General features: G+C 60.7%; 51 protein-coding genes (1 of these 51 cut by a window edge). 32 read left to right on the top strand and 19 right to left on the bottom strand.

The genetic code is table 11. The features are described from left to right. Positions 1 to 2 precede the first annotated feature (2 nt). The 4 genes from AB8A27_RS07730 (at position 3) to AB8A27_RS07715 (ending at position 4,293) form a co-directional block, all read left to right on the top strand. Positions 3 to 443: a hypothetical protein gene (locus AB8A27_RS07730; RefSeq protein WP_092151446.1), complete on the top strand. Its 441-nt coding sequence runs from the start codon at positions 3 to 5 to the stop codon at positions 441 to 443. A gap of 112 nt (positions 444 to 555) precedes the next feature. Then, on the top strand, positions 556 to 1,587 hold the full coding sequence (gene moaA, locus AB8A27_RS07725; RefSeq protein ID WP_441241418.1) for a GTP 3',8-cyclase MoaA: 1,032 nt from the start codon (positions 556 to 558) through the stop codon (positions 1,585 to 1,587). Between the two features lie 223 nt (positions 1,588 to 1,810). Then, entirely contained in the window at positions 1,811 to 2,407 is a 597-nt protein-coding gene (locus AB8A27_RS07720; RefSeq protein WP_441241417.1) for a TRAP transporter small permease subunit, read from the top strand. Between the two features lie 47 nt (positions 2,408 to 2,454). After that, positions 2,455 to 4,293, top strand: a complete 1,839-nt coding sequence (locus AB8A27_RS07715) for a TRAP transporter large permease (RefSeq protein WP_441241416.1) — start codon at positions 2,455 to 2,457, stop codon at positions 4,291 to 4,293. A 14-nt stretch (positions 4,294 to 4,307) separates the two neighbouring features. Here AB8A27_RS07715 and AB8A27_RS07710 read toward each other — a convergent pair whose 3' ends face one another. The 3 genes from AB8A27_RS07710 to apbC all read right to left on the bottom strand — a co-directional run bounded on the left by AB8A27_RS07710 (position 4,308) and on the right by apbC (position 7,685). Then, positions 4,308 to 5,057, bottom strand: coding sequence for a 2-keto-4-pentenoate hydratase (locus tag AB8A27_RS07710; protein ID WP_441241415.1), 750 nt, complete (start codon positions 5,055 to 5,057; stop codon positions 4,308 to 4,310). 150 nt (positions 5,058 to 5,207) lie between these two features. Beyond that, complete coding sequence (locus AB8A27_RS07705) at positions 5,208 to 6,296, bottom strand: TRAP transporter substrate-binding protein (protein ID WP_441241414.1); 1,089 nt, start codon at positions 6,294 to 6,296, stop codon at positions 5,208 to 5,210. 204 nt (positions 6,297 to 6,500) lie between these two features. Further along, entirely contained in the window at positions 6,501 to 7,685 is a 1,185-nt protein-coding gene (gene apbC / locus AB8A27_RS07700; protein ID WP_441241413.1) for an iron-sulfur cluster carrier protein ApbC, read from the bottom strand. A 317-nt stretch (positions 7,686 to 8,002) separates the two neighbouring features. On the opposite strand from apbC, the gene AB8A27_RS07695 reads away from it, so the two are divergent. From AB8A27_RS07695 to AB8A27_RS07680, 4 genes are all read left to right on the top strand, one after another. Then, a complete protein-coding gene (locus AB8A27_RS07695; RefSeq protein ID WP_441241412.1) occupies positions 8,003 to 8,872 on the top strand; it encodes an NAD(P)-dependent oxidoreductase in 870 nt (289 codons plus the stop codon). 184 nt (positions 8,873 to 9,056) lie between these two features. Further along, positions 9,057 to 10,658 carry a sensor histidine kinase gene (locus AB8A27_RS07690; protein WP_441241411.1) on the top strand — a complete coding sequence of 534 codons (1,602 nt, stop codon included), beginning with the start codon at positions 9,057 to 9,059 and terminating at the stop codon, positions 10,656 to 10,658. A gap of 103 nt (positions 10,659 to 10,761) precedes the next feature. Beyond that, positions 10,762 to 10,980 (top strand): DUF1289 domain-containing protein, encoded by a 219-nt coding sequence (locus AB8A27_RS07685; RefSeq protein WP_092151628.1) that lies wholly within the window; start codon positions 10,762 to 10,764, stop codon positions 10,978 to 10,980. A 10-nt stretch (positions 10,981 to 10,990) separates the two neighbouring features. Beyond that, positions 10,991 to 11,503, top strand: a complete 513-nt coding sequence (locus tag AB8A27_RS07680; protein WP_441241410.1) for a TIGR02281 family clan AA aspartic protease — start codon at positions 10,991 to 10,993, stop codon at positions 11,501 to 11,503. 5 nt (positions 11,504 to 11,508) lie between these two features. On the opposite strand, the gene dusA is transcribed toward AB8A27_RS07680, so the two are convergent. From dusA to AB8A27_RS07665, 3 genes are all read right to left on the bottom strand, one after another. Then, the gene (dusA, locus tag AB8A27_RS07675) at positions 11,509 to 12,504 is read right to left on the bottom strand and encodes a tRNA dihydrouridine(20/20a) synthase DusA (RefSeq protein WP_441241409.1); all 996 of its coding nucleotides are present in this window, start codon (positions 12,502 to 12,504) and stop codon (positions 11,509 to 11,511) included. A gap of 407 nt (positions 12,505 to 12,911) precedes the next feature. Continuing rightward, complete coding sequence (locus tag AB8A27_RS07670) at positions 12,912 to 14,429, bottom strand: UxaA family hydrolase (protein ID WP_441241408.1); 1,518 nt, start codon at positions 14,427 to 14,429, stop codon at positions 12,912 to 12,914. Positions 14,430 to 14,458: 29 nt separating this feature from the next. Beyond that, positions 14,459 to 15,364, bottom strand: coding sequence for a GntR family transcriptional regulator (locus AB8A27_RS07665; RefSeq protein WP_441241407.1), 906 nt, complete (start codon positions 15,362 to 15,364; stop codon positions 14,459 to 14,461). A gap of 201 nt (positions 15,365 to 15,565) precedes the next feature. On the opposite strand from AB8A27_RS07665, the gene AB8A27_RS07660 reads away from it, so the two are divergent. The 8 genes from AB8A27_RS07660 to eda all read left to right on the top strand — a co-directional run bounded on the left by AB8A27_RS07660 (position 15,566) and on the right by eda (position 22,349). Continuing rightward, positions 15,566 to 16,699: a mannitol dehydrogenase family protein gene (locus AB8A27_RS07660; RefSeq protein ID WP_441244851.1), complete on the top strand. Its 1,134-nt coding sequence runs from the start codon at positions 15,566 to 15,568 to the stop codon at positions 16,697 to 16,699. 17 nt (positions 16,700 to 16,716) lie between these two features. Then, the gene (locus tag AB8A27_RS07655; RefSeq protein WP_441241406.1) at positions 16,717 to 17,400 is read left to right on the top strand and encodes an amino acid ABC transporter permease; all 684 of its coding nucleotides are present in this window, start codon (positions 16,717 to 16,719) and stop codon (positions 17,398 to 17,400) included. Between the two features lie 9 nt (positions 17,401 to 17,409). Next, entirely contained in the window at positions 17,410 to 18,063 is a 654-nt protein-coding gene (locus tag AB8A27_RS07650) for an amino acid ABC transporter permease (protein ID WP_092151481.1), read from the top strand. Next, complete coding sequence (locus tag AB8A27_RS07645; protein ID WP_441241405.1) at positions 18,047 to 18,799, top strand: amino acid ABC transporter ATP-binding protein; 753 nt, start codon at positions 18,047 to 18,049, stop codon at positions 18,797 to 18,799. Before AB8A27_RS07650 ends, AB8A27_RS07645 begins: the two co-directional genes overlap by 17 nt. A 43-nt stretch (positions 18,800 to 18,842) precedes the next feature. Next, on the top strand, positions 18,843 to 19,643 hold the full coding sequence (locus tag AB8A27_RS07640; protein ID WP_441241404.1) for a transporter substrate-binding domain-containing protein: 801 nt from the start codon (positions 18,843 to 18,845) through the stop codon (positions 19,641 to 19,643). A gap of 63 nt (positions 19,644 to 19,706) precedes the next feature. Further along, a complete protein-coding gene (locus tag AB8A27_RS07635; RefSeq protein ID WP_441241403.1) occupies positions 19,707 to 20,717 on the top strand; it encodes a zinc-binding alcohol dehydrogenase family protein in 1,011 nt (336 codons plus the stop codon). Between the two features lie 28 nt (positions 20,718 to 20,745). Next, positions 20,746 to 21,669: a sugar kinase gene (locus AB8A27_RS07630; RefSeq protein ID WP_441241402.1), complete on the top strand. Its 924-nt coding sequence runs from the start codon at positions 20,746 to 20,748 to the stop codon at positions 21,667 to 21,669. Positions 21,670 to 21,689: 20 nt separating this feature from the next. Then, positions 21,690 to 22,349, top strand: a complete 660-nt coding sequence (gene eda / locus AB8A27_RS07625) for a bifunctional 4-hydroxy-2-oxoglutarate aldolase/2-dehydro-3-deoxy-phosphogluconate aldolase (protein ID WP_441241401.1) — start codon at positions 21,690 to 21,692, stop codon at positions 22,347 to 22,349. Between the two features lie 36 nt (positions 22,350 to 22,385). Here the strand turns inward: eda and AB8A27_RS07620 are convergent, their stop codons facing one another. Both AB8A27_RS07620 and serA read right to left on the bottom strand, forming a co-directional pair. Next, positions 22,386 to 24,668: a TonB-dependent receptor gene (locus AB8A27_RS07620; protein ID WP_441244850.1), complete on the bottom strand. Its 2,283-nt coding sequence runs from the start codon at positions 24,666 to 24,668 to the stop codon at positions 22,386 to 22,388. Between the two features lie 565 nt (positions 24,669 to 25,233). Beyond that, on the bottom strand, positions 25,234 to 26,502 hold the full coding sequence (serA, locus tag AB8A27_RS07615; protein ID WP_441241400.1) for a phosphoglycerate dehydrogenase: 1,269 nt from the start codon (positions 26,500 to 26,502) through the stop codon (positions 25,234 to 25,236). Between the two features lie 375 nt (positions 26,503 to 26,877). Between serA and AB8A27_RS07610 the strand changes: the two genes are divergently transcribed. From AB8A27_RS07610 to AB8A27_RS07590, 5 genes are all read left to right on the top strand, one after another. Next, positions 26,878 to 28,074: an NAD(P)/FAD-dependent oxidoreductase gene (locus AB8A27_RS07610; RefSeq protein WP_441241399.1), complete on the top strand. Its 1,197-nt coding sequence runs from the start codon at positions 26,878 to 26,880 to the stop codon at positions 28,072 to 28,074. A gap of 157 nt (positions 28,075 to 28,231) precedes the next feature. Next, on the top strand, positions 28,232 to 29,089 hold the full coding sequence (locus tag AB8A27_RS07605) for an FAD binding domain-containing protein (RefSeq protein WP_441241398.1): 858 nt from the start codon (positions 28,232 to 28,234) through the stop codon (positions 29,087 to 29,089). Next, positions 29,086 to 31,452 carry a xanthine dehydrogenase family protein molybdopterin-binding subunit gene (locus AB8A27_RS07600; protein ID WP_441241397.1) on the top strand — a complete coding sequence of 789 codons (2,367 nt, stop codon included), beginning with the start codon at positions 29,086 to 29,088 and terminating at the stop codon, positions 31,450 to 31,452. The genes AB8A27_RS07605 and AB8A27_RS07600 overlap by 4 nt, the downstream gene beginning before the upstream one ends. Continuing rightward, positions 31,449 to 31,928: a (2Fe-2S)-binding protein gene (locus tag AB8A27_RS07595; protein WP_441241396.1), complete on the top strand. Its 480-nt coding sequence runs from the start codon at positions 31,449 to 31,451 to the stop codon at positions 31,926 to 31,928. The genes AB8A27_RS07600 and AB8A27_RS07595 overlap by 4 nt, the downstream gene beginning before the upstream one ends. After that, entirely contained in the window at positions 31,925 to 34,237 is a 2,313-nt protein-coding gene (locus tag AB8A27_RS07590) for a xanthine dehydrogenase family protein molybdopterin-binding subunit (RefSeq protein WP_441241395.1), read from the top strand. The genes AB8A27_RS07595 and AB8A27_RS07590 overlap by 4 nt, the downstream gene beginning before the upstream one ends. A gap of 23 nt (positions 34,238 to 34,260) precedes the next feature. Here AB8A27_RS07590 and AB8A27_RS07585 read toward each other — a convergent pair whose 3' ends face one another. From AB8A27_RS07585 to AB8A27_RS07545, 9 genes are all read right to left on the bottom strand, one after another. Continuing rightward, a complete protein-coding gene (locus AB8A27_RS07585) occupies positions 34,261 to 35,040 on the bottom strand; it encodes an enoyl-CoA hydratase/isomerase family protein (RefSeq protein WP_441241394.1) in 780 nt (259 codons plus the stop codon). A 114-nt stretch (positions 35,041 to 35,154) separates the two neighbouring features. Then, positions 35,155 to 35,616, bottom strand: coding sequence for a MarR family winged helix-turn-helix transcriptional regulator (locus AB8A27_RS07580; protein WP_441241393.1), 462 nt, complete (start codon positions 35,614 to 35,616; stop codon positions 35,155 to 35,157). A 69-nt stretch (positions 35,617 to 35,685) separates the two neighbouring features. Continuing rightward, positions 35,686 to 36,414, bottom strand: coding sequence for an ABC transporter ATP-binding protein (locus tag AB8A27_RS07575; RefSeq protein ID WP_441241392.1), 729 nt, complete (start codon positions 36,412 to 36,414; stop codon positions 35,686 to 35,688). Next, on the bottom strand, positions 36,414 to 37,181 hold the full coding sequence (locus AB8A27_RS07570; protein ID WP_441241391.1) for an ABC transporter ATP-binding protein: 768 nt from the start codon (positions 37,179 to 37,181) through the stop codon (positions 36,414 to 36,416). Before AB8A27_RS07570 ends, AB8A27_RS07575 begins: the two co-directional genes overlap by 1 nt. After that, positions 37,178 to 39,076 carry an ABC transporter permease gene (locus AB8A27_RS07565; protein ID WP_441241390.1) on the bottom strand — a complete coding sequence of 633 codons (1,899 nt, stop codon included), beginning with the start codon at positions 39,074 to 39,076 and terminating at the stop codon, positions 37,178 to 37,180. The genes AB8A27_RS07570 and AB8A27_RS07565 overlap by 4 nt, the downstream gene beginning before the upstream one ends. 70 nt (positions 39,077 to 39,146) lie before the next feature. Next, the gene (locus AB8A27_RS07560; protein ID WP_441244849.1) at positions 39,147 to 40,367 is read right to left on the bottom strand and encodes an ABC transporter substrate-binding protein; all 1,221 of its coding nucleotides are present in this window, start codon (positions 40,365 to 40,367) and stop codon (positions 39,147 to 39,149) included. Positions 40,368 to 40,673: 306 nt separating this feature from the next. Continuing rightward, the gene (locus tag AB8A27_RS07555) at positions 40,674 to 41,483 is read right to left on the bottom strand and encodes an SDR family NAD(P)-dependent oxidoreductase (RefSeq protein WP_441241389.1); all 810 of its coding nucleotides are present in this window, start codon (positions 41,481 to 41,483) and stop codon (positions 40,674 to 40,676) included. Between the two features lie 42 nt (positions 41,484 to 41,525). Further along, a complete protein-coding gene (locus AB8A27_RS07550) occupies positions 41,526 to 42,314 on the bottom strand; it encodes an enoyl-CoA hydratase-related protein (RefSeq protein WP_441241388.1) in 789 nt (262 codons plus the stop codon). A 3-nt stretch (positions 42,315 to 42,317) separates the two neighbouring features. Further along, on the bottom strand, positions 42,318 to 43,178 hold the full coding sequence (locus AB8A27_RS07545; RefSeq protein WP_441241387.1) for an alpha/beta fold hydrolase: 861 nt from the start codon (positions 43,176 to 43,178) through the stop codon (positions 42,318 to 42,320). A 187-nt stretch (positions 43,179 to 43,365) separates the two neighbouring features. Between AB8A27_RS07545 and AB8A27_RS07540 the strand changes: the two genes are divergently transcribed. From AB8A27_RS07540 to AB8A27_RS07530, 3 genes are read left to right on the top strand one after another with little or no spacing between them, the layout of a single operon-like run. Then, a complete protein-coding gene (locus tag AB8A27_RS07540) occupies positions 43,366 to 44,346 on the top strand; it encodes an ABC transporter substrate-binding protein (RefSeq protein ID WP_441241386.1) in 981 nt (326 codons plus the stop codon). A gap of 46 nt (positions 44,347 to 44,392) precedes the next feature. Next, the gene (locus AB8A27_RS07535; protein ID WP_441241385.1) at positions 44,393 to 45,136 is read left to right on the top strand and encodes an ABC transporter permease; all 744 of its coding nucleotides are present in this window, start codon (positions 44,393 to 44,395) and stop codon (positions 45,134 to 45,136) included. Then, positions 45,133 to 45,915: an ABC transporter ATP-binding protein gene (locus AB8A27_RS07530; RefSeq protein ID WP_441241384.1), complete on the top strand. Its 783-nt coding sequence runs from the start codon at positions 45,133 to 45,135 to the stop codon at positions 45,913 to 45,915. The genes AB8A27_RS07535 and AB8A27_RS07530 overlap by 4 nt, the downstream gene beginning before the upstream one ends. A gap of 72 nt (positions 45,916 to 45,987) precedes the next feature. Here the strand turns inward: AB8A27_RS07530 and AB8A27_RS07525 are convergent, their stop codons facing one another. Next, positions 45,988 to 46,836: a cyclase family protein gene (locus AB8A27_RS07525; protein WP_158550499.1), complete on the bottom strand. Its 849-nt coding sequence runs from the start codon at positions 46,834 to 46,836 to the stop codon at positions 45,988 to 45,990. A 295-nt stretch (positions 46,837 to 47,131) separates the two neighbouring features. Here AB8A27_RS07525 and pncB point away from each other — a divergent pair, with 295 nt between their 5' ends. After that, positions 47,132 to 48,433 (top strand): nicotinate phosphoribosyltransferase, encoded by a 1,302-nt coding sequence (pncB, locus tag AB8A27_RS07520; protein WP_441241383.1) that lies wholly within the window; start codon positions 47,132 to 47,134, stop codon positions 48,431 to 48,433. Between the two features lie 75 nt (positions 48,434 to 48,508). Here the strand turns inward: pncB and AB8A27_RS07515 are convergent, their stop codons facing one another. Further along, positions 48,509 to 50,671 carry an acetate--CoA ligase family protein gene (locus AB8A27_RS07515; protein ID WP_092151640.1) on the bottom strand — a complete coding sequence of 721 codons (2,163 nt, stop codon included), beginning with the start codon at positions 50,669 to 50,671 and terminating at the stop codon, positions 48,509 to 48,511. Between the two features lie 187 nt (positions 50,672 to 50,858). On the opposite strand from AB8A27_RS07515, the gene AB8A27_RS07510 reads away from it, so the two are divergent. The 7 genes from AB8A27_RS07510 to AB8A27_RS07480 all read left to right on the top strand — a co-directional run. Further along, on the top strand, positions 50,859 to 51,590 hold the full coding sequence (locus AB8A27_RS07510; RefSeq protein ID WP_441241382.1) for a GntR family transcriptional regulator: 732 nt from the start codon (positions 50,859 to 50,861) through the stop codon (positions 51,588 to 51,590). A gap of 85 nt (positions 51,591 to 51,675) precedes the next feature. Beyond that, positions 51,676 to 53,415: an oxalyl-CoA decarboxylase gene (oxc, locus tag AB8A27_RS07505; protein ID WP_441241381.1), complete on the top strand. Its 1,740-nt coding sequence runs from the start codon at positions 51,676 to 51,678 to the stop codon at positions 53,413 to 53,415. 79 nt (positions 53,416 to 53,494) lie between these two features. Then, positions 53,495 to 54,772: a formyl-CoA transferase gene (frc, locus tag AB8A27_RS07500; protein WP_441241380.1), complete on the top strand. Its 1,278-nt coding sequence runs from the start codon at positions 53,495 to 53,497 to the stop codon at positions 54,770 to 54,772. 233 nt (positions 54,773 to 55,005) lie between these two features. After that, positions 55,006 to 55,143, top strand: coding sequence for a hypothetical protein (locus tag AB8A27_RS07495; protein WP_441241379.1), 138 nt, complete (start codon positions 55,006 to 55,008; stop codon positions 55,141 to 55,143). A 499-nt stretch (positions 55,144 to 55,642) separates the two neighbouring features. Further along, positions 55,643 to 56,656, top strand: a complete 1,014-nt coding sequence (locus tag AB8A27_RS07490) for a Bug family tripartite tricarboxylate transporter substrate binding protein (protein WP_441241378.1) — start codon at positions 55,643 to 55,645, stop codon at positions 56,654 to 56,656. A 120-nt stretch (positions 56,657 to 56,776) separates the two neighbouring features. Beyond that, a complete protein-coding gene (locus AB8A27_RS07485; protein WP_441241377.1) occupies positions 56,777 to 57,274 on the top strand; it encodes a tripartite tricarboxylate transporter TctB family protein in 498 nt (165 codons plus the stop codon). 57 nt (positions 57,275 to 57,331) lie between these two features. Next, positions 57,332 to 57,671 carry the beginning of a tripartite tricarboxylate transporter permease gene (locus AB8A27_RS07480; protein WP_441241376.1) on the top strand. The gene runs 1,166 nt beyond the window's last position, so 340 of the gene's 1,506 nt are visible here — the first part of the coding sequence; it begins with the start codon at positions 57,332 to 57,334; its stop codon lies off the right edge, out of view.

Raw genomic sequence — 57,671 nt, 5'->3', positions numbered from 1 at the left:
CCATGCGTAGAGTAATAGTTTTGGCAGCGGCAGGCTTGAGCCTGGCCGGTTGCAGTTCGTTCTCCATGGACGCATTCAAGTCGGCGCCGGAACCGGTTACCGTGCAGTTCGACTCGGTTCCGCCCGGCGCAGAGGTGGTCACGTCGATTGGCCCGAGCTGCAAGACCCCGTGCTCGCTGCCTCTGGCAACGGAAACCGGGTTCAGCGCAACCTTCACCCTCGCCAAGTTCCAGCCGATGACAGTTCCGGTGACCGTCACCCGCGTCCCCGGCGATTTCACCTCGCCGGCACGGACTACGGTTGATCCGAGCCCGGTCGTCGCCGAATTGCAGCCCGCAACGCCGCCGCGCCGCGCCCGCAAGGCTGCCAAGCGTGCAGCAGCGCCTGCCGCGGCCCCGGCCGCCGCAGCTGCGGCGGGCTCGCCGTTCCCCGCCCCGCGCTGATCCACCAAACATATACGTTGGCGTGATTGTGCCAGCTGCAACCCGTGACTAGATTGAACGTGCGGCGTTTTTCGCCGCGCGAGCAATCCATGTTTTGCAGTCAGGCATCTGAATGACCGTTTCCGAGTTGAGCCCTGCCCTGGCCTCCTCTGCCATGACCGATCCGTTCGGCCGGCGGATCAGCTATCTGCGTGTCTCGGTGACCGACCGCTGCGATCTGCGCTGCTTCTACTGCATGTCGGAAGACATGACGTTCCTGCCCAAGGCCGATCTGCTGACGCTGGAAGAACTCGATCGGCTCTGTTCCGCGTTCATCGCCAAGGGCGTCACCAAGCTGCGGCTCACTGGCGGCGAACCGCTTGTCCGGCGCAATGTCATGGGCCTCGTGCGTTCGCTGTCGCGCCACCTCAAGACTGGCGCTCTGAAAGAGCTGACGCTGACCACCAACGGCTCGCTGTTGTCCAAATATGCCGATGAACTCGTCGATTGCGGTGTGAAACGCATCAACGTCTCCCTGGATACGCTCGATCCCGCGAAATTCCGCACCATCACGCGCTGGGGCGATATCAACAAGGTATTGGCCGGCATCGATGCCGCACAGGCAGCGGGCCTCGCCGTGAAGATCAATGCCGTCGCCTTAAAGAACATGAATGAGGACGAAATCCCCTCATTGATCGAATGGGCTCACGGCCGCGACATGGCACTGACCTTGATCGAAGTGATGCCGATGGGCGATATCGGCGAAGGCCGTATCGACCAGTATGTGCCGCTGTCGCTGCTGCGCACGCGGCTTGCCGGTCAGTTCACGATGACGGATCTGCCGGACGACACCGGCGGTCCCGCCCGCTATGTCCGCGTTGCCGAAACTGGCGGCAAGATCGGCTTCATCACGCCGATGACCCATAATTTCTGCGAGTCCTGCAACCGCGTCCGCATCACCTGCACCGGCACGATCCACACCTGCCTCGGCCACGAGGATGCCTCCGACCTGCGCAAGCCGCTGCGGGCTTCCGCCGACAACGACCTCCTGAACGCCACGATCGACCGCGCCATCGGCCTGAAGCCGAAAGGGCACGATTTCATCATCGATCGCCGCCACAACCGGCCGAGCGTCAGCCGGCATATGAGCGTCACCGGCGGATAGCTGGTCCCGTTGGATTTCGTCGCCCTGAGGCGCGTAACAACGTTCCAATACCGGCACCGATTCCGACCGGATGGGCGCAATATTCCCCCTGAATTTCGCCTAACTTCCAATTGACGGCAGCGTGACACGCTGAAATGGTGCCGGCGCTTCGCTGCCCCGGCTGAAAAAGCCCCATGCACCAACGGCATGGCTGAATGGGGAGCAAGTTCGGGAGGGACTCGGGTTGCAATCACTGCTGGCCATAAGCCGTAAGATCGACGCCTTCAACACGTGGGTTGGGCGCTGGCTGTCCTGGCTGATCGTCGTCGCCGTGGTTGTCTCGGCCGCCAATGCGATCATCCGCAAGGTCTTCGACGTTTCTTCCAATTCATTTCTCGAATTGCAGTGGGTGCTGTTCAGCGTCGTCTTCATGCTGTGCTCGCCATGGACACTGCTCAGCAACGAACACATCCGGATCGACATCATCAACCATTCGCTGCCGCTGAAGTTGCGCGGTTGGATCGACATGCTCGGTCATCTGCTGTTTCTGATGCCGTTCACGCTGATCCTGCTGTTCTGGTCCGTGCCGTTTTTCATCACGTCCTATCGCCAGAACGAGCAATCGTTCAGCGCCGGCGGCCTGCCGCAATGGCCGGCCAAGTCGCTGATCATGATCATGTGCGCGATGCTGTTCGTTCAGGGTATTTCCGAAATCATCAAGCGTGCGGCGATGATGCGCGGCGTCATTCCTGATTCCAACGCCAATGCCATCAGCGCACAAAGGGCCGCCGAGCTCGAGGCCGAGCGTCTGGTGATGAACATAGCCGGCGACAAGCCGTGATTTCCGTTTTTTCCATCTCTAACTTCTTTGCAGCGAAAGACGCCTGAATGACCGCTATGTTCATCCACTACATGGCGCCCATCATGTTTGCGTCGCTGGTGATCTTCCTGCTGCTGGGCTACCCGGTGGCGTTTTCGCTTGCCGCCAACGGATTGATCTTCGCTTTCATCGGTATCGAACTCGGCCTGTTCCGCCCCGACTTCCTGCAGGCGCTACCGGAACGCGTCTATGGCGTGATGAACAACGAGACGCTGCTGGCGATCCCGTTCTTCACCTTCATGGGGCTCATTCTCGAACGATCCGGCATGGCCGAGGATCTGCTCGAAACCATCGGACAGCTGTTCGGCAGCATCCGCGGCGGCATCGCCTATGCGGTCGTGTTCGTCGGCGCGCTGCTTGCGGCAACCACCGGCGTCGTCGCTGCTTCCGTGATCTCGATGGGCTTGATTTCACTGCCGATCATGCTGCGCTACGGCTATGACCGCCGTGTCGCTACCGGCATCATCGCTGCATCCGGTACACTGGCTCAGATCATTCCGCCTTCGCTGGTTCTGATCGTGATGGCCGATCAGCTCGGCCGCTCCGTCGGCGACATGTATGAAGGAGCGTTCATTCCCGGCATCGTGCTGTCGCTGATGTATGCACTCTATATCTTCCTCGTCACCGTGTTCGCACCGAACGCTGCCCCCGGGCTGCCACTCGAAGCGCAGACGTTGCGTGAAGTGGAGACTGCGAAGCATCCGGTGATCCTGCCGCTGGCGGCGGTCTCGGCCGCGGCGACCGCGTATTTCTTCGTCGTACATCTCGGCCTGTTCGACTGGACTTCCCCACTATTCGACAAGATCGGCCTCGGCAGAGCGGTTCTCGAAGGCTTCTGGTTCGTCATCCTGCTCGGCGTGCTGTTCAAGCCATTCATCGGCATCATCCGTACCATGACTCTGTCGCTGTTCCTGACACTAGTCTGCGCCACGACCATCGGCCTCATCGCGATGCGCTTTACTGAGGTGAAAGCCGGTGCCGACTACGTCGTGTTGACCATGTCGATCACCGTCGGCGTCTCGTTCGTGCTCGCTGTGCTCAATCGCTTCCTGCGCCTGAAGCTGCTCTCGAAGCTCGCCGAGCAGGTTGTGTTCGTAATGGTGCCACCGCTCGGGCTGATCTTCCTCGTGCTCGGCACCATCTTCATCGGCGTCGCCACCCCGACCGAAGGCGGCGCGATGGGCGCAGCAGGCGCCGTGATCCTTGCCGTGATGAAGGGCCGTCTTACCTTCGGTCTGACGCGTCAGGCCGCAGAAGCCACTGCGAAGCTTTCAGCCTTCGTCGTGCTGATCCTGGTCGGCGCCCGCGTATTCTCCCTCACCTTCTACGGCGTCGATGGCCATCGCTGGGTCGAAGAGCTGCTGGTGTCGCTGCCAGGCGGCCAGGTTGGCTTCCTGATCTTCGTGAATGCCTTCGTCTTCGTGCTGGCCTTCTTCCTCGACTTCTTCGAGCTCGCCTTCATCGTCATCCCGCTGCTCGGACCCGCGGCCGAAAAACTCGGCATCGACCTGATCTGGTTCGGCGTGATGATGGGCGTAAATATGCAGACCTCGTTCATGCATCCGCCGTTCGGCTTCGCGCTGTTCTATCTGCGCTCGGTGGCGCCGAAGGAATCCTATATCGACAGGGTCAGTGGCAAGCGCATGGAGCCGGTTACCACCGGTCAGATCTATTGGGGTTCAGTGCCGTTCGTGATCATCCAGGTGATCATGGTCGGCCTCGTGATCGCCTTCCCGTCGATGGTCATGCACTACAAGGGCGCGGCCTCGGACATCGACTCCAGCAAGATCGACATCCAGATTCCGCAGATGGACGCGCCGCCGCTGGACTTCGGGCCACCGAAGTAACGGGAAAGTCGGGCCTAGCCGTCGAACACCACTTCGGCTTCGCCCAGCCCCTCGAACCGGACGGTGCAACGATCGCCCGGTTTGAAGAACGGCAGCCCGGTCCAGCTGCCTGTTGTGACGATCTGGCCGACTTTCACGCCGCCACCTGCGCGCATCATGTTCGCCAGTGCGACAGCGCCTGCGATGGGATCGTCGGTGGGATGGCCACCCTTGCGTTCGATCCGGGTTTCACCATTCACGATGAAAGTCATCTGCAGGTTCGGCAGATCGAGCTGCGACCAGTCGGCAAGTTCCGGTCCGGTGACCAGCCCACCATTGATCCCGCAATCGGCAAGCTGCTCGAGCTTTGGCCGGCTCAGCGGCTCGCGAAAACGACTGGAGACCACCTCGATCACCGGAAGCACCGCGACAGCCTTTGCGATCTCGTCGCGCGTATAAGGTGCGGCACGCGCTGGCAGATCGCGGGTAAAACGGAAGGCAACCTCACCTTCGACGCCCAGATGCGGGACTTCCGCCACCGAAATATGCGCCGGACTCGAACGAATCATTCGGGCTTCGATCAGACCACGTGTCGGTTCGCCCTCGGGCGGTGCGCCAGCCTTGAAGGCGCCAATGGGTAGTCCAACGAGAGCAGCAACGCGATCCTGAATTTCGTGCGCTTCAGCAACCGAAGATGGCGTGACCGGCAGCACTTCGATCTGCACTCCACTCCGACGCGCCTCGGCGAGGATTTCGGCAGCGACGGCAATTTCGGCTTCGGTCATCGGGCATCTCTCAACGCAAGAGCTTCGTGGGATCGCGAGACTTAACCGATTTCCGCCCCGAGCAATACCGCGCGGCACGCGTGCACGCTCCAACAAAAAGCCCGACCTTCTCGCGAAGGCCGGGCTTCCTGTTTTAATCGAGACTTGCGGTCACCCGCGGGTACGCGAGCGGATCATGAAGCTGTCGAAGGTGTATTCGGCGACCTGCCACCACAGATACTCGTCCGAACGATAGGCCTGCATCGCGTCGATCGACTTCTTGAAGTCGGCGTTCTTCGCCGAGGTTTCTGCCCAGAGTTCGTTGGTCGCCTTGAGGCAGGCGTCCAGTACTTCGTTGGTGAACGGACGCAGCTGCGTGCCGCCGGCAACCAGCTGCTTCAAAGCAGCCGGGTTCTGCATGTCGTAACGAGCGGCCATCCAGCTGTTGGCATTGGCGCAGGCATTGGTGAGGATCGCCTGATAGTTCTTCGGCAGCGCATTGTACTTCTCGAGGTTGGTGAAGGCGTGCACCGTCGGGCCACCCTCCCAGAAACCTGGATAGTAGTAATACTTTGCCACCTTCTGGAAGCCGAGCTTCTGATCGTCATAGGGACCGACCCACTCAGCAGCGTCGATGGTGCCCTTTTCAAGCGACGGATAGATGTCACCGCCCGCGAGCTGCTGCGGCACGACGCCGACCTTCTGCAGCACCTGACCAGCGATGCCGCCGATACGCATCTTGAGGCCGTTGAGATCGGCAACGGTCTTGATCTCCTTGCGGAACCAGCCGCCCATCTGGGTGCCGGTATTGCCGCAGGGATGGCCGATGACGCCGAACTTCTTGAAGAACTCGTTGCCGAGCTGTTCGCCGCCGCCCTGATACCACCAGGAGTTCTGCTGACGTGCATTCAGACCAAATGGGACCGACGCATAGATCGCGAAGGTCGGATCCTTGCCGACATAGTAGTAGGACACGGTGTGGCACATTTCGACGGTGCCGTTGGAGGTCGCGTCGAGCGCCTGCAGACCGGGGACCAGTTCACCAGCCGCAAAGACCTGGATCTGGAATTTGTTGTCGGTCATTTCGGCGACCTGCTTCGCCATCATCTCGGCGCCGCCATAGATGGTGTCGAGCGACTTCGGGAAGCTGGATGCGAGGCGCCACTTGATCTCGGGCGCGGACTGCGCGATCGCCGGCGAGGCAACGGCGGCCACTGCGGCACCGGCCGTCGAAACCTTCAAAAACTCACGACGCTTCATTCAAGCTCTCCTTTTTGCGGGCGTTTCCCCTGGAATTCTTTTGAGCGTGTTCAACGGCAAATCGTCGCGCGATTCAGCCGAAGACGCTCTGGTGCAGAGGCTGTCTAACACGGTTATTCGGCCGCGGAAAACACGACGAACGTCGTTGCCAGCCCAATTGAACGAAAGTTCTATGCGACATCTCGGCCCCGGCCACCGGCCACCTTACGCAGCCGCAATAGCGCCCTGCAACCGGTCGCGGATCTGCGTGCCGATGGCCCGGTAGATCGCCGCATGCGGTCCATTGGGCTCGCTGACGACCACCGGCGTGCCCGCATCCGACATGGCGCGGATAGACATATGCAACGGCACTTCGCCAAGGAATGGCACCTTGAGCCGCTCGGCCTCGTGACGGGCGCCGCCATGGCCGAAAATGTCCGATCGCGTGCCGCATTCCGGGCACTGGAAATAGCTCATATTCTCGATGATCCCGAGCACGGGCACGTTGACCTTGGTGAACATCGCAAGGCCTCGCCGCGCATCAATCAGCGCCAGATCCTGCGGCGTCGAGACGATCACGGCGCCCTTCAGGGGCACATTCTGCGCCAACGTGAGCTGCGCGTCGCCGGTGCCCGGCGGCATGTCGACGACAAGGACGTCAAGCGTGCCCCAGGCGACGTCGCGCAGCATCTGGGTGATCGCCGACATCACCATCGGCCCACGCCAGATCATCGCGGTCTCTTCCTCGACCAGGAAGCCGATCGACATGATCGACAGGCCGAAGCGCTCGATCGGAATCATCTTCCTGTTGTCGTCGAGAACAGGCTTTTCATTGATGCCGGTCAGCCGCGGCACCGAGGGGCCGTAGATATCGGCGTCCAGCAAACCGACCTTCAGGCCGAGATCGCGCAGACCCAGAGCCAGATTGAGCGCGGTGGTCGATTTGCCGACGCCGCCCTTCCCCGAAGCCACGGCGATGATCGCCTTCACACCCGGAATTTCGGCCTGCTTCGACATCGCTGACGTCGCGCCGGGCGGCTGGTGCGGGCGATGCGCCGAGATCGGCTGAACACCGCCGCCTTGCGGACCATGCGCATGTCCGCCGGGGCCATGGGAATGCCCTGCGTGGTCGTGGCGCTGCGACGCAGCCGGCGCGCTGCCGGGCGCGCGCTCGGCGGTCAGCGCAACCATTGCACCGGTGACACCAGGGATTGCCCGCACCGCGGCTTCCGCCTGCGCGCGCACGCTTTCCCAGGCGCGCGCTTCGGCGGCATCCACATTGATCGAAAACAGCACCTTGCCGTCGGTCACGACGATCTCGGACAACACATTGGCATGGATCAACGGCACACCGCGCGGCGATGTCACCTTGGCCAGACCATCCAGAACCTGCTGCTGCGAAACGCTCAATGCGTGTCTCCCGATCGACGGATAATGCGAACCGCACAGATAGAGAACTTCCGCCCTAAGTCCATGCCGTTTCTAGGATATGTTGAGAATTTCGGGGTTGCTCTGGCACAAGACCGGCAGCAGATTTTCTTTCGCAACGCACCATAAGCGGCTGCAGCCATGAGTGGTAACGGGGGCTTTGCCGCGTCCTGTGCAGCGACTATGCTGGCGCTCCTCATCACCAGCGATCTCGTCGCCAAAAAACATCAGGCGGCGCCCTCACTTCCCCAATCTCTGACGTTCGGCAGCAAAGCCGACAGCATCCAAAGGGTACGGACATGGCCAAAGTTGCATTCATCGGTCTCGGCGTCATGGGTTTCCCCATGGCCGGTCACCTTGCCACCAAGGGCGGCCACGAGGTCACCGTCTACAACCGCAACGCAGCCAAGGCCAAAGCGTGGGTGGAGAAGTTCGGCGGCAAGTCTGCACCGACCCCGAAAGCGGCTGCTGAGGGCCAGGACTTCGTGATGTGCTGCGTCGGCAATGACGACGACCTGCGTTCGGTCACCACCGGCGCTGACGGCGCATTCAGCGGCATGACCAAGGGCGCGATCTTTGTCGATCACACCACTGCCTCAGCCGAAGTCGCTCGAGAACTCGATGCCGCTGCGACCAAGACCGGCTTCCACTTCATCGACGCGCCGGTGTCCGGCGGCCAGGCTGGTGCCGAAAACGGCGCCCTGACCGTGATGTGCGGCGGCGACGCCAAAGTCTATGCCAAGGTCGAGCCGATCATCACGGCCTATGCCAAGATGCAGAAGCTGCTCGGCCCCGCGGGTTCCGGCCAGCTCACCAAGATGGTCAACCAGATCTGCATCGCCGGTCTCGTCGAGGCGCTGTCCGAAGGCATTCATTTCGCCAAGAAGGCCGGTCTCGATGTGAATGCGGTGGTCGAGGTGATCTCCAAGGGCGCCGCGCAATCGTGGCAGATGGAGAACCGCTACAAGACCATGAACGATGGAAAATTCGACTTCGGCTTCGCTGTCGAATGGATGCGCAAGGACCTCTCGATCTGCCTCGCCGAGGCCCGCCGCAACGGCGCGAGCCTGCCGGTCACGGCCACTGTCGATCAATTTTACGGCGAGGTCGAAGCGCTCGGCGGCAAGCGCTGGGACACTTCAAGTCTCTTGGCAAGATTGCCCAAGTAACCATCTAGGTTTCCTGAATAAATCACGGCGGAGCGGTGCCCGACAGGCGCCCTCCGCCGATACCATTTTTATCGAATATTAACCGGATTACTTCGTTCTTTAAGGCACCTCTTAATGATTGTGCGGCACAGATAGAGTCTGTGAAAAACCGCCCGCGTTTGCGTGCAGGATTTGTGTACGAGTGATGAGTGAGCCCGCCGCCAGGCCCGAGGTCGTCCAGCTTCCGGCTGAACCGCCCGTCGCTGTTCCGCCGCGCAATCGCCGGGCGGCGCAGCAGCGGGTGCGCGAAGCGCGCGACCGGCTGACCTCGACATCGGGAACACGCCCCGCTTTCGATCGCGAACTGCTCCGCCAATACGCCCAGACCCGCCTCTCCGCCTCGCTCGTTGTCACGCTGCTGGTGGTCGGAACAGGCATCCTGTTCGGGTTCTGGATGCAGCCGCTGCCGGCCGCCGCATGGTCTTGCGGCATGCTGTGCATTCACGCGGTGATCCTGCGCGCCTGCAATCGCTATCTGGCGGAAACACCGACACCCAACAGCACGCATAAATGGCGGCTGCGCTTTATCTTTCTCGACCTGCTCTACGGCCTGTCGTGGACGGTGATCCTGGTGCATCCGACCGGCGTCGACGTCGTCTCCAATTCGCTGATGATGTTCCTGATGCTGCTGGTGGTCGCGGTCTCCAGCATGCTCGCCGCGAGCCTGCCGATTGCCGCCTTTGCCGCCACCGCGCCGGTAACGCTCGGCGTCGCGCTGAGCTTCATCCTGCGTGGCACCTTCGACAATTACGTGCTGGCCGTTCTGGCTGTCGCCGCCGAAGGCTATTTCGCACTGCTGGCGCAACGCCTGCATTCGACCACACTGGCGACGCTGGAAGCCCGCGCCGAGAAGGACGCGCTGATCGGCGAACTCGAACAGGCCAAGGCAATCTCCGACGAAGCGCGCCACCGCGCCGAAGCCGCCAACGTCGCCAAGTCGCGCTTCCTCGCGCAGATGAGCCATGAATTGCGTACACCGCTGAACGCCATTCTCGGCTTCTCGGAAGTGATGAAGAGCGAAATCTTCGGCGGCCATGCCGTGCCGGTCTACAAGGACTATTCCGCGGACATCCATAATTCCGGCGTGCATCTGCTGAATCTGATCAACGAGATCCTCGACCTGTCGCGTATCGAGGCTGGCCGCTACGAGCTCAACGAAGAAGCCGTCTCGCTCGTGCATGTCGTCGCGGACTGCCATCACCTCCTGAAGCTGCGCGCATCGAGCCGCGGCATCACCATCCACGAAGTATTCGAACACGGCATGCCGCGCGTTTGGGGCGACGAGCGCGCCTGCCGCCAGATCGTACTCAACCTGCTGTCGAACGCGATCAAGTTCACCCCGCAGAGCGGCGAGATCTGGCTCAAGGTCGGCTGGACGGCATCCGGCGGGCAGTATCTGAGCTGCAAGGACACCGGTTCGGGCATCGCCGAAGAAGAGATTCCGATCGTGCTGGCGTCGTTCGGTCAGGGATCGAACTCGATCAAATCTGCCGAACAGGGCGCGGGTCTCGGTCTGCCGATCGCCAAGAGCCTGATCGACATGCATGGCGGCACCTTCACGCTGAAATCGAAGCTGCGGGTCGGCACCGAAGTGATCATCACCTTCCCGCCTGAACGCGTGATGTCGGCGCTCGCGCCGATGACGCCCGACGCGCCGCCGTTGCAGCCGAATTACGAGATGAACGTCGCCGATGAAAAACGCCGGCCGCGCAACAAGCCGATCATGAATGCAGGAACCGGGCTATAGAACATGATCCCGAAAAGTGGATGCCGGTTTTCGGACCAGATCATGCTCACAACGAAAATTTCGACGCTTGCGCAAGCAAGCCGATCCGCTTCAATATTACGGGATGAGCAAAGAAACACCGTGTATCGCAGTCTGCTTCATCGATCCCAAGACCAAGCTCTGCCTCGGCTGCGGGCGTACGCTGCCCGAGATCGCGCGCTGGGGAAAGATGGACAGCGCGGAGCGTATGGGCACGATGGCACTGCTTCCGGCGCGCATGGCCGAGGCCGGGCTGGAGCCTTCGTCGACCTACACCGCAAGGAAGACATCCGCGACCACCTGAGAGGCTCGCCATGAGCCGGGTCTTTCTTCTCGTCATCGTCATTGTCGCAACTGCGGGCGCCGCCCTCGCCTATGGTGATCCCAAGCAGATCTCCAAGGCCGGCAATCTCGTCACAGAAATTTTGCGCAAGCAGAGCCCACCGCCATTGCGGCTGGTCGACGTCCCGCGCGGCAATACCGGCGAGTTCGGACTTGAGGCCAAGATCAACGGCGTCAAGACAGCCATGGTGATCGATACCGGCGCGACCTCGGTGGTGTTGACTTATGAGACCGCCAAGGCCGCGGGTCTGCCGCTCGAATTGCTCGATTACAATGTCGACGTCGAGACTGCGGGCGGCCGCACCAAGGCGGCGCGATTGACACTAGATCGTCTGGCCATCGGCAAACTGGTGGAACGTTCAGTGCCGGCACTGGTGGTGCCGCGCGGCCAGATGAAGACCAACCTGCTTGGCATGAGCTTTCTCGACCGCCTGGAAAGCTGGGAAGTCCGCGCCGACAAACTAATGCTGCGCGGTTATCCGTAACCAGACTAGGCCGCTTCCGACACAGCCGGTTCATCCTGGACCAGTGCGATGGCATCGCGCAGCACCTGAATGCCAGCGCCGTGCTTGACGCCGTTCTCCGCAAGATGGCGCCGGAACGCGCGCGCCCCGCGCACCGCATGGAAGGCGCCAACAAAATGCCGGGTGATCGAGTGCAGCCGCGTGCCCTGCGCGAGCTGATCCTCGATATAGGGCATCATCGCCTCAAACGCGTCTTTCATCGTCGCATGAGGTGCCGGCTCGCCGAACAATTCGGGATCGACCGACAGCAAACGCCAAGGCTCCTGATAGGCCGCGCGGCCGAGCATCGCGCCGTCCACATGCGTGAGATGAGCAGCGGCTTCGGTGACACCGACGATACCGCCATTGATGACGATCGGCACATTGGGCATCGCCGCCTTCAGCCGGTAGACGCGGTCATAATTCAGCGGAGGAATGTTGCGGTTCTCTTTCGGCGACAGGCCGTTGAGCCAGGCCTTGCGCGCATGCACGATCAGGCCGTCGGCGCCGGCGGCGACCACCGCGCGCGCCAGCGTATCGAGCGCGACTTCAGGATCCTGATCGTCGATGCCGATGCGGCACTTCACGGTGACCGGCACATCCACCGCCTGCTTCATCGCGGCCACACCGCGCGCCACCAGATCGGGCTCCGCCATCAGACACGCCCCGAAGCGTCCGTCCTTTACACGATCCGAGGGACAACCGACATTGATGTTGATTTCGTCATAGCCGAAATCCGCACCGATCTTCGCAGCCTCTGCGAGGTGCGCGGGCTCTGAACCACCGAGCTGCAGCGCCACCGGATGTTCACTGGCGTCGAAGCCAAGCAGCCGCGCCCGGTCGCCATGGATCACGGCGCCCGTCGTCAGCATCTCCGTATAGAGCCGCGCGCGCTTCGACAGCAGACGATGGAAGACGCGGCAATGCCGGTCAGTCCAGTCCATCATGGGCGCGATGGAGAAACGATAGTCTTGCGATTTCAATGAATTAACCTATGCCCTCAATGGGATGAAACACAAATACGTACACTCTAAACTAGCCGAATTTGCGCAGGTTTGTACCTGTTTTGACCTCTCGGTGCACATATCGCGCGCGCTAAAATCGGAGTGCACGCGCATGGCGACCTTCACTCAACTGGTATCTGGAACCTAGCGCCTCCAGGTCCGACGGCGGCATGCTCCGACATCGTCGACATTTTAGACCGCCCGTGGATATCTGGTGCGAGAGCCAGCCTTGTTGCACGGCGGAGCGTCGACGATTTTATCGCGAAGAATATTGAGCGAATGAAGAGCGTGTCTTCATTCAGTAGGCGAGCAGACGCGGCGTTGCATTTGAAAGACTGAGTTACCGGCGACAGCTTCTCATGCGGACGATTTGCGCGATGCGCTTGTTACATCACAGCGCCGATTTGCCACGGCACGAATTCGAGATCGCCATAACCCAAATCCTCCGATTTGGTGTGGGCGCCTGAAGCAACCTGCAGAATCTGATCGAGGATCTCCTGCCCTTTAGCCTCGATCGACGTTCCATCAAGCACGTCGCCGCAATTGATATCCATATCGTCGGCCATGTTCCGATACATTTCGCTGTTCGTGGCGAGCTTGATGGAAGGTGTCGGCTTGCAGCCAAAGGCCGACCCCCGGCCGGTGGTGAAGCACATCACGTTGCACCCGCCGGCAACCTGACCGGTCGCGCCGACTGGATCGTAGCCGGGGGTGTCCATGAAAACGAACCCCTTCTCCTTGATCGGTTCGGCATATCCGTAGATTGCACGCAACGCTGTCGTGCCGCCTTTGGCAGCAGCGCCCAGCGATTTCTCCAGAATTGTCGTGAGTCCACCGGCCTTGTTGCCTGGCGAGGGATTGTTATTCAACTGGCCACCATTGCGGCTGGCGTATTCTTCCCACCAGCGAATCCGCTCAATGAGCTTCTCTCCGACGGAGCGGCTGACCGCACGGCGCGTCAACAGATGCTCCGCACCATAAATTTCCGGAGTTTCAGCAAGCACTGCCGTCCCTCCATGCTTGACCAACTGGTCGACCGCAGCTCCCAACGCAGGATTAGCGGTAATGCCCGAATATCCGTCCGAACCGCCACACTGGAGGGCCAGGACGATTTCAGACGCTGGCCGCGTCTCGCGCTTGGCGCGCGCAGCAACCGGCAGCATTGCCCGAATGCGTTCGACACCCTGATCGATGGCTTTCCTGGTTCCGCCAGACGCCTGAATTGTCATGGTCTGGAAGTGATCGCCTTCCACCAGGCCATATTCTTCTTTCATACGATCGATCTGAAAGACTTCGCAACCAAGGCCGACCATCAGCGCGGCGCCGAGATTGGGGTGGGTCGCGTAACCCCATTGGGTACGGCGGAGCAAATCCCAGCCCTCCCCATAGGATGCCATCCCACACCCGGTGCCATGCACAAACGCCACGGCGCCATCGATCTCGGGATAGTCATCAAGCAGTCCGGAGCGATTGACCTCTTCGGCAATGAATTTCGCCGTCGTTGCCGAACAATTCACGGAGGTCAGGATGCCAATATAGTTTCGCGTTCCGGTTCTTCCGTTTGGTCGCACATAACCTTCAAAGGTTGCACGCAGCTCGGGCGGCAATACTTGCGAGATTTTAGCTCCCTCGGCAAACTGATAGTCGCGCGCGAAGTCATGCATGACGACGTTATGCTCGTGCACCCAGTCGCCGGGCACGATGTCTGTCGATGCGAAACCAATGATCTGGCCGCACTTCCGCACCGGCTCGCCTTTATGGATGGCGGCGGTGGCCATCTTGTGCCCCCGTGGTATTCGCTGCTGTGCGACCAGATTGGCAAGGCCGGTACCGAGAAGGATTTGATCGACGGCGACAATCACATTGTCGTCGGACGATAAACGGATCGTTCGTGGCGTGCTCATTGGTGAGTTCTCATTTCGGTCAAATCAAGTCAAACAGTAGCCTGGCGTAAATGATCAACCGACTTCAACAGCGTCTTGCGTGCCGTCTGCAGATGGGTCCGGCATTTTGCGTCGATGGCATCCAGATCGCGGCTGCGCAACGCTGCGATATATGCGAGGTGCTCGTGCAAGGCGACATAGTTACGTTCTTTTTCGTCGGCCTTATTCCACTGGTAGTGGTAATGGAAGATCATCGATATCACGTCGTAGAAGTTCAAGACGAAGCGGTTCTGCGAGGCGTCATGAACCAGGCGATGAAGCCGTTCGTCGAGCCGCGAGAACTCCCGGTATCGTTCATCGATGTTTCCCAGCAGGTGACGATGTTCTCGCTCGATCGCGTCGAGTTCGGACCAGGCCGCAGCGTCCGGCGGGAGTTCGGCAAAACGATGCGCCGAGCGGAGTTCGAACATCTCGCGGATCTCGTAGATCTCCATCGCAAAATCAGTCGTGATCCCCTTGAACACCCACGCGCTGTTAGGACGGCGCTCCAACAGGCCAAAGTGATTGAAGTGCGTGAGATGTTCGCGGATAGCGGAGGTTGATGTCGAGAACTGACGGGCCAGTTCGGCGCAGTTGATGAGCTCTCCCGGGCGAAAATCGCCCTGCAGAATCCACTCCATGAACCGGCGCCCGACGATATCGCTGACGGACTCGGTCTGCGCTTCGGGAAAGTAATCGTCTGCCACCGGTGAACGCACGAGATGTCTGCGGCTGCCGTCGCGGTGAATGATATTGGCATTGGCGAGAGAGGACAGCACGGCGCGCACTGTCGTGCGACTGACATCGAGAGCCTGCGCCAGTTCGAGTTCTGAACGGAGATGCGTACCAAGTTCGTGCTTCGCGAGCATATTCAAGCAGCGGTTGTGGGCGCGTTTGAAGACAGCGTTACTCTTCATTCTTGCGATCGATCCTCAGTAGCAAAAAAGCTATTCGACGCTTTCAGTTTTTTACAGATAAAAAACAATTTGACGAAGTGCCAGCCCTTAAAGATTCATGGCGCCACAAAAAAGTTCGAGGAAACACATGACGGCGGTTCCCACCCTATCGATAGCAGTGACTGCAAAACCCGACGCCAGCTACTCGGCGGCAGCGGTCGCGTGACCGGTCGGATCATCCAGTTCGGGACCAGTCGCTTCCTTCAGGCCCATGTCGGTGTTTTCGTCCACGAGGCACGTGTTTCCGGCCAAGACGTCGGGCCGATTGCCGTTGTTCAAGCATCAAATTCTACCGGTCGCGCCGGACGCGTTCAGGCATTTGGCCGGCCAGAAGGCTATCCCGTCCTGATCCGCGGTATCGAAAATGGCGTCAAGATCGACCGGCGCATCGACGTTCTGAGCGTGGACCGTGGATTCTCCGCAGCGCGCGATTGGCGGGAATTGTCCGACTGTTTCGTCGCGGAAGCGGACGTCGTCGTCTCCAATATGGGCGATACCGGTTACGAGGTTGCAGACAGCGACCGCGGATCGGCGTTGCTATCCGGCGATGTGCCACAATCCTTTCCGGGCAAGCTGACAGCTTTGCTCCACCGGCGCTGGCAGGACGGCGCCCGCCCGTTGACCGTGCTGCCTTGCGAACTGGTTCACCGCAACGGCCGCATCCTCGAAGACAGGGTGCTGGCGTTGGCAAGCGAGGCCGGCGCACCGTCAGCTTTCGTCGAATGGATTGCGAAAGAGATCATCTTCGCCGAAACGCTGGTCGATCGCATCGTTTCGGAGCCGATCGAACCTATCGGCGCGGTCGCCGAGCCCTATGCGCTGTGGGCAATCAAGCGCGCCCCTGGCCTTTCAGCGCTGTGCGTCCATCCCGCCATTGTCCTGGCTGACGAACTCGAACCGTTCGAGCGACTCAAGCTGCACATTCTCAATCTCGGCCATACCGTGCTTGCCGACATCTGGCTGTCCGAGAGCCGCGCTCCGAACGAGACCGTGCGAGAAATTCTTGCGAACGCCTCCATCGCCGAGCGGCTTGATCATATCCTGCAGCGCGAAGTGCTGCCAGGCTTCGCCGTACATGGCATGGAAGCGGAAGCGCGCGCGTACATCGTGACGACGCTCGACCGTTTTCGAAATCCGTTCCTTGATCATCGGATTTCCGATATCGCACAGAACCACGTCATGAAGATCGACCGGCGTATTCTTGCATTCCTCAAATGGATCACCGAGCGCGGGCACGCGCCTGCAACTCCCAAGCTCGATGCGTTCAAAGCGCGACAATCGGCGCTTCACGCCTGAGATGAAATAGAACCGGCATGACCTATCATTTCGATTTTTCGGCGTTGCTGCCGTATTGGCCAGAGTTCGCCCGTGGCATCTGGCTGACCTTGCAGTTGTCCGCCATCTCGACGGTGTTGGGTTTCGTTCTCGGCACGCTCTGCGCCATCGGTCGCGCCGACGGTTCGCGCTGGGTCAAGAGGCTTGTCGCCATCTATGTCGAGGCGATCCGCAACACCCCCCTACTCGTACAGGTCTTCATCATCTATTTCGGTATCGCGACCCTCGGCTTGCATGTCTCGGCCAACTTGGCCGCAGTCATCGCCCTGGTCATCAATGTCGGCGCCTATACCTGCGAGATCGTGCGCGCAGGTATCGAGTCCGTCCACAAATCGCAGATCGAAGCCGCCGAATGCCTGGGGCTGTCCCGCGTCCAGACATACTGGCATGTGGTGCTGCGTCCGGCGATCGAGCGCGTCTATCCGGCGATCACCAGCCAATATGTCCTCTTGATGCTGGCATCCTCCATCACGTCGCAGATCTCGGCCGAGGAACTAACCGCCGTCGCCAACCGGATCCAGTCCGATACGTTCCGCGCCTTCGAGACCTACATCGTCACCGGCGTTCTGTACCTGCTGCTGTCGCTCGTCGTCCGTATTTGTCTGTGGCTGTTCGGACTGGCTGTCTTCGTTCGTCGACGCAAGCTCGGCACGGCGATCTAGGAAAAGTCCATGCCGACATTCAGCCTCGTTCATCTCGAGTTCCTTCTCACTGCCGCGCAGTGGACGATCGGCCTGTCGATCGCCGCCTTTGTCGGCGGCGGCCTGGTCGGGTTCGTGGTCGCGCTTGCGCGCATCTCCGACCTGCGTGTGTTGCGAATTGCCGCGACAGTCTACATTCAGCTCGTTCAGGGGACGCCGCTGCTCATTTTGCTGTTCGCCATCTATTTCGGCATCGCGCTGCTCGGTTACACCAATCTGCCTCCGCTCATTGCGGCCAGCGCGGGCCTCATCATTTACTCCTCGGGATTTCTTGCCGAGATCTGGCGTGGCTGCATCGATTCCGTTCCGAAGACGCAATGGCAGGCGGCGGAGTGCCTCGCGCTCACGCGATGGCAGCGCATGGTGAAAGTCATCCTGCCCCAGGCAGCGCGCATCGCCACCGCACCCACCGTCGGCTTCCTGGTACAGATCGTCAAAAATACGTCGCTGGCGTCTGTGGTCGGCTTCGTCGAATTGGCCCAGGCCGGAAAGCTCATCAATAATTCGATCTATGAGCCGTTCACGGTCTTCATGATCGTCGCGCTCATCTATTTCGCGATCTGTTTCCCGCTCTCGACCTGGAGCCGGAGCCTGGAAAGGAAGCTCAATGTCGGCCGTCGTTAGTCTTTCAAACGTCCATAAACAGTTCGGTTCGCTCAAGGTTCTCGACGGCGTATCGTTCGATGTCGGACGTGGCGAAGTCGCTGCCATCATCGGTCAGTCGGGTTCCGGCAAGTCGACTGTCCTGCGATGCATCAATGCGCTTGAAACGATCCAGCAAGGGACAATCGATGTGTGCGGCCACGCATTACACGATGCGAGCCTCAATCGCCGCGCCTTGCATCTCGACGTCGGCATCGTGTTCCAGAGCTATAACCTTTTTCCGCACCTGACCGTCGAACAGAACATCATGCTGGCGCCCGTCAGCGTGAAGTCGATCCCCAAGAAGCAGGCCCGCGAACTCGCGCGCGAGGTGCTGACCCGCGTCGGGATGGAGGCAAAGGCGGAGAATTACCCCGAGCAGCTGTCGGGCGGTCAGCAGCAGCGGGTGGCAATCGCCCGCTCGCTCGCGATGAGTCCGAAGCTCATGCTGTTCGATGAAGTGACGTCGGCGCTCGACCCGCAGCTGACCGGCGAAGTGCTGAGAGTCATGGAAGATCTCGCGCGCGGCGGCATGACCATGATCCTCGTCACGCATGAGATGGCGTTTGCGCGAAAGGTCGCATCCAAGGTCATCTATATGCATCAGGGTAAGGTCTGGGAAACCGGATCCGGCGACATGCTCGATCAGCCAAAGACAGCCGAGCTCTGCAATTTCGTTGGAGGCGTCTCCCACGATCGCGCCGCGACGTCCGTCTAGGCGGACGTCAAACCAAGTTTCAAATCAAAAAGGGACGAAACACATGATCAGAAGACATTTTCTCGCAGGTGCAGCCGGCCTCGTCGTTGCCATGGGCCTGCTCACCCACTCCTCCGTTTCAGCTCGTGCCGATACGCTCGACGATATCAAGAAGCGTGGCAAAATTATCGTGGCGCTTGATCTCGGTTCGCCGCCGTTCGGCATGTTCGACGCCAAGATGCAGCCGACCGGCTCGGACGTCGAAAGCGCCAAGCTGCTGGCCGCCGACCTCGGGCTGCCGCTCGAGATCGTTCAGGTGACCAGCCCCAACCGCGTGCCGTTCTTGCTGACTGGCAAAGCCGACCTCGTGATGGCGTCATTCAGCGTCAACGAGGAGCGCAAGAAGGTCATCGACTTCTCCATCCCCTATGGCGTGATCCAGGTCGTGATCGCTGCACCCAAAAAGATCGAGATCAAGGACGTCGCCAGTCTGTCAGGCATGCGGCTCGGCACGACGCGCGGCTCCACCAACGATAAGGAAGCGACGGATCAGGCCAAGGGCGCAGACATCGTGCGCTACGAGGATGACGCCACGCTGAACACGGCGCTGATTTCCGGACAGGTGAAGGTCATGGCTTCATCCGCACAGGTCATGGCGACGGCGAATGAGCGACTGAAGAACGACCCGCTCGAAGTCAAGCTTGTGCTCAAGACCAATCCTTATGCGATCGGCGTCCGCAAGGGCGATGACGCCCTGCGTCAGGTCTTAAACGATTGGGTCGAGAAGAACCTCGCCAACGGCAAACTCCGTGCGATCTACGCCAAGTATAACGGCGTCGAGCTGCCCACAGAGATGCCGAAGTAACTTTCCCTTGCGGCCCGGGCTTGCACCGGGCCGCGCCTTATCTCGATGAGAAAGACCTAGCGAATGAAAGCCTTGATCTGCGACGAGCCGGGCCGGTTGTCCCTCGTGGAGCGCCCAATTCCCGTTCCGGGCGACGGCGAGGTTCTCGTGCGAATCCGCCGGGTTGGCATCTGCGGCACCGACTTCCACATCTTCCAGGGCAAGCATCCCTTCCTGCAATATCCCCGCGTCATGGGCCACGAGCTGTCGGGTACGGTCGAGAGCGCTCCCGCCGGAAGCGGCCTGACCCACGGGCAGAATGTCTACATCGTGCCCTATCTGTCCTGTGGCAAATGCATCGGCTGTCGGCGCGGCTTTACCAATGCGTGCCAGAACATCGCGGTACTCGGCGTACATCGCGACGGTGGCATGGCGGAATTTCTGGCGGTTCCAGCCAGCAATGTGATCCCCGCCGGCAACGCTTCGCTCGACGATGCGGCAATGATCGAGTTCCTGGCGATCGGTGCGCATGGCGTAAAGCGCGGCGGCATCTCGGCGCAGGATCGCGTCCTCGTCGTCGGTTCAGGTCCTATCGGCATGTCGGCGATTATCTTCGCCAAAGCACGTGGCGCGGACGTCACCGTGATGGATACGCGTGAAAATCGTCTGGCTTTCGCGCGCGATTCACTCGGCGCCGATCACCTTTTGATCGCCAATGCCGACGCAGAGGCCGAGGCAAAGAAACTGACGGGCGGCGACTTCTTCGACGTCGTTGTCGACGCGACCGGAAATGCCGACGCCATGCAACGCGGCTTCGGCTTTATCGCCCATGGCGGACGCTATGTCCTGGTCAGCGTCGTCCCCACCGAGATCACGTTCTCGGATCCCGAATTTCACAAGCGAGAAACCACGCTGTTCGCCAGCCGCAATGCCCAGCCGGACGATTTCGCCGAAGTGGTTCGCCAGATGGATGCGGGCAAAGTCCCGACCCGGGCGCTCAACACCAATCGTGGCCCCCTGTCGGACGGCGCATCGCTGTTCAAGGACTGGCTGCGTCCGGAAGCCGGTGTCATAAAGGCCATACTCGAAGTGTAACTCGTCGCTTTCAGTCTGGGATTGATCCATGCCGGATAAGTCGAAAATTGCCTGCATCGGCGAGTGCATGATGGAGCTGACGCAGCCGCTACCCGGCCATCATACGCTCGGCTATGGTGGAGATACGCTCAACACCGCGATCTACTGTGCGCGGCTTGGATTGGCCGTCGATTATGTGTCCGCGCTCGGCGATGATCCATGGAGTGATCAGATGATCGCCGGATGGCAGGCCGAGGGGATCGGCACCCATCGTGTCGTCCGAGTGCCGGGAAAATTGCCCGGCCTTTACATCATCGAGACAGGCGCCAATGGCGAGCGTCGCTTTTACTACTGGCGGGAAAGTTCGGCGGCGCGTCTCCTGTTGTCGCTGCCCGAAACGCCCGCCATTCTCGAGGGGCTGTTGACGTATGACCTCGTCTATCTCTCGGGCATCACGCTGTCGCTTTATGACGAGGCTGGACGCAAGCTGCTGATGCAATCGCTCGATCGTCTTCGCAAGGCGGGCGGCCGGGTCGCATTCGATGCTAATTTCAGGCCCCGGGGCTGGCCTGATCGCGCGGCTGCACAGCGCGCCTATCATGATGTCTTCGAAGTCGCCGACATTATCCTGGCATCTGTCGAAGACCTCGACATGTTGTTCGGCGATTCGGAGGTCAAGGACGTCGTGACGCGCCTTCGCGTTCCCGAGCTCGTTCTCAAACTGGTCGAACCATCATGTCGCGTGCGCGCGCCGGGCATTGACCAGATCATCCCGGCGACGCCGATCGACCGCGTGGTCGATACCACAGCCGCAGGCGACAGCTTCTCGGCGGCATATCTTGCAGCGCGCCTTGGCGGTGCCGGCCCCGTCGAGGCCGCGAAAGCGGGCCATCGTCTTGCCGGCACCGTCGTGCGCTATCCCGGCGCTATCATTCCCCGATCGGCCATGCCGGGCGGCGTGGCCCGTAACTGAACCAACTGGCGAGAAAGCTCATGACCGATCATTCGACGTCTGTCTCCCGGCAGGAAGCGCTTGTCCGAATTCTCGGCGCGGCGAGAGTAGTCCCTGTGATCACCATCGATGGCGTCGAGGATGCCGTGCCACTGGCGCGCTCGCTCGTCTCCGGCGGAATCCGCGTACTCGAAATCACGCTGCGGACATCTGCCGCGCTCGAGGCTGCAAAGGCGATCATCGCGGAAGTGCCCGACGCAATCGTCGGACTGGGTACCGTGCTCAATGGCGCCGACCTTGAACGAGCCGCGTCTATCGACGCGAAGTTTGCCCTCAGCCCCGGGGCTACACCTGAACTGCTTCAGGCGGCTTCGCGAAGCCATATTCCTTTCGTCCCGGGAATCGCGACGGCGTCCGAATTGATGGCGGCATTGGCACATGGTTTTGAGATCGTAAAATTCTTCCCGGCACAACAGGCGGGCGGAATACCGGCATTGCGCGCGTTGGCTGGACCATTCCCGAATGCCCGCTTCTGTCCGACCGGCGGCATCAGTGCCGCCAATGCCGCCGAGTGGCTGTCCGAACGCAACGTTGTCGCGGTCGGTGGGTCGTGGCTCTGCCCTGTGCCGGATATCAAAGCGGGCAATTGGGACAGCATTACCGCGCAAGCTCGCCAGGCGATGGACATCCTGGCTCCTTGAAGGACAATCATCGTCTCTGAGGACAAAATCCAGCGATTACATGTCCACAGTCATCGACAGGAGATATGTGCGCGGTGCTCCCAGGAAGAACGTTCCGAATGAGGCTACGCTGGACCAGTAATTCTCACCGGTCACATTCTGAACGTTCGCGCGGAAGACCGTCTTCCTGCCGTTGATCGCCGTCGTGTAACGGGTACCGAGATCGAGCCGCGTCCAGTCCGGGATCGGTTGCTTGTTCGCCGTATCGACGAACTGCTTGCCCGTGTAGATAACCGCCCCATTCAACGTAAGCCCCCTCACCCATGGGAGATCCCATTCGGCTCCAATATTCGCCTGTAGATTCGGAACGCCGATTGGCGTGTTGCCCACGTTAGCCGCGACGGCGGACTTCGTCAGGGTACCATCCAGCAGCGACAAGCCTCCGAGGACACGAATATCGGACATGAGCTCGCCGAAGACGTTGAACTCGAGCCCACGGACTTGCTGTTCGGCGGTCGCCGCGAAGCGCCCGGCGGACAGCTCGCCGCTCGCCTTCGATATCTCGAAGGCGCTGAAGGTGGTGGTGAACCGGCCGAAGTCCACCTTGATGCCCGCCTCGTACTGTTTGGCGATGTAAGGCGAGAGTACTTCGCCGAAATTGGAAGCTGTCTGGGGCGCGACGTCGCCGCGGCTGAGACCTTCGATATAGTTCGCGTAGAGAGAAACGTTGTCCAGGGGCCGGATCACGAGACCGACCACCGGGGTCGTCGCGCTCCTGTCGTAGGACGACGTGAGTGTTCCAACATTGGAGAGATAGTTGTTCGCCTCGATGCCCTGGCGCCTGACACCTAAAGTCAACAAGACGCGCTCATCAAGCACGGACAAGGTGTCAGCAATCGAGAGTCCCGTGAGTTCACTGTCCGAGAGCCGAGGGCGCTCGCTGATCTCGTTCGCGAACTGGGTCGGCGCCACCGTCGGACTATACATGTTCGACGTGACCAGACTGCCGTTGGTGAGCCGCCGATACAGCGCATCATGATAGACCGAGGCCTGAAATGCGACGGCATGGTGGACGACGCCGGTATCGAAGCGGGCGCGGACGCCGCCATCATATGTGGTTCGATCGATGCTAAGCCCGAAGAATTGAGGTGTTGAGGTCGTGTCGCCGCTGGTATTGATGATCGTCGGAAGACCGAAGAAGCGCTCCACGTTGGTCCGAGATCCGCCGACATCGGCGAACAACGTAACCTGATCGCTGACATCGTATTCGGTACGCAGCAGGGCAGATTGATCATTGATGTGCGACCATTCCCAGGGTTGCGTCACGTTCAGCCGACCGTCCGGCGCCTTCGGCACTGGCAGGCCGGGAGCCATGAGAAACGGACGTGACGGAGCGTCGAACCGATCAGTCTGGGCGATGAGGTAGAGCCAGGACCTGAACCGTTCGCCCTGATAGTCGAGGGCCAGCGATCCGACACCTGTCATCTCGGACTGACGGTCAATGGGCGTATCGCCGTCGCGCAGGCTGCCGTTGACGCGCAGGCCCCATTCCTTGCTGTCACCGTAACGTCTCGCAATATCCCAGTGACCACCGAACTGCGCGGTAGAACCGTAACCCGCAGTGAAGCGGGTCAAGTCCTCTCCCGCACGCTTGGGCACGACATTGATGACACCGCCGACACCGCCGTTGGGCGCGATGCCCGAGAGCGCGGCCGAGGGGCCCTTGAGCACCTCGATGCGCTCGACGTATTCCGTGAAGATGCGGTATGACGGCGCGATCCCGTAAAGGCCCTCGAAGGCGAACTCACCGCTGTTGCCTTCGTTGATCGGGAAGCCGCGAATATTGAAGGAATCGAGTACACCGCCCGTTGGGTGGGAGCTGCGCACGGAAGGATCCAGGATCAAGGCATCCGCGCCCGTCGCCGCCTGCTGATCCCGGATGAACTTGTCCGTGTAGCTCGTCACATTGAACGGCGACTTCATCGTATCGGTGTTCCCGAGCAGTCCCAGCCGTCCGCCTTGAGCGACCTGCCCGCCTGCAAAGGCAGGCACGACACCCGACTGCGACGATCGCGATTGCACTGCGACGGTTTGGGCTTGCGGAGCGTCGGGCGCCGTCGCGCGCCGTGAGGCTGATCGGACCCCGGCGACATTTCGCTTGGTCGGTGCACGGCGAACCAACCGCTGCGTCGGAGCATCGACGGTCACAGGAGGAAGAGCGGTGGTGCCTTGCGGTGTTTGAGATTGAGCAGGCGATTCAAACCACGCCACTAACGCCACCCCACCTAACAGTGTTACGCCAAAGCGAGCCACCGTCCGAACCCCACCCGCAACTCGCATTCCCAGAAAGCCCCTCATCAACAGCACGTCGGTCACCTTATCGGCAACCGATTGCTCGTGATCTGCAGCGCAGATCTAGAGAGACGCCATCGTCACCGCAACGCTAATGCATGCGCTGCGATTTAGAATGTCTCGATCATCGACGACTTGAGTCAGTTGGAATCGTGTCTGGAAAGATTCAAAAGTGCTTTGAGAAGATTCAAAATCAGTGCTGTTGAAATCTGGCAGGAAAGATAGACGAAGCGCTCACATCAGCGAGCCTTGCTTTTACTGGATGCAGCAACGCAATAGGCCGAGCTTTTTCGGGAACGCTCCAGAGCTCGTCACAGCTGACTGTTGCGCGTAGCCATATCGTTCCGTCATCGCCATTGTGACGACGACAATTTTCAGCATCTCAAGATGCGCAAATCAAAAGGAACGTGGTGAGCTCTGGCGGTGGTTCGATGGGCCGACGTCGCCTGTTAATGCAATCGCCCTGCTTTCATAGCATCGAGCAGACTGACTGACCCGGCAGCCTGCGCAGAGCAATCGACTTTCCATGTCGTTCGTGCAGCAGACCCGCCGCTCAATCCTTGTATTCGTAGAGCAAGCGCGCGCGGATCGTACCTTCCAGCGCCCGAATATCCGCCAGCACCCGCTCGCTGTCCGCTGCGGACGCATCGGCGTCGAGCACGACATAGCCGATGTCGTTGCTGGTCTCGTAATATTGCGCGGCGATGTTGACTGCATGGCGCGCCAGAACTTCGTTCAGCCGTCCCAGCATGCCCGGAACGTTGCGCTGGACCTGAATGAAACGCGTGCCCGATGGGCGCGCCGGAAGCTGCACCTGCGGGAAGTTCACCGCGCCCATGGTCGAGCCACTGTCGCTGTAGTCGATCAGCTTGCGTGCGACTTCCGCGCCGATGCGCTCCTGGGCCTCTTCGGTAGAGCCGCCGACATGCGGCGTCAGGATGACATTCTCCAGACCCTGCAGCGGGGTCACGAAACGCTCCTGATTGGAGCTGGGCTCAACGGGAAATACGTCGACGGCAGCGCCGCGGAGCTTGCCGTTGCGCAAGGCCTCGGCAAGCGCGTCGAGATCGACCACCGTGCCGCGGCTGTTGTTGATGAAATAGGCGCCATCCTTCATGGCGGCGAATTCGTCGCGACCGATCATCCCCTGCGTGGCCGGTGTCTCCGGTACATGCATGCTGACCACGTCGCTCTGCGCGAGCAGTTCCTGCAGGCTTCCAACAGGTTCGGTGTTGCCGTGACGCAGCCGGTCGGTGTGATCGTAGAAGATCACGCGCATGCCCAGCGCTTCAGCCAGATTCGAAAGCTGCGAGCCGATGCTGCCGTAACCAACGATACCGAGAGTCTTGCCACGCACCTCATAGCTGTTATTGGCCGACTTCTCCCAACCGCCTTCATGCGCCAGATTGGAGCGCGAGATGATCCGGCGGAACAGCATGACGATCTCGCCGATCACCAGTTCGGCAACCGAGCGCGTGTTCGAGAACGGCGCATTGAACACCGGAATGCCTGATCGCCGCGCGGCGTCAATGTCCACCTGATTGGTGCCGACGCTGAAGCAGCCGATCGCGATCAGCCGGTCTGCAGCATCGAGCACGTCCTGGGTGATCTGCGTGCGCGACCGGATACCGAGAATGTGGACGCCCTTGAGCGCTTCCTTCAGCTCATTGCCACCAAGCGCTTTGGAGAGCCGCGTCACGCTGGAATAGTCTGCCGCTCCAATCAACTCGACCGCGCTGTCGTTCACGCCTTCGAGCAGAAGGATTTTGATCTTGTCTTTCGGGAGGGAAAGCTGCGGCAAAGGCAGGCTGTTCTTGGTCACGGTCGCGGCGTCCTTCGAGCAGTGAATGAGACGGAAACCACGCTGGAGCGGCAAAGCCCCGGATGGTCCGGCTCACATCGTCTGGTTTGATTTGACGCCTGTTTAACGTCACTGCGCCGATCTTGCTACGGGTATCTAACTCGTTGAAATCACTTATGTCTGATCGAGGACGCAGGAGACGCCGGCCTAAGACTGCATGCGAAACTGCGAGAATCTGGACCAGCCGCTCCGTCCTTACAGCCTTCTCAAGGAACGGAACGCGCTCCGGAAAATTATCATACAAATTCAGCGTCAGGCGCCAACTGCGCCTGCCCTCCCCAGCAGCATGGTGCCCCCATTTCCGATCTCGATCCCGATACTACCGAGCATGCTGATTTGCGCGGCGGCCACTCGCCGTGGTTTGCCGGCCTGCAACATGTCCCCCGCCGGCCCCTCACCGAAGACATCGCCTGCGATGCGCTGATCGTCGGCGGCGGCATCACCGGTGCCCTGATGGCCGAGCAGTTGACGCGGCAGGGACTGGATGTCGTCATCGTCGATCGCGAACTGCCCGGGCGCGGCAGCACGGCGGCAAGTACGTCAATGCTGCTGTGGGAGATTGATCGCTCATTGCATGAGCTGACAAGTCTCTTCGGCTATGAGCGTGCCGTGCGCGCCTATCGCGCCAGCTATGAGGCCGTCGGTGGATTGAAAGCACTCGTCCGGACGCTCGATCTGCGCTGCGACATGCGCACCAAGGAATCGCTCTATCTCGCCGCAGGCGAGAGCGCCAAGGAACTGGTCGAGGAACACGCGCTTCGTGCCCGTGCCGGCCTGCCCGGCACATTCCTCGATCACAAGGCGCTCCTGTCTGAATACGACATTGCCCGGTCGGGCGCCATTGTCTCGCCGGGCTCGGCAGATTCCAATCCATTGCAATTGGCACTGGGACTGCTGAATGTCGCGACGTCGCGAGGCGCGCGCTTGTTCGAGGCCGAAACATGCGCGTTCGATTCCGCAGGCCATTCGGTCGGCGTCCAGTTGACGGACGACCGCACCATCGAAGCCCGCCATGTCGTGCTGGCGACGGGCTATGTGATGCCCGACATAGTACAAACCTCTGTGCAGAAGCCGTCATCGAGCTGGGCGATCGCGACGAAGCCACAGCCAGACCGACTCTGGCGCGACGGCATCCTGATCTGGGAAGACAGCAAGGATTATCTCTACGCCCGCACCACCGCGTCGGGCCGGATCATCATCGGCGGCGAAGACAGCGACAAGATTATCGATCCCGATGCACGCGATGCCCTCATCCCAGCCAAGGCGCGTGCGCTAACGGACAAGCTCGCTGCCCTCTGGCCGCGCGCCGAGCTTGCAATCGATTACCGCTGGGCCGGCACCTTCGATACCACGCGCGACGGCCTCCCCCTGATCGGCCCGGTGCCCGGACATCCGCATCTCTATGCCGCCTATGGCTATGGCGGCAACGGCATCACCTTCAGCTATCTCGCAGCGCAGCTGATCGGCGGACTGATCGCGGGCAAACGCTCTCCGTTGCTCGACGATTTCGCGCTGCAACGCGACATGGCCTGAAACTTGGCGCGCGCGACTCGGCGATTTTCAGCTATCCCCATGTGATGAAAACGCAGGCGCTGAACGCACCGTTTTGCGTCAGCGATCCTGATTGACTTCCAAAAGCCGATTGTTAGCATACAAGTGAATTTTGGCCCTCCTGCCCGGGGTTTTCCGCATGAAGCCGGCGCCGTTCACAAGGCACGTGCCACGCACCGTGGATGAAGTTGTGAGTGCATTGGCGGAGTTTGCGCCGCTCGATGGCCGCATTCTGGCGGGTGGCCAGAGCCTGGTGCCGATCATGGCGTTCCGCATGGCGCGGCCGGCGCATTTGATCGATATCAACGAGGTCGAAGGGCTCGACCGCCTCGCTGTCGATGGCGACTATCTGTCGATCGGCGCGCGCGTGCGTCATGGCGCATTCCACAAGCCGGTAATCGACGGACCGCTCGGAAAGCTGCTCGCTTTCGTCGTCAGCCACATCGCGCATTATCCGATCCGCATGCGCGGCACCTTTTGCGGCAGCCTCGCCCATGCGGACCCCGCGTCGGAATGGTGTCTTGTCGCGGCGACGCTCGATGCGCAACTCGTCGTAAAGAGCGTGCGCGGCGAACGCATCGTTGATGTCACGGATTTCCTCGAAGGCATCATGTCGACGTCGCTGGCCGAGGACGAATTTCTCGCCGAAGCGCGTCTGCCGCTGCTGCCTGACGATACCAAATTCGGCTTCTACGAATTCAGCCGCCGCGCCGGAGATTTCGCGATGTCGGCGGCGCTGGTCACCTATCGGCTTGTCGATGGGGTGATCACTGACGCTCGTGTCGGCATTGGCGGCGCTGAGGATCGTGCACGGCGCATTCCGGAAGCCGAGAATGTCCTGAACGGTCAGGCCCCCTCGCCCGAACTGTTCGTCGCGGCCGGTGAAGCGGCCGCCACTGCGATCGAGCCACTGGAGGATGCTCAGACCACAGCCGAATATCGCTGCGATCTGGTCCGCGCCGTCACGCGCCGCGCGCTGGAGCGCTCAACGCAATGACGGTGCACACCAAGGGCTCCGGAACGACCTGGGTCGGGCGCTCCATCCGCCGCCTCGAGGATCCCGCCCTCGTCACTGGCCGCGGCCGTTTCACCGCGGATATGCCGGCCACGCATTGGGTACGTTTCGTCCGAAGCAGCGTTGCCGCCGGAACGATCAAGAACATCAGCGCGCCGGATGGCGCAGGCATTGTCACGGCAAAAGATCTCGCAAAGCTGAAGCCGATCCGGCCGATGCTAAGCAAGTTCAACTATGTCGCGGTCGGCCAGCCGATCCTCGCCGATGGCGTCGTGCGCTTCACCGGCGAATCCATCGCCGCCGTCTACGCGCCCAGCAAGGATCAGGCAGAAGACATCGCCGACCAGGTCGAGGTGGAAATCACCGAAGGCACGCCACTGATCGACTCCATGGATGCGCTCGCGGAGGACGCGCCACTGGTTCACGCTGACACCAAACACAATGTCATCGTCGAAGGCCGCATCGCGACACCGGGCTTCGACGATGTCTGGAAGACTGCGCACAGGGTATTGCATGTCGAAGCGCGCTCGCGCCGGCAGAATGCGACGCCGATGGAGGCGCGCGCAGGCCATGCCGCCTATGATGGTTCGACAGGGCGCGTCACGCTGACCTGCACCACGCAGATGCCGCATCTGACGCGCACCGCCGTCTGCGACATCCTCGGCATTCCCGAATCCGAGCTGCGCGTCATCGCCCCCGATGTCGGCGGCGGCTTCGGTCAGAAGATGTCGCTGGCCCCGGAATATGTGCTGCTGGTCTGGCTCGCGCGCAAACTGCGCAGCTCGGTGGCCTGGACCGAGGATCGCCGTGAGAACCTGATTGCCAGCTTTCACAGCCGCGACCAGCACGTTCAGCTTGAAGGCGCGTTCGACGCAAACGGCAAACTGCTCGCGCTGCGCGGCGACATCGTCGCCAATATCGGCGCCTATTCCTGCTTTCCCACGACCTGCGGCGTCGAGCCTTTGATGGCGCTGGCCGAATTGCCTGGTCCTTACGATGTGCGTGCCTATGATTGTCGTTCACGCGGCGTGATGACCAATACCTGCCCGATGGCGCCCTATCGCGGCGTCTCGCGGCCGGTCATCACCTTCGTGCTCGAACGGCTAATGGACAAGGCCGGCGCCGCGTTCGGCATCGAACCGACCGAATTGCGCCGCCGCAACCTGATCGACAAGTTTCCCTACACGTCGGCGACCGGGCTCGTCTTCGATGACGGCAGCTACAAGGAAACCATGGAGATGGCCATTAAGGCCATCGACCTCGATGCATTCCGGAAACGCCAGAAGCTTGCACGTGATGCAGGCCGTTATCTCGGTATCGGCTTTGCCACCTTCTCCGAACGCACAGGCTATGGCAGCCCGGCTTTCGCGGCACGCGGCATGGAGATCACACCGGGCTTCGAGACCGTGTATCTGACCATCGATCCCTCGGGCTTCGTCGAAGCGCGGATCGGCTCGTCACCTCACGGTCAGGGCCTGCGCACATCGCTGGCGCAGATCATTGCCGACGAGATCGGGATCGATCCGGAATTCATCAAGGTCGTTCACGGCGACACCGATCGCGCGCCCTATGGCTGGGGCACCTTTGCCAGCCGCTCGCTGGTGCTGTCCGGCGGCGCCAGCCTGCTGGCGGCGCAGAAGATCCGCGCCAAACTGCTGAAGATGGCGAGCCATCTGCTGGAAGCCGCGCCCGAAGACATTACGCTACAGTCCGGCTCGGCGCATGTGATCGGCACCGACCGCTCCGTGACGATCGCATCGATGGCGCGCGCGGCCTACCACCAGACCCATATTTTCAAGGGTGAGATTGAGCCCGGCCTCACCGAGACCGGCACCTATGATCCATCCGGGACATTCTCCAACGCCTGCCACGTCGCCGTCGTCGAGGTCGATATCGAGACCGGCCGCGTCGAGATGGAGAAATTTCTCGTCGCCGAAGACGCGGGGCTGATCATCAATCCCATGATCGCCGATGGTCAGGTCCACGGCGGTGTTGCACAGGGCATTGGTAATGCGCTGCTGGAAGAGATCATCTATGACGAGACCGGCAATATCCTGACCAGCACGCTGGCGGATTTCCTGCCACCGACGACGCACGAGATTCCCGAGATCGAGCTGCATCATATCGAGACCCTGACCGGCAATTCCATCACCAAGGCCAAGGGCCTCGGCGAAGGCGGTGCCATCGGCGCGCCGGCGGCCGTGATCTCGGCGATCAACGACGCGCTGTCTCCGTTTGGAGTCTCCATCGACGAAATGCCGGCAACGCCGCAGCGTATTCGCGCTGCCTTGCGCAACTGCGGAAAATTGCCGGAGAAAATCCCAAGCACGGGAAGGCTCGCATGAGCGACAAGAGCGACATCACCCTCACCATCAACGGCCAGTCTCACGCCATTCGCGTGGAGGCGCGCCGCACTCTTGCTGATGCGATCCGCGAAGACTGCGGCCAGACCGGCACCCACATCGGCTGCGAGCACGGCGTTTGCGGCGCCTGTACCGTGCTGGTAAATGGCGAGCCGGTGCGGTCCTGCCTGATGTTCGCGCAGCAGGCCGACGGCAAGCAGATCCGAACCGTCGAAGGTCTCGCCAATGGCGACGAGATGCATCCGATGCAGCGCGCCTTCATGGAAAACCATGGCCTGCAATGCGGCTTCTGCACGCCGGGCTTCCTGATGCTCGCCGTCGGCGTGCTGGAACGCGAGCCGGATATTTCCGACGAGAATCTGGTCGACGTGCTCTCGTCCAATCTGTGCCGCTGCACAGGCTATCAGAACATCATCAAGGCAGTGCGTGCTGCCGCCGTGGAGATGCGCCAGTCGTGAACGCTGCCGCGAAAGCGACGCTGGTCGGCAAGTCCGTCACCCGCAAAGAAGACGGACCGCTGTTGCGCGGCCAGGGCAAGTTTGCTGCGGACATCAATTTCCCGAACCAGCTCTATATGCGCGTGGTGCGTTCGACCTATGCCCACGGCAACATCGTCTCCGTGGATTTGGCCCCGGCGTTGGCCATTCCCGGTGTCGTCGCCGCATGGAGCTTTGCTGACGTTGCCGATATTCCGCCCATCGATTTTCGCCTGACACGGCTCGAACAGCTTGCCGCCTATCGCCAGACCATTCTGGCCAAGGACAAGGTGCGCTATGTCGGCGATCCCGTCGCCGTGGTGTTTGCCGAAGATCCCTATCTCGCCGAGGATGCCGCCGAGCATGTCGAGGTCGAGATCGAGGAACTGCCGGTCATCCTGCATGCAGACGGCGAGATCGGTGAATTCCGAGACGGGTTGCCCACCGAAACCGCGCTGATCGAGAAGGGCTATGGCGACGTCGATGGAGCCTTCGCCAATGCGCATGCCGTGGTCAGCCTGTCGCTGTCCATTGGCCGCCATTCCGGCGTGCCGATGGAAACGCGTGGTGCCATCGGCCGCTACATTGCCGAGACCGACATGCTGGAAATGTACGGCGCGGCAAAAGTCCCGCACTGGAATCGTGACCAGCTTGCCAAGATGTTCGGTCGCACCGCCGCCAATACCAACCTGTTCGAAGGTCATGTCGGCGGCGGCTTTGGCATTCGCGGCGAGATGTATCCCGAGGACGTGCTGGTGTGTCTGGCCGCGCTGCGCCTCGGCCGCCCGGTGAAATGGATTGAGGATCGCCGCGAACACCTCATCGCCGCCAATCATTCGCGGCAGCAAACCCATCACATTCGCGCAGCGATCGATAAAGACGGCAACATCCTAGCCATCGACAACGAGTTCTTCCACGATCAGGGCGGCTATATGCGCACGCATGCCGCAACCGTGCCCGACCTCGCCGCCGCAATGCTGCCCGGCCCCTATCGCATTCCCGCCTATCGCGTGCTCGGCCATATCAGGCTGACCAACAAGACACCCGGCGGGACCTATCGCGCGCCCGGCCGCTATGAGAGCACTTTTGTGCGCGAACGATTGCTGGATGCAGTCGCGGCCAAAGTCGGGATCAGCAGCGTCGAGGTCCGCCGTCGCAACCTGATCGCGCTCAGCGAGATGCCGGTAACGCGCGCTCTGGAGACGCTCGGTACTGACATCGTGCTGGATTCCGGCGACTATCCGAAACTGCTGGACAAGGCGTTGGACGGCATTGGGTGGGACGCGTTGCAGACGCAGATTGAGCAACGCCGCAAGGCCGGCGAGCTGGTCGGCGCGGGCGTCGCCATGTTTGTCGAGAAAAGCGGCCTTGGGCCGTTCGATGACGTCCGCATCACTGTGGGTGTCGACGGTCGTGTGGAGGTCATCACCGGCGCCGCTTCTGTTGGCCAGGGGGTCGAAACGGTCATTGCACAGATCTGCGCGGAGAAACTCGGCGCCAGCTACGACAATGTCAGCGTGATCCACGGCCAGACCAATCGTATTGCCAGAGGTCTCGGCGCCTTCGCCTCGCGCGTTTCCGTGATGACTGGCGAAGCGACGCGGCAAGCCGCGCTGAAACTGCGCGACAAGGCTCTCGCGGCCGCAGCCGAACTGATGCAGTTGACGGCCGATCAACTCGATATCGTCGATGGCGAGATCGTCCGCCTCGATGACAGCACCGGCCCGTCGATGACGCTTGCCGAAATCGCAAAGGCGCTCGAGCCGGGCGGCAATCTGGTGGGCGATAGCGAGCCGGGCCTGTTCGCCGAAGCGTCATTCGAATCCAAGCACATGACCTACCCTTATGGCGTTCATGTCGCAGTCGTCTCGCTGGCGCAAGACACAGGTGGTATCAGCGTCGAGCGCTATCTCGTCGCCTATGACATCGGCAAGGCGATCAACCCGATGCTCGTGGACGGCCAGATCGTTGGCGGCGTCGCGCAAGGCATTGGCGGCGCGCTGTATGAGGAGTTCAGCTATGACGACCGCGGCGAGCCACTGGCGGTGACCTTTGCGGATTATCTGATGCCCACAGCGCGCGAAGTGCCTGATGTCGAAGTGATCATTTCCGAGGATGCACCCAGCCCGCTCAACCCGATGGGCCTCAAAGGTGCCGGTGAAGGTGGAACGAATGCCGTTGGGGCAGCGATTGCTGCGGCGATTGACGATGCACTCGGCCAACCCGGCGCCATCACGCAGCTTCCGGTGTCGCCACAGCGCGTGAAGGCATTGATCAGTCAGAAGGCCTAGGGAACTCCCGACACGCAGCCGTGTCAGTGCGCCTTCCAGTCCGGCTTCCGCTTCTCGACAAAAGCCCGAAGCCCTTCCTGCGCCTCGTCGGTCACCGCAACATTGCAGAAATCCTCGACGGCATTGGCGATGCTGCGCCGGTAGTCGAGATCAATCTGCCGCATGAAAGCGGCCCGCCCCATCCGCAGGACAGTCTCTGACTTGGCTGCAAAACCCGCTGCCATGTCCAGCGCCGCTGCATCGAGATCAGCATCCGCGACCACCCGATTGATCAGCCCGAGCGCAAGCGCTTCGTTCGCGTCGAACACACGCCCGCTGAACAGGAGCTCGAAAGCCCGGTGCCGACCGATAATACGAGGCAGATGCGCGAAGTGGATCGCAGGCAGGACGCCGACGTCGATTTCGGGATAACCGAAGGTGGCGCTTTCGCCCGCAAGCAGAACATCGCATGACACAGCCATGGTCATGCCGCCGCCACGTGCGGCTCCATTCACCACGGCAACCGATGGCTTGCCGAGATTATATTGCGCGTCATAGAGGTTGATGTAGAGTTCCTGCAGAAACTTGCGGATCTCCTCGACGGGCTGGCCCAGCAAAATGTCGAGATCGAGCCCGGCCGAGAACCGCCGCGCCACCGCGCTTGAGAGCAAGACCACTCGCGCTGACCTGTCATCGGCCGCACGCTCAAATGCGGCAACGACCGCGCGGATCAATTCCAGATTCAATGCATTCACGGGCGGACGATCGAGCGTGATCCGCGCGATGCGATCGATAACCTCGTAACGGACGATCTGATCGGCCATGTTTCCCCCGCGCATCTTTGAACGCGTCCGTAGCTTGGTCCGGACGCCTTATCAAGAGGCGACACGGAGCCGAAGGCAGCCGCGAGAGGCAATACGCTGAACGTCCGGCGGGAATCAGGTGATCTTCTTCAACAGTCGCGTCAGCGTGCGCTGCTCTTCGGCCGAGAGCGGCCGGAGCGTCTTGGCGCTGACTTCCGCGGCGACACGGATGGCGGCATCGACCACGCGGGTGCCTTTCTCGGTCAACGACACGGCACGGCGGCGACGATCTGTGGGATCGCTGCCGGTGGTGATGAAGCCGCGCAGGCCCAGCCGGTCCACCACCCCCTTGATGGTCGCAGCATCGAGATAGACCAGCCGTCCGAGATGGTTCTGCGAGCTTGGACCGACCTCATGCAGCTTCGCCAGCACCGCGAATTGCGTCTGGGTCAAATCCTCGATCATGTTGGACATGAAGATGGAGGTGTGGCGCTGCATCGCCACGCGCATCAGGAAACCGACCTGGGCGTCGAGGACATAGTCCGGCGACGGCTCCGCGGCCGGAAGGGCCTTCAGCTTGCTCGGTTTCTGCGCCATGTCATCCCCGATGATCTCGCGCTAGTTATGGACGATCTTCGGTTGCTGCGACAGATGAAGTTTTGATCGTTACACCGTCAAATAGGCCCGTTGAATATCAATATTCTCCGCAAGCTCGGCCATGGTGCCATTCCACTGGATTTGGCCCTTTTCGAGGACATAGGCCCTATCCGAGACCAGTTCGGCAAAGTGCACATTCTGCTCCGATAGCAGGATCGACACCCCCGCCTTCTTGAGCTCCAGAATAGTGTTGGCCATCAGCTCAACGATCAGGGGGGCAACCCCCTCCGAGGGTTCATCCAGCAGGATCAGCAGCGGATTGCCCATCAGCGTGCGCGCCACGGTGAGCATCTGCTGCTCGCCGCCGCTCATCCGGCCACCCGGGCGGTTCGGCATTTCGCCAAGATTGGGAAACAGTGCCAGCAACTTCTCCTCGGTCCAGACCGGCGCCGGCACGCCGTCGCTGAACTTGCGCGGCGGCTGGCGGCCGATATTGAGATTTTCCAGTACCGTCAGATCGGAGAAGATGCGGCGGTCTTCCGGCGTGAAACCGAGGCCAAGCCGCGCAATCTCGAAAGGCTGCTTGCCAGAGATGTCGTGGCCGTCGAACTGGACCTTGCCGGTAGACTGCGCCATCAGGCCCATGATGGCCTTCATGGTCGTGGTCTTGCCGGCGCCGTTGCGGCCCATCAGTGCGACAACTTCGCCCCGCCCGACATTCAGGCTGAGATCATAGAGAATCTGCGCCGCGCCGTAGGAAGCGCCGAGATTTTCGACTGACAGCATCGGAGCGCTCATCAGTGGCCCTCCGATTTCTGGAATGTCTTGCCGGTGCCGAAATACACTTCCCTCACCTGCGGATTGTCGCGGATCGACTTTGCATCGCCATCGGCGATCAAACGACCCCGCGCCAGGACGATGATGCGATCGGCAAAGGCAAAGACAACGTCCATCGAATGTTCGGTGAACAGCACGGAGATGCCCTTCTCGATCACCAGACGCTTCACCAGCGCGATCAGGTCGTTACGCTCCTTGGGCGCCATGCCGGCGGTCGGCTCGTCCATCAGCAGCAGCCGCGGATCGTTGGCCAGCGCGATCGCCAATTCGACGCGCTTGACGTCGCCATAAGCCAGCTCGCGGCTGGGCCGATCGGCAGCATCCTGCATGCCGACCTGAGCCAGCAGTTCCAGCGCGCGGGTGCGATGGAGCGACGATGCCGGCTTCCACAGGCGATAGACCTGATTGGCGTGAGAGATCAGCGCCATCTGCACATTCTCGACGACCGTCATCGAATTGAACGTGGCGGCCACCTGGAAGGTACGACCGATACCAAGCCGCCAGATGTCACGCGGCTTCTTGCCGTTGAGCTTGGCGCCTTCAAACCAGATTTCACCCGAATCCGGCGGCAGTTGGCCGTTGATCATGTTGAAGCAGGTCGACTTACCAGCGCCATTGGGGCCGATCAGTGCGAGGAATTCACCACGCTTGATGTCAAACGAAACCTCATTGACGGCACGAACGCCGCCGAAGGATTTTGAGAGAGAGCGAATAGCGAGGTCGCTCATGATGCGGCCTTTGATGTTGTTTTGCCGCGCGAAATCAGTTTGACGAAGCCGCCGACGATGCCGCTCGGGAACGCAAGCACCAGCAGCAGGATGATGCCACCGAGGAGCGCTCGCCAGTATTCTGTCGACCGCATCATGAAATCCTGCAGCACCGCATAGACCGACGCACCGACAATCGGGCCGGTCAACGTCTGAATGCCACCAAGGAGGACCATGACGAGACCATCGATGGAGCGGCTGACGCCGATCGTCTCCGGCGAGATCGATCCCTTCGCGAAAGCGAATAAGCCGCCGGCAATGCCGCAGACTGCCCCAGCAATCGCGAAAGCGAGCCAGTGCACCCGCTTGACGTCGAGACCGATAGCCTCAGCACGCAAGGGAGAGTCACGCCCTGCCCGCATCGCGTAACCGAATGGCGCGAACAGGAATTTGCGAAGCAGCAACACTCCGAGCGCGGCCAGAGCCAGCGTCAGGAAATAGAACGGCCCACGCGTATCGAACGGCGCGGACGGCCAGATGCCGAGCACTCCGTTGGAGCCGCCTGTGAGTGTTTCCCACTGGAACACGGCCGCCCATACGATCTGGGCAAAAGCCAGCGTGAGCATCGCCAGATAGACACCGGACAGACGCACCGCGAACCAGCCGAACAACAATGCGCCGACCAGCGCCAGCACCGGCGCGGCGGCCAGCGCCAGCCCCATCGGCGCAGCAAACCATTTCACCAGCAATGCTGCTCCATAGGCGCCGAGGCCGAAATAGGCCGCGTGGCCGAACGAATGCATGCCGCCCGGCCCCATGATGAAATGCAGGCTGGTGGCGAACAGCACGGCAATCAGAACGTCGATGCCGAGCACGAGCGTATAGGGCGAGCTCTTGGCGATCAGCGGGAGACACACGAGGACGACAAGCAGAATAAGGCCAGCAATCTTCGTGACCGGCGTCGCCGGACGCAGTGGCTCTTCGGGTTCGGCGACACTGCGCACCGCCACCTGCTCGCGACCGAGCAGACCATAGGGTCGCGCGATCAGCACTGCAGCCATCACAAGGAATTCCGCCACCAGCGTGAGCTTCGAGAAGTTCACCGTGAAGCCGCCAAAACTGACGACGCCAAGGCCGATGCACAGCGCCTTCACCTCGGCGATGATGACCGCCGCGAGATAGGCGCCTGAGATCGAGCCCATACCGCCGACGACCACCACGACGAAAGCGTCGCCGATTACGATCAAGTCGGTCGCCAATGTTGCAGGTTCGCGCGCGATCTGCAGGGCACCGCCAAGGCCGGCAAGCAAGGCGCCGAGCGCGAACACGCCCGTAAACAGCATGGCCTGATTGACGCCAAGCGCGCCGACCATCTCACGATCCTGCGTAGCCGCACGCATCAGACGGCCAAAGCGGGTCTTGGCCAGCGCCAGATGCAGCATCCAGAGCACGAAGGGGCCGACGAAAATCAGGAAGATGTCATAAGTAGGCAGCCGGCGGCCGAGCACCTCGATGGAGCCGGTCAGGCCAGGCGCACGCGGGCCAAGCAAATCCTCTGGACCCCAGATCCACAGCGTCGCGTCGTTGATGACAAGTACCAGCGCGAAAGTGGCGAGCAACTGAAACAGTTCGGGCGCGCGATAAATCCGCCGCAGCAGAAGGATCTCGATGGCAGCGCCGATCAGGGCCACCAGCAAGGCGGTCAGCACGATGCCGCCCCAGAAGCCGACGGCACCGCCGACCTTGGTGGCGATGCTGTAGGCGATATAGGTCCCGATCATATAGAGGGACCCGTGAGCGATGTTGACGATCCGGGTAACGCCGAAGATCAGCGACAACCCGGCAGCGACGAAGAACAGGCCGGAAGCGGCAGACAGGCCGTTCAGTGCCTGAAACAAGAACGCGTTGAAACTCATCGGAGGAATCCCCCTCCCCGCGTTGAACGTGCGGGGAGAGTATCAACGGCGATCATCGTCGTACTTCCTGTTACTCGGTCACGGGACGGAGCTTCTTAACTTCAGCGTCGCTGGGCAGCACCGTTGCGCCATCGACATATTTGAAGTCGGCCATGGTGCCCTTGCCGCCTTCAAGCGCGATCTTGCCTACGTAAGCCCCCATCGTCGCCTGGTGATCGCTGGCGCGATACATGAACGGACCGAACGGGCTGTCGAGCTTCAAACCTTCGAAGGCGGCGATCAGCTTGTCGGTGTCCGTCGAACCCGCCTTGGCGATACCGGCAGCCAGAGAAGTCATCGTGACATAGCCAACGATCGAACCGAGACGCGGATAGTCGTTGTACTTCTTCTGATAGGCCGTCAGGAACGCCAGGTATTCCGGGGTTTTGATCTTGTCCCAGGGATAGCCCGTGACGATCCAGCCGACCGGTGCTTCTTCCTTCACCGGATCGAGATATTCCGGTTCGCCCGACAGCAGGCTCACCACGGTGCGATCCTTGAACACGCCGCGTGTGGTGCCCTCGCGCACAAGCTTGGAGAAGTCCGCACCGAACAGCACGTTGAAGATCGCGTCCGGCTTGGCATCGTCGATGGCCTGCACAACGGCGCCGGCATCGACCTTGCCGAGCGGCGGCGCCTGCTCGGTGACGAATTCAACGTCCGGCTGCTGTGCCTTCAGCATTTCCTTGAAGGTCGCGACTGCAGCCTGGCCGTATTCGAAGTTCGGATAGACCAGCGCCCAGCGCTTCTTCTTCGCCGCAACCGCGGCCGGCATCAGCATCGCAACCTGCATATAGGTCGTGGCACGCAGGCGGAACGTATACTTGTTGCCGTTCTGCCAGGTGATCTTGTCGGTCAGCGGCTCAGCCGCGAGGAAGAATACTTTCTTCTTGCCGGCGAATTCGGTCACCGCGAGGCCGATATGCGACAGGAACGTTCCCGCGATGATGTTGACGCCTTCGCGCGTCACCAGTTCATCGGCCACGCGCACTGCATCGCCCGGCGTCGAACCATCGTCGCGCGAGATCACTTCAAGCTTCTTGCCGAGCACGCCGCCCTTGGCATTGATCTGTTCGATCGCCAGTTCCCAGCCCTTCTTGTAGGGATCGAGGAACGCGGTCTGCGTCTTGTAACTGTTGAGCTCACCGATCTTGATCGTGTCCTGGGCGCGCGCCGCATGGCCGAACGAGAATGTCAGTGCGCTGGCCAAGGTGCCGACAATCGCGAGTGAGTGAAGGGAACGAGCCGTCATCATGATCGAACTCCGTTGTGATCGACGTTTGCGATAGAAGTGATTCTCGCCGAAGCCTTCGCAAGAAACGGATCGACCGTTCGCCCTTGCGTCGCTTGCAGCCCCGTGTTTGCAACGCGAATTAGTTTGTACGCAAATAGTCCGGCGCACCCTCTTTGTTGTCAAGACCGGTCTTGGTGCAACATGCCTAGCACACCGCTGAAGTTTTGATCATCCGATGTCCGCAGATTGCGTGCGCAACTGCGACGTAATTTCGCAGAGATGCGCGGCGGGGATATTCCGCCGCCGCGCGTCCTGGTTTGACGACTACCGGTCGCGGAAACGGTCCATCAGCGCCTTGTCCTGACCGCCATCGATTTCGATCATGGTGCCGTTCGCCATCTGCACCAGAGGTGACGCGAGCATGACCACGAGGTTTGCAACTTCCTCGACTTCGGCGATACGGCCGAGCGGGATCGAGGCCGGCGCCAGCTTGTCGGCTTCCTCGTAGGAAATCTTCATGTCGCGCGACATGGCGTTGACGAGGCCGGCCCAGCGCTCGGTACGAACCGGGCCCGGATTGACGGCGCAGAACGAGATGTTGTGGCGGCCGTACTGACCTGCGAGCGACAGGGTCATGTTCTGCCCGGCAGCGTTCGCCGCACCCGGCGCGATTTCCCAATAGGATGGCTTGACGCCGTCATTGCCGATCAGGTTGACGACGCGACCGCCGCCCTGCTTGACCATGATCGGCAACGCATAACGGAGGCAGCGCACATAGCCCATGAATTTGAGCTGCAGCGCCTGTTCCCAGTCGGCTTCGGTGAGCGTCTCGATCACGCCGCCCGGCGCCGAGCCTGCATTGTTGATCATCAGGTCGATGCTGCCGAGCTCCTTGGCGGCTTTCTCGACGAAGGTCTTGGCGTCCGCATCCTTGGTCAGGTCGGCGGTGATGGCGACGACCGTCACGCCGTAAGCATTGCGGATTTCTTCAGCCGTTTTCTCCAGCGGCTCCATGCGGCGGGCGCAGATGGCAACATTGACGCCCTCCTTCGCCAGCGTCATGGCGATCGCCTTGCCGATACCTTCGCTGCCGCCGGTGACGAGAGCGCATTTGCCTTTGAGTTGGAGATCCATGTGCGTATCCTTCTTGGGTTGGCAGAAATGGAAATGATAAATTCAGCTTCCCGTAAAGCGCGGGGGTCGTTTCTCGGCAAAAGCCTTGCGGCCTTCGGCGTAGTCGGCGCTGGCGTCAGCCGCAGCATAGAACTGCTCGGCTTCAGCCAGGAGCTCGGCATTGTTCGTACTCAGCGCACGAATGGCAGCCTTGGCCGCCTTGATCGTCAGAGGCGCGTTGCCCGCGATCTTCCTTGCAAGCTCGCCAGCCAGCGTTTCAATCTCAGCCTTCGGTGCGATGACATGCACCGCGCCCAGCGCATGAGCTCGCATGGCAGGCAGGCGATCGGCCGTAAATAGGACTTGCCGCGTCGCACCGGCGCCGAACACGCGGATGAAGCGCGCAATGCCGCGCGGATCGTACCCCAGACCAAGCTTGGCGGCGGGCACTGCAAAGAAGGCATCATCCGCAGCAACGCGCATGTCGCAACTCGCGGCAACGGATGACCCGGCGCCCATGCAGCCGCCATAGATCAACCCAATGGTCGGCTGCGGAATCGCCTCGATGGCCAGACAGGTATTCTCGACCAGATCGTCATAGGCGCGGGCATTGCCCTCGCCACTCCGCGCCGTGGCGAAGTCAGAAATATCCGCGCCGGCCGAGAACATCAGATCGCCCTCGCCGCGGATGACCACAACGCGGATATCCTTGCGGGTGGCCACATTGCCGGCAAAAGTGGCGATCTTGTTCCACATCGCCGTGGAGATCGCGTTACGTCGTGCCGGATTGGCCAGACGCAGCGTCGCGATACCGTCCGCAATATCAATGATGATATCGCCGGGCGTGCTCATCGCTCAAACCGCCGGCTTGTGCGACATCCAGCGACCGGACTCGGCCGCCGGGAAAAGCTCAGCCAGCGCTGCATTGAATGCCGCGGGCTCTTCGCTGGTGATGGTATGACCAGCACGCGGCAATACCAGAAGACCTGCCGTCGGCACCGTGCGTTTGAGGAAGATGCTGGGATCGAGGCACCAATCGTCCTCGTCGCCAACGATGATCAGCAGTGGCGGCGTGAATTTCTCGAGTTGCGGCTTCATCTCCCACAGCATCGGCCGCTTGGCCTGCAGCTCGCGCATGGTCAGCGCATGCCCGACCGGGGAGTGATCCGCCAGCATCCGCGCAAACTCGGCGAAACCACGCGGATCCTTGTTCTTGTGCGTCTGACGCGTTGCACCATCGGCATAGCGCGCTGCAGCAGTCGGAAAGTCGACCGTCTCGAACATCTTGGCAGTCTCGCGCGAGGCTGCACGGCCCTGCTCGACGAAAGCAGGATCAGGGCTGGAGCCATAGCCGCAACTGGCTGCGGTCACCGACAAACAGCGGCCTGGATAGTGAATACCAACATGCAGCGCCGTCGATGCGCCCATGGAATGCCCGACGATATGCGCCTTGTCGATCTTCAACGCATCCATAAGTGCGACGACGTCGTCGCGCGCGATATCCTGGCCATAGCGCGCAGGATCGGTCGGCACGTCCGATGGCGGATAACCACGCTGGCTATAGGTGATGCAACGATAGGAGCGCGAGAAGTAGCGAAGCTGCGGCTCCCAGGTGCGGTAATCTCCCGCATACTCATGGACGAAAACCACAGGACTCCCGGTGCCGACTTCCTCATAATAGAGTTGCGTCCCGTCGGGCGTCGTCACGTGCGGCATTCGTCGCCTCCTGCAGTCAGAGCAGATTTCATTTGCACACAAACGAAATGCTAGTAGCGTTATTTCACGACTGCAAGAGGATTTAGTGGATTCAATTTTGGCATATCATTTGCAAACAAACGAATATCGCAACGCCGCATAAACCGGTCGAAAAGCCACGCGCCACAACGTTTCTTGAGGAGATGTCATGACCGGACTTTCGCGACGCGCCTTCACAATGGGCACGGCTGCTACGCTGATGAGCAGCGCGCTCGCAACAAACTCGCAGGCGCAGGCGCCGACAAAAATCCGCGTGGGTAGTCTGACACTTCCCGTCTTCGCTCCAATCATCGTCAACATCATGAAGGCGCAGAAGTTCGATACCAAGAACGGTTTCGAGGCAGAGGTTCAGGTCTACCCTTCTTTCTCCGCTTACTATGCAGGCCTCGCCACCGGCGAAATCGACACACTGATCGGCGGACCGACCTATTTCCAGAAGCTGCGTCTCGAAGGTGTGCCGCTGCAAATCGTTGCAACAGGTGCGACGCTCGCCGATCTCGTCATTGTCACCAAGGACCCCGCCATCAAGTCGCTCGCCGACCTCAGGGGAAAGCAACTCGCCGCCGACATGGGCAGCGGGCAATTCCAGATTCTATCGATCTACGCGAAATCCAAAAAGATGGATCTCGCCAAGGACATGACACTGGTAAACGCCAACTTCGCCGTGGCGCGTGCACAGCTTGCCGCCGGCCGCGTCGATGCTGCGATGATCATCGAGCCGATTGCCACGATGATGATGAAGGACGATCCGTCGCTGAAGATCATCTTCAACGCCAATGACGGCTGGAAGGAGATCGCTGGTACCACCGGCTGGGAGCTGGTCTATGCCATGCGCGAGGACGCCATCAAGAAGGCCCCTGACGCGCCCAAGAAATTCGTCGCCGCGCTGGCGGACGTCACCAAATATCTGCGCACCGATCCGGATGGTGCCGACAAGATTGCGGTCGAGACTGTCAAACTGCCTCCCGGCATCTTGAAGGAAGCCGTGCTCGCCAAACGCTGGGACTTCGACGCCAAGCCGGCATGGGACGCCACCGAACGCAAGAGCATCTGGGATACGTTCGAGCGCGCCGTCGCCGCCGGCTTCCATCCAAAGCTGCCTGACGAAGCGATCATCTATGCCCCCTGATGAGGCGAGACCTGCCACGCCATTCGAAGAACCCAGGCGTAGCCTGATGATCTCCAGCCTGCCGCGCGAGACGATCATATCGATCGTGCTCTTCGCAGTGGTCTGGCAGGTCATGTCCTATCTCGCGCCATCGCTGGGCATTCCTGCTTTCGCGATCCCAAGCCTTGGCCGTATTGCCGAAAGCCTGACCAAGATCACCCCGCTCGACGTCGCGGTGACGCTGGGTCGCGTGCTGCTGTCGCTAATTGTCTCCTTCGTCATCGGACTGCTGGTGGCAGTGCTGATGTATCTGTCCGAGAGCGTCGAGAAATATCTGCGCCCGATGGTGCGTATCCTGATGGCCGTACCTGTCGTCTCATGGATCCTGTTCGCGGTACTGTGGTTCAAGGGCGTCGAATTCCGCATCGTCTTCGTGCTGGTTGTCGTTTGCGCGCCGGTCTTCACCGTCGATGCCCTCGACAACATGCGTGAAGTCTCGCGCGACCTGAAGCAGATGATCCGCTCCTTCCGGCCGACGCCTTTCCAGTTCTTTCACAAGCTGATGTTGCCGGCGATCACGCCGGGGATCATCACGAGCTGGAAGATCACGCTCAGCCTCGCCATACGCGTCGTGACCATCGCTGAACTCGTCGGCGCAGTCACCGGCATCGGGCATCAGCTATCCGTGGCACAGGAACTATTCTCCGTCGCCGACGTGTTTGCCTGGACGCTGGTGCTGGTCGTCCTGCTTTTTCTCCTTGAGGCTTTACTCGTGCAGCTCGAAACACGTGTCCTGCGGTGGCGAGCATGAGCGGACTTTCAGCACCCATCGAGATCGCGCAACTGCGCAAGGTGTTTCGCCAGACGACCTCGGGCCAATCAATCGTCGCTATCGACCAACTCACGCTGCGCATCGAACCCGGCGAGCTCGTCGCCATCGTCGGAAAGACCGGTTGCGGAAAATCGACCCTGTTCGATCTCTTGATCGGGCTAGAACATCCCACCGCCGGCAGCATCACCATTGGCACCAAGACGCCTTATGACGACTTCAATGCCTTTCGCGGCAAGATCGCGACGATCTTCCAGCAGGACCGGCTGTTTCCGTGGCGCTCCGCACTCGACAACGTCAAGCTGCCGCTCGAACTGATCGGCGTGGCCGAAGACATTCAGCAGGAACGCGCGATGACTTGGCTGAAACGGCTCGGTCTGGAGAAATTCGCCAATGCCTATCCGCGCGAACTCTCGGGCGGCATGCGCCAGCGCGTGGCGATTGCACGCGCCTTTGCCGTACAGCCGGAAATTCTGCTGGCGGATGAATCCTTCAGTGCGCTCGATGAAGTGACGGCGAACGATCTGCGCAAGACGTTCGTCGAACTGGCACGGGAGTTTAAATCGACGGCGATCCTGATCACGCATCAGCTCGAAGAAGCCATGGCCGTGGGCGACCGCATCGTGGTGTTCGGCACGTCCGCGACATTGCTCGCCGATATCAGGATGGCGGACTGGGACCGCGCGGATTACCCCCTGCTCCGCGAAGGCATCCAGAATACGCTGCAGGCAAACGCGCCCGATCCGAGATTGAAACGCTAGACAACGATCCACCGACCTCTCCACGTCATGCCCGGGCCTGTCCCGGGCATGACGGAGTGTGTCGTAGCTACCTCACCCCATAATCGCCTTCGCCGCGTTCCCCATGGCCTCCACCGAAGCATCGCCGGTATCCGCGAAGCACAGAATGCGGCACGGGCATGACTCAAGCCCGTCATAGCGCCAGGGGAATGCGCCGATCAGGCAGCGCTGGTTCAGCATCAGCTCGATGTCGCCGCCGATATTCTCGGCATGCAACAGGCCTTCCTGGAATGCGTAATTGTGGAACGGGAACATGTCGGCAGAGACATGCCGGCCCGAGAGCTTGTGCGTGTATTCGAAAGTGCCGAAGAACTCAGCCGGCGTCTTGCCGTGTTTCTTGGTGAATTGCGCAGCGATGTCCGGACGCATATTGCGGATCGAGGTGTTCATGGAGTGATCGCAGGACCCGGTATCCATGCCGAACCATTTGATCTTCTTCTCGAGCATCCAGTGCAGCGTGTCGAGGTTCGGACCGGGGTGATAGCAGAAGTATTTCACCAGATCCTGCTGCGCCTGCCCTTCGTAATATTTGTGCCAGCCGGTGTGCAGGATCAGGATGTCACCCTCGCGGATGTCGGCACCCGAGCTCTCGATAATCTCCGGCGTGATCACCGCCCAGTCATGCATCTTGCTGGAGATATCGACGACGACGCCGCGATTGAACAGATAGTCCAGTGGCAGCGAGGCCATGTCGCCCTTGCGCCCGTCGGTGGCGTGCATCGCGCCGTCGAAATGGGTGCCGGCATGCAGCGCCGTCTCGATCCGCTGCGCCACGATCATCTGCGTCTGCAGGTTCTGGGCATAATACATCTTGTTGCCGGCATAGCCGACCCAGCCGGGCGTGTGGATGTTCATGACGTGGGAGAGATCGACGACTTTCATGGTGCTGTCCTTCATCGTTTCGGGGCGCCCACCGGCAGGTGGAAATCGTAAGCATGCAAACAATTCTGCGCAATGCCCGCAGATGCAGGATCAGGGCCAGAAACAGACCGACAAACGCCGGGCTGCCACGACAATCCTCGATTGTGAAAGCGCCGTTCAGCGCTTGCGTTGACATCGATAAACCCGGCGGATACGCCAATTTAATGAACTGCTGCAAAGACAGCGTCAGCGATGCGGCCACTGCCGTTTCGGTGCAGGTGCCACGATCAGGCACGTTACCAGGAGTGGCGTTGCCATGATGGATTTCGCCACCCGGGTCCACAATCACAACTACCGGCTCGATCCGATCATCCGGTCATTGCTGGACACCGACTTCTACAAATTCCTGATGCACCAGTTCATCTGGATGCTCTATCCGAAGGTGCCCGTAACCTTCGGCCTGATCAACCGGACCAAGACCGTCCGGCTCGCCGAGATCATTCCGGAAGCGGTGCTGCGCGCCCAGCTCGATCATGCCCGCACGCTCTCATTCCGCGAGAACGAACTGATCTGGCTGGCGGGTAACCGCTTCTATGGCCGCCGCGACATCTTCCGTCCGGAATATATCGAATATCTGCGCAGCTTCAGGTTGCCTGACTACAAGCTTGAGACCATCGATGGTCAATATGTCCTGACTTTCGAAGGCTCCTGGGCCGAAGTCACCATGTGGGAAATCTATGCACTCGCCATCGTCAGCGAGCTGCGCTCGCGGATTGCGATGTCCACCCTCGACAAATTCGAGCTCGACATTCTCTACGCCCAGACCAAGACCAAGATCTGGAACAAGATCAAGAAGCTCAAGTCCCATCCCGACCTCAGACTTGCGGAATTCGGCACGAGACGCCGTCACGGCTATCTGTGGCAGGAATGGGTGACGGATGCGATGGCCAATGAGCTTGGCCGCAGCTTCGTCGGCACCTCCAACGCCCTGCTCGCGTTCAAGCATTCATTCGAGGCCATCGGCACCAATTCGCATGAACTGCCGATGGTGTTCGCCTGCCTCGCCGAGAACGACGAGGCGCTCAAATCCGCGCAATACGATGTGTTGGCAAAATGGCAGGAGGTCTATGACGGCGAGCTCCTGATCATCCTGCCCGACACCTTCGGCATGACGCAGTTCCTGCGCGATGCGCCGCCCTGGGCCTCGAAATGGACCGGTATGCGCATGGACAGCAAGGAGCCGGTTGCGGCAGGCGAAGAGATGATCGCCTGGTACGCCATGCGCGGCGAAGACCCGCGCAAAAAACGCGCGATGTTCAGCGACGGGCTCGAAGTCGATCTGATGATCGATCTGCATCAGCGCTTTCGCGGCCGTATTCGCGAGAGCTTCGGCTGGGGCACCATGGCCACCAACGACTTCCGCGGCGCCCATCCGCGCGGGCTCGACTCGCTCGACCCGATCAGCCTGGTCTGCAAGGTCACCTATGCCAACGGCCGCTCGGCCGTGAAGCTGTCGGACAATCCGGCCAAGACCACCGGGAGCAGCCCTGCAGAGATCGAACGCTATCTGCGTATCTTCGGCCGTGAGGGCGTCGCCGAACAGCCCGTGATCGTTTAATCCAAAACTACAAACGCAAAAAAGCGCCGCCCGGTTTCCCGAGCGGCGCTTCGTTTTTGATCTAGAAAGCGCTGCTTACAGCAAGCCTGCTCCGCGCGCCCACTTGTACTTAGCGCCGAGCACTTCCACCGGAAGCTCCGTCGAATAGGCATAGGCCGGAATGCCGTTCAGGTAGAGATATTCGGCGGCTTCCTCGACCTCGATGTCACCCGCGAGCGACGCGACCATCGGCTTCTCGATGCCCTTGGCCTTCATCGCATTCTTGATCTCGACCATGTTCTTGGCGAACACCATCGGCGGCGTCACGATCGTGTGCCAGTAGCCGAGGATCAGCGAGTGGATGCGCTCATCTTCGAGACCAAGCTTCACGGTGTTGACGTAGGTGATCGGCGGTTCGCCACCGGTGATGTCGACCGGATTGCCAGCCGCGCCGAACGGCGGGATGAACTTGCGGAACGCCGCATCGAGATCCGGCGGCATCGCCATCAGCGACAAGCCGTTATCGACCACCGCATCCGACAGCAGCACGCCCGAACCACCGGCACCGGTGATGATCAGAACGTTCTCGCCCTTCGGCGTCGGCAGCACAGGGATGCCACGCGCGAATTCGAGGAGCTGACGCAGCGAACGTGCACGAATGACGCCGGACTGCTTCAGCACGTCCTCATAGATCTTGTCATTGCCGGCGAGCGCGCCGGTATGCGACGAGGCCGCCTTGGCGCCGGCCGATGTGCGGCCCGCCTTGAGGACGACGACCGGCTTCTTCTTGGAGACGCGCTTGGCGGCTTCCGCGAAGGCACGACCATCCTTCAGATCTTCGCAGTGCTGCGCGATGATCGTGGTGTTCGGATCCTGTTCGAAGAAGGCGAGCAGATCGTCCTCGTCGATATCCGACTTGTTGCCGAGACCAACGATGGCCGACACGCCCATCTTGGCCGAGCGCGAGAAGCCGATGATCGCCATGCCGATACCACCGGACTGCGACGATAGTGCCGCCGAACCCTTCACATCGTAAGCGGTACAGAACGTCGCGCAGAGATTGGCCGGCGTATAGTAGAAGCCATAGATGTTCGGCCCCATCAGGCGGACATCGTATTTCTTGCCGATGGCGACAATTTCTTCCTGCAGTTCAGGCTCGTTGGCTTCGGCGAAACCCGACGGGATCAGCACCGCGCCCGGAATTTTCTTCTCGCCGCATTCGGTCAGCGCACCGGCTACGAACTTGGCGGGGATCGCGAACACCGCCGTGTCGATCACGCCCGGGACATCCTTGACACTCTTATAGGCCTTGCGGCCCATAATCTCGTCGGCCTTCGGATGGATCGGATAAATCTCGCCCTTGTAGCCGCCGTTGATGAGATTCTTCATCACGGAGTTGCCGATCTTCCCGTCTTCGGCAGAGGCGCCGATTACGGCAACGGCTTTCGGCATCATGATGCGGTTCATGGCCGCAACGATCTCTTCCTTGGCGCGCGGTGCCGGCTTCGGCTTGTAGTCGAAATCGACGACGATGCGCACGTCGGCGGCGATCGCATCCTTCTTGGTCGCGAAGACCGGATTAAGGTCGAGCTCGACCATTTCAGGGAAATCGCTGACGAGCTGCGACACCTTGACGATGATGTCGGCCAGCGCTTCACGATTGGCAGGATCGCCGCCACGTACGCCATGCAGCATCTCGGCGGCCTGGATGCCGTCGAGCATCGACAACGCATCCTCGTTGGTCGCGGGGGCGAGACGGAAGGTGACATCCTTCAGCACTTCGACGAGCACGCCGCCGAGACCGAACGCCACCAGCTTGCCGAACGAACCGTCGGTGATCGAGCCGATGATCACTTCGGTGCCGCCCATCAGCATCTGCTGAACCTGGATGCCCTCTATCTTGGCATCGGCCTTGTACTTCTTGGCATTGGCCAGAATGGTGTCATAGGCTTTCTGCGCGTCTTCGGCGGTCTTGACGCCAACGATGACGCCGCCAGCTTCGGTCTTGTGGAGAATGTCCGGCGAGACGATCTTCATCACGACCGGGAAGCCCATGCCGCTTGCCATCTTGGCAGCGTCGGCGGCTGAGGTGGCCACACCTTCCTTCGGCACGGGAATGCCGTATGCGTCGCAGACCAGCTTGCCTTCGGGGGCGGTCAGGCTGGTGCGCTTGTCGGCTTTGACCGCATCGAGAACTTTGCGGACGGCCTGTTTCGCCGATGGTGTTGCTTCTTTGACGGCAAGATTCGATTGAGACATGGCTTCCTCCTTCACGTCTTTTCCAATAGACGGATTGATGGCATTTGGTATGCCAGAAACTTGATTGTCAAGGCGCGTTGCAGCGCAAAATTGCTGAAATAGCTGTCATCTTGACATGCTGGCATCTGGTATGCCAAAAATTCTTGACGTTATTTCTGTGGTAGGACATCTCGACTGGAGATGATTCATGCCCACGCGAAAACAAACCAAGGCGCCGTCCGTCATGTCTGAAGCCGATATTGCGATCGTTCGGATTGCACCGGAGACCAGCTTCAAGACCAAGGCTTATGAAGCCTTGAAAGAAGCCATTTTGAAGATGGACATCTACACCTCGGCCGATCCGGTGATGCTCGACGAGCGCGCTCTGTCGGAACGGCTTGGTGTCAGCCGCACACCTATCCGCGAAGCCATTGCGATGCTGGAGCAGGATGGCTTCGTAAAGACTGTGCCACGCCGCGGCATCGTCGTTGTCAGAAAGACCAAGACCGAGATCGTCGACATGATCCGCGCCTGGGCGGCGCTGGAAAGCATGGCCGCCCGTCTGATCACCACCACGGCGCGCAAGAAAGATATCTCGGCGCTGCGCGACTTCTTCAAGGACTTCAACAAGGACCGTCTGCCGCAGGACCACGTTGAGGAATATTCGAAGGCGAATATCGCTTTCCACCAGGCACTGATCTCGCTCAGCGAGTCGCCGGTGCTGGTCGACATGACCAACGATATTCTGCTGCACGTGCGCGGCTATCGTCAGCTGACGATCGGACGCACCGACCGTACCGCGACGTCCCTGCCCGAGCATCTGGCCATCATCGAAGCGCTCGAGGAGCGCAACACCGAACTCGCGGAAAAGCGCGCACGCGATCACACGCTGGGTCTGGCGTCTTATGTCGAAGCCCACGGCCAGGAATTGTTTACGTAAGCGCCGTCTCGCGACGGTTCATCACTCTGCACCACGTCTAATTGAGCAACGACCAACAGTCACAAGAAAAGTCAGGGAGAGCGGAATGTCCGCAGTAGTCCACAGCATCGATACCAACGCAGCCGCCGAGCAGGAACTGACCGATGGCTTCCATCTGATCATCGATGCTCTCAAGCTCAACGGTCTCAACACGATCTATGGCGTACCCGGTATTCCGATTACCGACTTCGGCCGCATGGCGCAGGCCGAAGGCATTCGCGTGCTCTCGTTCCGTCACGAACAGGCCGCCGGCTATGCCGCGTCCATCGCTGGCTATCTCACCAAGAAGCCCGGCGTCTGCCTGACCGTATCGGCCCCCGGCTTCCTCAACGGCCTCACCGCGCTCGCCCACGCCACCACCAACTGCTTCCCGATGATCCTGATCTCCGGCTCGTCGGAGCGCGAGATCGTCGACCTTCAGCAGGGCGACTACGAAGAAATGGATCAACTCGCGATCGCCAAGCCGCTGTGCAAGGCCGCGTTCCGCGTGCTGCACGCGCAGGACATCGGTATCGGCCTCGCGCGCGCCATCCGCGCCGCGGTGTCCGGCCGTCCCGGCGGCGTCTATCTCGATCTGCCGGCCAAGCTGTTCGGTCAGGTGATGAATGCCGATGCGGGCAAGAAGTCGCTCGTGAAGGTGATCGACGCCGCGCCGGCGCAGATCCCTGCCCCGGATTCGATCAAGCGCGCACTCGACGTGCTGAAGTCGGCGAAGAAGCCACTGATCATCCTCGGCAAGGGCGCCGCCTATGCGCAGGCCGACGATGCCGTGAAGGCACTCGTCGAGACATCCGGCATTCCGTTCCTGCCCATGAGCATGGCCAAGGGTCTCCTGCCCGACACGCATCCGCAGTGTGCGGGCGCTGCGCGCTCCACCGTGCTGAAGGACTCGGACGTCGTCATGCTGATCGGCGCACGCCTCAACTGGCTGCTGTCGCACGGCAAGGGCAAGGCCTGGGGCAGCGCACCCAAGAAGTTCATCCAGATCGACATCGAGCCGAAGGAAATGGATTCCAACGTCGAGATCGTCGCGCCTGTCGTTGGCGATATCGGCTCCTGCGTCGCGGCTTTGCTCGATGGCATGGGCAAGAGCTGGCAGAAGGCATCGTCCGACTGGACATCCGCCGTCACCACGAAGCGCGACGAGAACGTCGCGAAGATGGCGCCGAAGCTGATGAACAACAACTCGCCGATGGACTATCACGGCGCGCTCGGCGTCCTCCGCACCATCATTGCCGAGCGGCCCGACGCGATGCTCGTCAATGAAGGCGCCAACACCCTCGATCTCGCCCGCGGCATCGTCGACATGTATCAGCCGCGCAAGCGCATCGATGTCGGCACCTGGGGCATCATGGGCATCGGCATGGGCTACTGCATCGCCGCCGCCGTCGAGACCGGCAAGCCGGTGCTGGCGATCGAAGGCGACAGCGCATTTGGCTTTAGCGGCATGGAGGTCGAGACGATCTGCCGCTACAATCTGCCGGTCTGCATCGTCGTCTTCAACAATGACGGCATCTATCGCGGCACCGACGTCAATCCGACCGGCGGCCCGGACGTGGCGCCCACCGTCTTCGTCAAGGGCTCGCGCTACGACAAGATGATGGAAGCATTCGGCGGCGTTGGCATCAACGCGACCTCGCCCGACGAACTCAAGCGTGCCGTCAATGCGGCGATGGATTCCGGCAAGCCGACGCTCATCAATGCGGTGATTGATCCGGCGGCCGGCAGCGAGAGCGGCCGTATCGGCAACCTCAATCCGCAGAGCGTGCTCAGCAAGAAGAAATAAAGCGATCCGGCGGGGTCAGACGATCCCGCCACCCTTTCAATGGCCGAAGCGGCAAACAGATAACGACGGGAGTAAAGCAATGACACAGGCGCTTAAAGGCGTTCGTATTCTGGATTTCACACACGTTCAGTCCGGCCCGACCTGCACGCAGTTGCTGGCATGGTTCGGCGCCGACGTGATCAAGGTCGAGCGGCCGGGCGTCGGTGACATCACCCGCGGCCAGCTGCAGGACGTGCCGAATGTGGACAGCCTCTATTTCACCATGCTGAACCACAACAAGCGTTCGATCACCCTCGACACCAAGAACCCGAAGGGCAAGGAAGTCCTCACCGCGCTGATGAAAGAGTGCGATGTTCTCGTCGAGAACTTCGGACCCGGCGTGCTCGACCGCATGGGCTTCCCGTTCGAAAAAATTCAGCAGATCAACCCGAAGATGATCGTCGCCTCGATCAAGGGTTTCGGTCCCGGTCCCTATGAGGACTGCAAGGTCTATGAAAACGTCGCGCAATGCACCGGCGGCGCGGCCTCCACCACTGGCTTCCGCGATGGTCTGCCACTCGTCACCGGCGCACAGATCGGCGATAGCGGCACCGGCCTGCATCTCGCCCTCGGCATCGTCACGGCGCTCTATCAGCGCACGCAGACCGGCAAGGGCCAGAAGGTCACCGCCGCAATGCAGGACGGCGTGCTGAATCTCTCGCGCGTCAAGCTGCGCGACCAGCAGCGCCTCGCCCATGGCCCGCTCAAGGAATACAGCCAGTTCGGCGAAGGCATTCCGTTCGGCGATGCCGTGCCCCGCGCCGGTAACGACTCCGGCGGTGGCCAGCCCGGCCGCATCCTGAAGTGCAAGGGCTGGGAAACCGACCCGAACTCCTACATCTACTTCATCACCCAGGCGCCGGTGTGGGAGAAGATTTGCGATGTGATCGGCGAGCCGACCTGGAAGACGGACCCGAACTATTCGAAGCCGGCCGTTCGTTTGCCGCGCCTCAATGAGATCTTCGCGCGCATCGAACAGTGGACGATGACCAAGACCAAGTTCGAGGCAATGGAGATCCTCAACAAGGATGACATTCCTTGCGGTCCTATCCTCTCCATGAAGGAACTGGCCGAAGACCAGTCGCTCCGCGCCACCGGCACCGTGGTCGAAGTCGATCACCCCGAACGCGGCAAGTATCTGTCGGTTGGTAATCCGATTAAGCTATCGGCCAGCCCCACTGAAGTGACGCGTTCGCCGCTGCTCGGCGAACATACGGACGAAATCCTCAAGCAGGTGCTCGGCTTCAGCGATCATCAGGTCGCCGAAATCCACGATTCCGGCGCGCTCGATCCGCCGCGCAAGGTTGCTGCTGAGTAATTTCAATAGGAATAACAGATAATTACATACGAAAGGCCGCCGGTTGGCGGCCTTTTTCATTTGTGGTGATCAAGTCGGAACTTTAATAAGAAAATCAAATCGATCGATATCGCACTGCAAAATCCTCATGCTGTCATGCAAACAAGACAATTGTCCTTGGCATCTGGTATACGTAAATTGATCCCAGATGATGAGGCGCCACCACGAGGCAGCCTCCAGGAAAGGATCAAATCATGTCGAAGACTGCTTCCCTCGACCTCGCGACCTCCACCGGCTTCTTCGCTCGCTTCATGGCCTCGCTCGATCGCGCGCTGATGGCCAGCGCACGCATCTCGGCACGCAACGGCGATCTCCCCCGCTTCGGCCTGTAAGGCTGCGACTGAACTACTTTTGCGCGGCCAGCCCGCGCAGAATTCTCTGCGTTCCTCCCGAAGACTGGCCCCGGATTTCCGGGGCCGCTTTTTTTGCCTTCAAGATTGCATCGCAGCGACGCTTCCCGCTCCCTGCGACATTTCAGCCTGCGCGGCTTTTTACGGCTCTAATCGCTTGCTGCTTGGCATATCGCATACCAAAATGCGCGAACGGTAATGCTTCACGTTTGAATAGAAAGCATACCTGGGGAGGACAAAGGCTGAGCTGCCCTCGCGGGCATGCAACGCCGTGCGCGCCATGACAAAGCGATCCAGACCCACTCATCCTTTTTGCAGGCGAGCGACTTTGTCGCTCGACACTCTGACGTGCGCATATGGCGCACGCAAGGGCGTGTTTGCACACCTGCAGCCAGGACTTTCGAAGGAAGACCCGACTACGCACTGACGATTTCAAAGTCGACGAGCGATCGACGCCACCAAAACGAATGGGAGAGAAACAATGAAACGCCTTGGTTCATGTCTCACGCTGGCGGCCACTGCATCCATTCTCTGTCTGGGAGCTTCTCTCCCGGCGTCCGCCGCATGGGAGCCGACGCGCCCGGTCGAACTGATCGTTCCCGCCGGCACCGGCGGCGGTGCCGATCAGATGGCGCGCACCATTCAAGGCATCATCACCAAGCACAGCCTGATGAAGCAGCCGCTTGTCGTCATCAACAAGTCGGGCGGCGCCGGCGGCGAAGGCTTTCTCGATGTGAAGTCCGCGAACAACAATCCGCACAAGATCATCATCACCCTGTCGAATCTGTTCACCACACCGCTCGCCACCGGCATTCCCTTCAACTGGAAGGATCTCACGCCGGTCGCGATGCTGGCACTCGATGAGTTCGTATTGTGGGTGAATGCCGACAAGCCGTACAAGACAGTGAAGGACTATATCGACGCCGTGAAGGCCGCACCGGCCGGCACGATCAAGATGGGCGGCACGGGCTCCAAGCAGGAAGACCAGATCATCACGGTCGCGGTCGAGAAAGCGATTGGCAGCAAGTTCACCTACATCCCCTACAAGGGCGGCGGTGAAGTCGCAGTGCAGCTCGTCGGTCAGCACGTCGACTCAACCGTGAACAATCCGATCGAGGCTGTTGCGCAGTGGCGCGGCGGCAAGGTGCGGCCGCTCTGTGTGTTCGACAGCAAGCCGATGGCCTATGACGAACAGGTCGCCGACGGCAAGGGCTGGAAGGACATTCCAACCTGCAAGTCGCAAGGGCTCGACATTGAGTATGTGATGCTCCGCGGCATCTTCATGTCGCCGAAGGCCACCAAGGATCAGGTCGACTACTATGTCGAGCTGTTCAAGAAGGTCCGCGCGACGCCTGAATGGCAAGACCTGATGAAGAACGGCGCCTTCAATACCACCTTCATGACCGGCGGTGACTACGCCAGCTGGGTCGGCACCGAAGAGAAGCGCCACGAAACGCTGATGAAGGAAGCCGGCTTCCTCGCGCAAGGAAACTGAGCCAGGCAACTAACTGACGCGGATGCGATGACGCCGGACCTGATCACACATCAGATCCGGCTCGCATCAAGGTGATCGACCAAGATCTCTTAAGCAGAGTTCTCTCACACAGAGTTGTCCATGACCACGCAGCAATCTCACAATGCCGGCCCTACTCATAAATCCGTCGAAGCCGGCGTCACCACCGTCATCGGTCTGTTCGGCGCTATCGTCGTCTATGGCAGCGTCAAGGCCGGGATCAACTGGGGCGCGGAGGGACCGAAAGCCGGGTTCTTCCCGTTCTATATCGGGCTGTTCATCATCATCTCCAGCCTGATTAATCTCTGGAACACGCTGCGCGAGGATGACGGCAATCTGTTCGCCGAATGGGGCCAGCTGCGCCAGGTCTTCAGCGTTGTCATTCCCACCGGCATCTATGTCGGCGTCCTACCCTTCATCGGCCTCTACGTGTCGTCGATGATCTTCATCGCCTGGTTCATGCGCTGGCTCGGCAAATACGACTGGCCGATCATCGCCGCCATTTCCCTCGGCATGCCGGTCGTCACCTACCTGATCTTCGAACGCTGGTTTCTCGTACCGCTTCCCAAGGGACCGCTCGAGGATCTGCTCGGCCTGTAATTTCCGCGATCTCCAATTCCGTTACGTCTGCCAGTCTCTGTCTAAGGACTACTCGAAATGGAAGAAATTGCTAATCTGTTCCAGGGTTTCGCGGTCGCGCTGCAGCCGTTCAACATTGCCGTGATGGTCCTCGGCATTGTGCTCGGCGTGATCATCGGTGTGTTGCCCGGCCTCGGTGGCGCCAACGGCGTCGCGATCCTGCTGCCCCTCACCTTCAGCATGCCGCCGACCTCGGCCATCATCATGCTGTCCTGCATCTATTGGGGCGCCTTGTTCGGAGGTGCGATCACCTCGATCCTGTTCAACATTCCCGGAGAGCCATGGTCGGTGGCCACGACATTCGACGGCTATCCGATGGCCCAGCAGGGCAAAGCCGCTGAATCGCTGACCGCGGCCT

The sequence above is a fragment of the Tardiphaga sp. 768_D3_N2_1 genome, from assembly GCF_052076105.1.
GTDB lineage: Bacteria > Pseudomonadota > Alphaproteobacteria > Rhizobiales > Xanthobacteraceae > Tardiphaga.
This window is presented reverse-complemented; position numbering and strand designations above follow the sequence as displayed.

Bases quoted from the DNA above. Each gene is read 5' to 3' on its own strand.
- pncB (WP_441241383.1), top strand. From the start codon at position 47,132: ATGATGGATTTCGCCACCCGGGTCCACAATCACAACTACCGGCTCGAT.
- AB8A27_RS07715 (WP_441241416.1), top strand. From the start codon at position 2,455: ATGACCGCTATGTTCATCCACTACATGGCGCCCATCATGTTTGCGTCG.
- AB8A27_RS07605 (WP_441241398.1), top strand. From the start codon at position 28,232: ATGAAGCCGGCGCCGTTCACAAGGCACGTGCCACGCACCGTGGATGAA.
- AB8A27_RS07535 (WP_441241385.1), top strand. From the start codon at position 44,393: ATGATCTCCAGCCTGCCGCGCGAGACGATCATATCGATCGTGCTCTTC.
- AB8A27_RS07665 (WP_441241407.1), bottom strand. From the start codon at position 15,364: ATGAAGAGTAACGCTGTCTTCAAACGCGCCCACAACCGCTGCTTGAAT.
- AB8A27_RS07630 (WP_441241402.1), top strand. From the start codon at position 20,746: ATGCCGGATAAGTCGAAAATTGCCTGCATCGGCGAGTGCATGATGGAG.
- AB8A27_RS07485 (WP_441241377.1), top strand. From the start codon at position 56,777: ATGACCACGCAGCAATCTCACAATGCCGGCCCTACTCATAAATCCGTC.
- AB8A27_RS07530 (WP_441241384.1), top strand. From the start codon at position 45,133: ATGAGCGGACTTTCAGCACCCATCGAGATCGCGCAACTGCGCAAGGTG.
- AB8A27_RS07655 (WP_441241406.1), top strand. From the start codon at position 16,717: ATGACCTATCATTTCGATTTTTCGGCGTTGCTGCCGTATTGGCCAGAG.
- AB8A27_RS07510 (WP_441241382.1), top strand. From the start codon at position 50,859: ATGCCCACGCGAAAACAAACCAAGGCGCCGTCCGTCATGTCTGAAGCC.
- AB8A27_RS07575 (WP_441241392.1), bottom strand. From the start codon at position 36,414: ATGAGCGCTCCGATGCTGTCAGTCGAAAATCTCGGCGCTTCCTACGGC.
- AB8A27_RS07565 (WP_441241390.1), bottom strand. From the start codon at position 39,076: ATGAGTTTCAACGCGTTCTTGTTTCAGGCACTGAACGGCCTGTCTGCC.
- AB8A27_RS07635 (WP_441241403.1), top strand. From the start codon at position 19,707: ATGAAAGCCTTGATCTGCGACGAGCCGGGCCGGTTGTCCCTCGTGGAG.
- AB8A27_RS07545 (WP_441241387.1), bottom strand. From the start codon at position 43,178: ATGCCGCACGTGACGACGCCCGACGGGACGCAACTCTATTATGAGGAA.
- AB8A27_RS07645 (WP_441241405.1), top strand. From the start codon at position 18,047: ATGTCGGCCGTCGTTAGTCTTTCAAACGTCCATAAACAGTTCGGTTCG.
- AB8A27_RS07620 (WP_441244850.1), bottom strand. From the start codon at position 24,668: ATGCGAGTTGCGGGTGGGGTTCGGACGGTGGCTCGCTTTGGCGTAACA.
- frc (WP_441241380.1), top strand. From the start codon at position 53,495: ATGACACAGGCGCTTAAAGGCGTTCGTATTCTGGATTTCACACACGTT.
- AB8A27_RS07680 (WP_441241410.1), top strand. From the start codon at position 10,991: ATGAGCCGGGTCTTTCTTCTCGTCATCGTCATTGTCGCAACTGCGGGC.
- AB8A27_RS07595 (WP_441241396.1), top strand. From the start codon at position 31,449: ATGAGCGACAAGAGCGACATCACCCTCACCATCAACGGCCAGTCTCAC.
- AB8A27_RS07685 (WP_092151628.1), top strand. From the start codon at position 10,762: ATGAGCAAAGAAACACCGTGTATCGCAGTCTGCTTCATCGATCCCAAG.
- AB8A27_RS07570 (WP_441241391.1), bottom strand. From the start codon at position 37,181: ATGAGCGACCTCGCTATTCGCTCTCTCTCAAAATCCTTCGGCGGCGTT.
- AB8A27_RS07490 (WP_441241378.1), top strand. From the start codon at position 55,643: ATGAAACGCCTTGGTTCATGTCTCACGCTGGCGGCCACTGCATCCATT.
- AB8A27_RS07540 (WP_441241386.1), top strand. From the start codon at position 43,366: ATGACCGGACTTTCGCGACGCGCCTTCACAATGGGCACGGCTGCTACG.
- AB8A27_RS07555 (WP_441241389.1), bottom strand. From the start codon at position 41,483: ATGGATCTCCAACTCAAAGGCAAATGCGCTCTCGTCACCGGCGGCAGC.
- AB8A27_RS07670 (WP_441241408.1), bottom strand. From the start codon at position 14,429: ATGAGCACGCCACGAACGATCCGTTTATCGTCCGACGACAATGTGATT.
- AB8A27_RS07730 (WP_092151446.1), top strand. From the start codon at position 3: ATGCGTAGAGTAATAGTTTTGGCAGCGGCAGGCTTGAGCCTGGCCGGT.
- AB8A27_RS07580 (WP_441241393.1), bottom strand. From the start codon at position 35,616: ATGGCGCAGAAACCGAGCAAGCTGAAGGCCCTTCCGGCCGCGGAGCCG.
- AB8A27_RS07515 (WP_092151640.1), bottom strand. From the start codon at position 50,671: ATGTCTCAATCGAATCTTGCCGTCAAAGAAGCAACACCATCGGCGAAA.
- AB8A27_RS07650 (WP_092151481.1), top strand. From the start codon at position 17,410: ATGCCGACATTCAGCCTCGTTCATCTCGAGTTCCTTCTCACTGCCGCG.
- AB8A27_RS07550 (WP_441241388.1), bottom strand. From the start codon at position 42,314: ATGAGCACGCCCGGCGATATCATCATTGATATTGCGGACGGTATCGCG.
- AB8A27_RS07585 (WP_441241394.1), bottom strand. From the start codon at position 35,040: ATGGCCGATCAGATCGTCCGTTACGAGGTTATCGATCGCATCGCGCGG.
- AB8A27_RS07690 (WP_441241411.1), top strand. From the start codon at position 9,057: ATGAGTGAGCCCGCCGCCAGGCCCGAGGTCGTCCAGCTTCCGGCTGAA.
- AB8A27_RS07560 (WP_441244849.1), bottom strand. From the start codon at position 40,367: ATGACGGCTCGTTCCCTTCACTCACTCGCGATTGTCGGCACCTTGGCC.
- AB8A27_RS07525 (WP_158550499.1), bottom strand. From the start codon at position 46,836: ATGAAAGTCGTCGATCTCTCCCACGTCATGAACATCCACACGCCCGGC.
- AB8A27_RS07705 (WP_441241414.1), bottom strand. From the start codon at position 6,296: ATGAAGCGTCGTGAGTTTTTGAAGGTTTCGACGGCCGGTGCCGCAGTG.
- eda (WP_441241401.1), top strand. From the start codon at position 21,690: ATGACCGATCATTCGACGTCTGTCTCCCGGCAGGAAGCGCTTGTCCGA.
- AB8A27_RS07600 (WP_441241397.1), top strand. From the start codon at position 29,086: ATGACGGTGCACACCAAGGGCTCCGGAACGACCTGGGTCGGGCGCTCC.
- moaA (WP_441241418.1), top strand. From the start codon at position 556: ATGACCGTTTCCGAGTTGAGCCCTGCCCTGGCCTCCTCTGCCATGACC.
- AB8A27_RS07640 (WP_441241404.1), top strand. From the start codon at position 18,843: ATGATCAGAAGACATTTTCTCGCAGGTGCAGCCGGCCTCGTCGTTGCC.
- AB8A27_RS07495 (WP_441241379.1), top strand. From the start codon at position 55,006: ATGTCGAAGACTGCTTCCCTCGACCTCGCGACCTCCACCGGCTTCTTC.
- AB8A27_RS07695 (WP_441241412.1), top strand. From the start codon at position 8,003: ATGGCCAAAGTTGCATTCATCGGTCTCGGCGTCATGGGTTTCCCCATG.
- AB8A27_RS07710 (WP_441241415.1), bottom strand. From the start codon at position 5,057: ATGACCGAAGCCGAAATTGCCGTCGCTGCCGAAATCCTCGCCGAGGCG.
- oxc (WP_441241381.1), top strand. From the start codon at position 51,676: ATGTCCGCAGTAGTCCACAGCATCGATACCAACGCAGCCGCCGAGCAG.